Origin of the sequence: Pelomonas sp. BJYL3 (assembly GCF_027257975.1) — a bacterium.
Taxonomy (GTDB): domain Bacteria; phylum Pseudomonadota; class Gammaproteobacteria; order Burkholderiales; family Burkholderiaceae_C; genus Roseateles_B; species Roseateles_B flavus.
In genome coordinates, this window is the sequence record NZ_JANZKX010000001.1 from 960,102 (window position 1) to 1,015,057 (window position 54,956).

The following is a 54,956-nucleotide window of genomic DNA, read 5'->3' on the forward strand; positions in this document are numbered from 1 at the left end:
GGCACGCGCAGCCAGGAGCTGGGCCTGCGCCACCGCTTCGGCCCGGGCTGGCAGGCCAGCTGGAGCCTGTGGCAGGCCGACCTCGATTCGGAGCTGGTCTTCGTGGGCGATGAGGGCGTCACGGAGGCGCGCGGCGCCTCTCGCCGCATGGGTCTGGAATGGTCCAACGACATCCGCCTGGGCCGGGACTGGCTCATCGATGCCGACATCGCGTGGTCCCGCGCCCGCTTCGTGCAGGCCGAGAACGGCGGCCGCCAGGTGCCCAATGCCATCCCGCTGAGCACCTCGGTCAGCGCCAGCTACGACCCAGGCGGCGCCTGGAGCGCCGGCCTGCGCCTGCGCTACATCGGCCGCTATGCGCTGGAGGAAAGCGGCACGGAGCGCTCCAGCGGCGCCTTCACCGTCAATGCCAAGCTGGCCTGGCGCCCCGCGCCGGGCTGGGAGCTGGGGCTGGACCTGCTCAATGCCCTGAACACGAAGGCGCATGACATCGAGTACTGGGGCAATGCCTGCACGCGCCGCGAGGGCGCGGCCTGCGGCGGTGGCGAAGGTCTGGCCGGGCGACTGGTCCATCCCATGGAACCGCGCAGCCTGCGCTTCAGCGTGCGGGTGAGGCTCTGAGGTCCGCATGTCCCTGATCCCGCCCTTCACCCCCGAGCAGGCCGCCACCGTGCGCCAGGCCATTGCCCTGCGCCGCGACTGCCGGCACTTCCTGCCGGGCCCGACCCTGCCGGACGCGCAGCTCGAGCGCCTGCTGCAGGCCGCGCACCAGGCGCCCTCGGTGGGCCTGATGCAGCCCTGGCGCTTCATGCGCCTGTCCACGCCCGCCTGGCGCGAGCGCCTGGCCCCGCTGGTGGAGGCCGAGCGCCAGGCCACCGCCGCTGCGCTGGGCGCGCGGGCCGACGAGTTCCTGCGCCTCAAGGTCGAGGGCCTGCGCGACTGCGCCGAACTGCTGGCCCTCATCCTGCCGCCGGACGACGGCACCGTCTTCGGCCGCCGCACCCTGCCACAGGAAATGGCCCTGTGCTCGGCCGGCGCCGCGGTGCAGAACCTGTGGCTGGCCGCCCGCGTGGAGAATCTGGGCCTGGGCTGGGTGTCCATGTTCGAGCCGCAGGCCCTGGCGCGCGTGCTCGAGCTGCCGCACGGCGCCCTGCCCCTGGGCCTGCTGTGCCTGGGGCCGGTGCCGGCCTTCTATGAACACCCCCTCCTGGAGCAGACGGGCTGGCGCCAGCGCCGCCCCCTGCAGGACCTGCTGATGAAAGCCCCCGATCATGGAAATTGAGACCCCGCCCGTCGACCGCGAACGCGTCATCCCCACCGCCGAGCGCCGCGGCCTGATCCTCGTCCACACCGGCGACGGCAAGGGCAAGAGCACGGCCGCCTTCGGCCTGGCCCTGCGTGCCCATGGCCGCGGCAAGGCCGTGAAGATCTACCAGTTCATGAAGGTGCCCTCGGCCCGCTTCGGCGAGCACCGGCTGTTCGAGCAGCTGGGCGTGCCCATCGAAGGCCTGGGCGACGGCTTCTCGTGGAAGAGCAAGGACCTGGACCACTCCGCCGAGCTGGCCCGCGAGGGCTGGGCCCGGGCCGAGGCGACGATCCGCGCCGGCGAGCACTTCCTCGTGGTGCTGGACGAGATCATGTACCCCCTGCGCTACGGCTGGCTGCCGCTGGAGCCGGTGCTGCAGGTCCTGCGCGAGCGCCCCTCGCATGTGCACGTGGTGCTGACGGGCCGGCGCGCGCCGCAGGAGCTGATCGACCTGGCGGACACCGTCACCGAGATGACGCTGGTCAAGCATCACTTCAAGGCCGGCGTGCCGGCCCAGCGTGGCATCGAGGACTGATGCGGGCCTGAAGTGGACGTGATGTGGACGCGATGAACACGGTCTGGCTCTTCCCCGCCGCCATGGCCCTGGCCCTGCTGGTGGACCAGCTGCTCGGCGAGCCGCCCCTGTGGGCGCACCCCGTCGTGGCCATGGGCCGCTACCTGGGCGCCTTCAAGCGCTGGCTGCCGGGCCTGGCCGCCGCGCCGGCCTTCGTCTGGGGCGGGCTGCTGTGGCTGCTGGGCGCCAGTGTGAGCGTCCTGGTCGCGCTGCTGGCCGAGCAGCTGATCTGGCAGGGGATCCGGCCCTGGCAGAGCTCCCTCCGGTGGGGGATGGCCCTTGTTTTCATGGGCCTGCTCTTGAAGCCCTTGCTGGCCTGGCGCATGCTGCGCGAGGAGGTGATGGCCGTGGAACACGCACTGCAGACATCGCTGGAGGCCGGCCGGGAGCGGCTGTCCCGCCTGGTCAGCCGGGACACGCGGCCGCTGAGCGCCGCCCAGGTGCGCGAGGCCGGCATCGAGACCCTGGCCGAAAACCTCAACGATTCCGTGGTGGCGCCCCTGTTCTGGTTCGCCATCGCCGGTCTGCCGGGCGCGGCACTGTACCGATTTGCCAACACTGCCGACGCCATGTGGGGCTACCGCGGCCCCTGGGAATGGGCGGGCAAGTGCGCGGCACGGCTGGACGACCTGCTGTCCTGGATCCCCGCCCGCCTCACCGGCCTGCTGATGACGCCCCCGGCGCAATGGCCGGCCCTGTGGCGGCAGTCCGGCCTCACGCCCTCGCCCAACGGCGGCTGGCCCATGGGCGCGATGGCCCTGCGCCTGGACCGGCGCCTGGGCAAGCCGGGCGTCTACCTGCTGCATGCCGAAGGTGGCGAGCCGGCGGTTGGCGACATCGCCCGGGCGGTGACGGTGGCCCGGCAAGGCCTGGCCCTCGCCGCCCTGTTGCTGATGGGACTGGCCCTGGGTCTGCGCGGAGGCCTGGCATGGTGAACACGCCGCTGCTGGAACACGGCGGACCCGACGGCGGGCCGCCCGTGCTGCACGACTTCTCCAGCAATGCCAGCCCCCTGCCCACGCCCGAGCCGGTGCTGGCCGCCCTGCAGGCCGCGGACCGCCGGCACTATCCGGACCCGGCCTATGGACAGCTGCGCGAGCAGCTCTCGGCCCTGCTGCAGCACCCCGCCGAGCTGATCCTGCCCAGCTCCGGTGGCGCCGAGGCCATACGCCGGCTCACGCTGTGGGCCTCGCTGGAGGGTCTGCGCCATGTGTGGGTGCCGCAGCCCGGCTTTGGCGAATACGCCGCCGCCGCGCAGGCCCTGGGCCTGCGGGTCCATGCCTACGAGGACTTCACCCAGCTCACCCGCGAGCTGTGCGCCCAGGAAGACGGCCTGCCCATGAAGAGCCCGGCCCTGGTCTGGGCCTGCGATCCCCTGAACCCCAGCGGCAGCAGCCCCTCCGCCACCGCCTGGCAGAGCGTGGCCGACGCCCTGGTCAACAGCGGCTCCCAGCTGGCCATCGACCTGGCCTACGAGGCATTGCGTCTGGACGGCAGCAGCCAGCTGCCCCAGGCGCTCGCAGACCAGGCCTGGCGGCTGCGTTGCCCCAACAAGGCCCTGAGCCTCACGGGCGTGCGGGCGGGCCTGCTGCAGGCCCCGCTGGGCGCGCACGGGACCGCCCAGCGATTGCGGCAGCTGGCGCCCAGCTGGGTGTTGTCGGCCGAGGGCGTGGCCCTGCTGGGCGAGGCCTGGCGCCCCGACACCCTGCAGGCGCTGAAGCAGCAGCGCGATCGCCTGCGCCCCTGGCGCCTGGCCCAGCACAGCGCCCTGCACCTGCGCGGCTGGGCGGCCCGGCCCAGCGTCTGCAACTTCGCTCTGTGGCGCCCGGGATCGGGCACCCACATCCCCACCCTGCTGGCGGCCCTGCGCCAGCGCGGCATCAAGCTGCGCAATGCCGAATCCCTCGGCGCGCCGGGCTGGCTGCGGCTCTCGGTACAGAGCCCCGACAGCCAGGACGTGCTGCTCCAAGCCCTGATGGACCTCGAATGCCTCTGAACGACAAGAACAGGCGCGCGCGCGCCGTGATGGTGCTGGGCACGACCAGCGGTGCCGGCAAGAGCTTCCTGGCCACGGCCCTGTGCCGCTGGTATGCGCGGCAGGGCTTCAAGGTGGCGCCGTACAAGGCGCAGAACATGAGCAACAACGCCCGCGTGGTGCCTGGACTGAACGGGCACATGGGCGAGATCGGCTCCGCTCAATACTTCCAGGCCCTGGCCGCACGCTGCCGGCCCGAGGTCCGCATGAACCCGGTGCTGCTCAAGCCGGAGGCCGACACCGCCTCGCAGGTCATCGTGCTGGGCGAGGTCGACGAGGCCTTGAGCCGCGCGCCCTGGCGCGAGCGCAGCGAGCTGCTGTGGCCCCATGCCCGCGCGGCCCTGCATGAACTGATTGACGAGAACGAGGTGGTGGTGATCGAGGGCGCGGGCTCGCCGGCCGAGATCAATCTGCATGCCAGCGACTACGTCAACATGCGCACCGCCCGCGAGGTGCAGGCCGCCTGCCTGCTGGCCACCGACATCGACCGCGGCGGCGCCTTCGCCCATCTCTACGGCACGCACCAGCTGCTGCCGCCCGAGGAGCGGGCGCTGTTCCGCGGCTACGTGCTCAACCGCTTCCGGGGCGATGCCCGCCTGCTGGCGCCCGGCCCCGAGATGCTGCAGCAGCTGACCGGCGTGCCCACGATGGCCGTGCTGCCCATGTGGCGCCATCACGGCCTGCCGGAAGAGGACGGCGTCTTTGACGAGCAGGTGACGGGCCAGGGCCTGCGCATCGCGATCGTGGCCTATCCGCGACTCTCCAACCTCGATGAATTCCAGCCCCTGCGCCAGGTGCCCGGCGTGCAGCTGGTCTGGGCCCGCGATGCCCGCACGCTGCAGGGCGCGGACTGGATCATCCTGCCCGGCTCCAAGGCCGTGGCGGCGGACCTCGCCTGGCTGCGCGAGCAGCGCCTGGATGCGGCCATCGCCGCCCATGCCGCGGCGGGCAAGCCGCTGATGGGCATCTGCGGCGGCCTGCAGATGCTGGGCGAGACCCTGGTGGACCCGCATGGCATCGACGGCAATGCGCCGGGCCTGGGCCTGCTGCCCCTGGTGACGCGCTTCGAGCGGGAGAAGCTGCTGAGGCCGGCGGCATTGTCCTTTGCGAAGACGATGGCGTCACCCTGGTCGGCCTTACAGGGACTTGATCTGGAAGGTTATGAGATTCACCATGGCCGCACCGTCCAGCATCCATCGCTGGGCGCAGCAGAAGAGATCCTGCACGAGCGGGACGCAAGCGTCGTGGGTTGGCAGCAAGCGAACGTGCTGGGGCTCTATGCCCATGGCCTGTTCGAGCAGCCTGCCTTGCTGAAGGCCCTGTTCGGGTTCGACGGAGGAGGGTTGGAGCCGGTGTTCGAAGGTCTGGCGGACTATGTGGACCGCCATTTCGCACCGGGTGCCCTGATGCAATTGCTGGAACCCTCCGCATGACACTCCTCGCCCCTGCTACTCCCGCGCTGTCCCCGGCCCTGTCCACGGCCCCGGCTGTGCCTGCCGCCCCGCAGCGCATCGCCTGCCTCTCCACCGAAGCCGTGGAGGTGCTCTACCGCCTCGGTGCCCAGGACCGCGTGGCCGGCATCTCCGGCTACAGCGTGCATCCGCCCGAGGCCCGGGCCGAGAAGCCCAAGATCAGCGGCTTCTCCAGCATGAAGCTGGAACGCATCCTGGCCGTGAGGCCGGACCTCGTCATCGGCTTCTCCGACCTGCAAAGGCCCCTGCTGGCCGAATGCGAGACCGCCGGTCTGCCCACCCTGTGGTTCGACCAGCGCAACATCGCCGGCATCCATGCCATGGTGCGCCGGCTGGCCGCCCTGGTGCAGAAGGAGGTGGAGGGCGAAGCCCTGTGCGCCGGCCTCGTGACCCAGGAGCTGCGCCTGGCCGAGGCTGCGGCCGCCCTGCCCTGGCGGCCGCGCGTCTTCTTCGAGGAATGGGACGATCCCCTGATCTGCGGCATCGGCTGGGTCAGCGAGATCATCCAGCTCTGCGGCGGCCACGACATCTTCGCCGGCCGCGCCCGTGCCGGCTTCGCCAAGCAGCGCATCGTCAGCCATGAAGAGGTGCTGTCGCACGAGCCGCAGCTCATCCTCGGCTCCTGGTGCGGCAAGAAATTCGTGCCTGAGAAGGTGCTGGCCCGGCCCGGCTTTGCCAAGCTGGGCGCGCGCCTGGCGGAGATCAAGTCCGCCGACATCCTCGCGCCCGGCCTGGCGGCCCTGGAGCGGGGTGCGCCCCAGGTCCTGGCCGCCATCCAATCCACCGTCCTGCAGTAGACCCATGACCGACCTGATCCCCCACATCCCCAGCCTCCACGACGAAGCCCTGGCCCAGCGCCTGCAGGCCCGCATCGACAGCAAGACCAAGCCCCTGGGCTCCCTGGGCCAGCTCGAGGCGCTCATGCAGCGCCTGGGCCTGATCCTGGGCAGCGAGACGCCCCTGCTGAAGCAGCCTCAGCTGATGGTCTTCGCGGGCGACCACGGCCTGGCGGCGCGCGGCGTCTCGGCCTTCCCGCCGGACGTCACCTGGCAGATGGTGGAGAACTTCCTTGCCGGCGGCGCGGCGGTCAGTGTGCTGGCCCGCCAGCACGGCCTGGCCCTCACGGTGGTGGACGCGGGCGTGCGCCATGACTTCGCCCCGCGCCCGGGCCTGATCCAGGCCAAGGTCGCGCCCGGCACGGCCGACGCGCTGGAGCAGCCCGCCATGACGGCCGACCAGTGCGCGACCGCCCTGGGCGCCGGCCGCGAGCTGCTCGCCACCCAGCCCGGCAATGTGCTGATCCTGGGCGAGATGGGCATCGGCAACACCTCGGCCGCGGCCCTGCTGCTGGCCCGCCTGGCCGGCCTGCCCATCGCCGACTGCGTGGGCCGGGGGACAGGTCTTGACAACGCCCAGCTGGCCCGCAAGACCGAGATCCTCGGCCAGGTGCTGGCCCGTCATCCGCAGGCCCTCTCGCCGCTGGAGGCGCTGCAGGCCTTCGGCGGTTTCGAGATCGCGATGATGGTCGGCGCCGTGCTGCAGGCCGCCCTGGAGCGCCGCGTGATCCTGGTCGACGGCTTCATCACCAGCAGCGCCATCCTCGTGGCCGCGCGGCTGCAGCCGGCCGTGCTGGAACGCTGCGTCTTCGCTCACCGCTCCAACGAGCAGGCTCACCGCCTGATGCTGGACCAGCTGCAGGCCCAGCCCCTGCTGGACCTGGGCCTGCGCCTGGGCGAGGGCTCGGGCGCGGCGCTGGCCTGGCCGCTGCTGGAGTCGGCCTGCCGCATCCTGGTCGAGATGGCCAGCTTTGCCTCTGCGGGCGTGAGTGAGCGACAGTCCTGAAGCACTGAGGGACCGCACTGACGGACCGCACTGACGGACCCCACTGAGCAGCCGGACTTCCTACCAGAACTGAGGCAGGCGCGCGACGGCGCTCGCGCGTGCTGCCGGGCGAAGTTCCCGCAGGGCGGAACAGCTGCACGCTTTTCGCCAACGACCTGCCACTTCCCCGCCACAGCCGGCCCCGCGGCCCTCCCCACAAGGGCAAGACTTGCCACCATAATGAGCCCAGCCTCAGCACATGGGAGCCAGTGATGTCCGACTTGGTGTTTGCCGACGAACTGCCTGAGGAAGTGCCTCAGGGACGCACGAAGGCAATCGACCCCTGGGTAGTGATGATCGTCGACGACGACCCCGCCGTGCACCAGGTCACGCAGCTGGTGATGGCGGACTTCGAGTTCGCCGGCCGACGCCTGCAGTTCCTGGACGCCTACAGCGCCACCGAGGCGCGCGAGCTGCTGCAGACCCGCCAGGACATCGCCCTGGTGCTGCTGGACGTGGTGATGGAATCCGAGCATGCCGGCCTGGACCTGGCCCGCTACATCCGTGAGGAGCTCGAGAACCACCATGTGCGCATCGTGCTGCGCACCGGGCAGCCGGGGCAGGCGCCCGAAGAGCATGTCATCAAGACCTACGACATCAATGACTACAAGGAGAAGACCGAGCTCACCAAGCGCAAGCTGATCACGGTCTTCTATTCGGCGCTGCGGTCCTACCGCGACATCATGATCATCGATCAGTCGCGCCAGGCCCTGCGCCGCTCCATCGACGCCATCACCCGCATCTACGACAGCCAGAACCTGCGCCGCTTCGCCTCGGCGGTGCTGGAGCAGGTGGCGCATCTGCTGGGCTACGAGGCCCAGGGCCTGTGCGCCAGCCGCATCTCGGCCTATGCCGCCTCGCACATCGAGGGCCGGCTCAAGGTGCTGGCGGCCACCTCGGAATACTCCAAGCTGCTGGTCGACGAGGAGGTCGACAGCCTGCCCGACGACGTCAGGACCTCGCTGGACAAGGCCCTGCATGACCAGCAGAGCCATTTCGAGGATCTCTGCTTCGTCGGCTACTACCGCACCAGCAGCGGCAACGAGAGCCTGCTGTACATGGTCTTCTCCGAGCCGGTCGATGCCGAGGCGCGCGAGCTGCTGGAGATCTTCTGCGCCAACGTGGCCATCACCTACGAGAGCCTGCTGCTGCGCGAGGAGATCGCCGACACCCAGCGCTCCACCGTCTACATCATCGGCGAGGCCGTCGAGAAGCGCTCCAAGGAAACCGGCGCCCACGTACGCCGCGTGGGCGAGCTCGCCGCCCTGCTGGCCGAGCTGGTGGGCATGAAGGCGGGCGATGTGGAATTCATGCGGCAGGCGGCGCCGCTGCATGACGTCGGCAAGATCGGCATCCCCGACCGCGTGCTCAACAAGCCCGGCAAGCTGGACGAGGAAGAGTGGGAGGTCATGCAGACCCATGCGCGCATCGGCTACGAGCTGCTCAGCAAGTCCGACAAGCGCATCCTGCAGCTGGGCGCCATCATCGCCCACGAGCACCATGAGCGCTGGGACGGCCAGGGCTACCCCCGCGGCCTGGCCGGCGAGCAGATCCATGTGGCCGGGCGCATCGTGGCCCTGGTCGACGTCTTTGACGCCCTGGTCAGCGACCGCTGCTACAAGAAGGCCTGGAGTTTCGACGAGACCCTGGCCTATGTGAAGGCGCAGGCCGGCACGCAGTTCGACCCCACGCTGGTGGAGCTGATGCTGAGCCACCTGGATGCCGTCCAGGAGATCTACCAGCGCCTGCCCGACCGCAGCTGAGTGGCCGCCATGAGCAGCACGCCGGGGCCGAACATCGAGCAGGCGCTGCGCGCACTGAACCTGGCCATCGGGGCGCTGCATGGCGCGCCCTTCTTCGAGGCCGTCAGTGCCAGCCTGGCGCACGAGCTGGGTGTGCAGGCCTGCTTCATCGGCAAGATCGAGCACGCGCCGCCGGGCCTGCGCGCCCAGCTGCTGGCGTTCTGGCAGCGCGGCCGCCACCTGACGCCCTTCAGCTACTCCCTGCAGGGAACGCCCTGCCGCAACGTGGCCGACGGTGCCGTCTGCTACCACGCCAGCGGTGTCCAGCAGGCCTACCCCACCGACACCCTGCTGGCCGAGATCGGCGTGCACAGCTACCTGGGCCTGCCGCTGGTGGACGGGGACGGCCTCGTCATCGGCCTGCTGTCCATCATGGACTGCGCCCCCATTCCCTGGGAGCGCCGCCTCTTCGCGCTGGAGCTGATGCAGGCCCTGGCCGGCCGCTGCAGCGCGGAGCTGCTGAACCTGCTGGCCCGCGAGCACGAGCAGCACCTGCTGATGACGCACGGCCAGCGCGAGCTGCGTGCCACCGGCCGCCTGATCGAGCAGGAACGCATGGCGGCCCTGGGCAGCCTGGTGGCGGGCATGACGCATGACATCGCCTCGCCCATCGGCGTGGCGGTGACCGCCTGCTCGGGGCTGGACGAATTCGCGCAGCGCCTGCTGCAGGGCCTGCGCGGCGGCAAGCTCACCGCGGCCGAGGCCGCCGAGCTGGCCCAGCGCATCGCCGACGCCAGCCAGCTGGCCGGCGCCCACCTGCGCCGCGCCTCGGACCTGCTCTCGGGCTTCAAGACCTACGCCGCCGACCAGGCCCAGCAAAAGGTCAGCGCCTTCGACCTCTGCGAGTACCTGCGCAACATCCTGCGTGTGCATGGCGCTCTGCTCAAGGGCGCGCGGGCCCGGCTGGAACTGGACCTACCCGAGGCCGCGCCAGTGGTGATGTGCGGCGGGCAGTTCTCGCAGCTGCTGGCCAAGCTGCTGCGCAACAGCTGTGCCCACGCCTTCGAAGGCATCGGCGACCGCCGCATCACGCTCAGCCTGCAGCGCGACGGCGACTGGGCCCGGCTGCACTACCGCGACAACGGCCGCGGTCTGCCCGCGCCCCTGCGCGAGCAGCTGCTGCAAGGCTGGGACGCCGTGCAGGACCAGGGCCTGGGCCTGCATCTGATGGCCCAGCTGTGCCAGATGATGCAGGGCCGCATCCGTCTGGACCCGGACGCGCGGCCGGGCACGGGCTATATCATCGAGCTCCCCCTGAATCCGCCCGAGCAGGGCTGAGTGCGCGGCCCCGCGGCGGTGCGCCCAGCCGGCCTCCCGCATGTCACGCCTGCTGCACGAGCTCCGCCTCTTCTTCATCGCCCTGCAGTTCTTCACCCGTGTGCCGATCCCGGCCTGGGTGGGCTTCGAGCCGGCTTGGCTGCAGCAGTGCGCGCGCCATTTCCCGGCGGTGGGTGCGCTGGTGGGTCTGTTCAGCGCGGCGGTCTTCGGCGGCGCCCTGCTGGTCTTCCCGCCGCTGATCGCCGGCCTGCTGGCCATCGCGGCCAGCGTGTGGCTCACGGGCGGCTTCCATGAAGACGGCTGGGCTGACACCTGCGACGGCCTGGGCGGCGCCGTGAGCCGCGAGAAGGCCCTGCTGATCATGAAGGACTCCCGCCTGGGCAGCTACGGCGCCCTGGGCCTCATCCTGCTGCTGGGCCTCAAGGCCGCGGCCCTGGCCGCCCTGGCCGAACGTGCGCCGCTGCTGGCCGTGCTGCTGCTGGCCTGGGGCCACATGGCCTCGCGCCTGGCCCCGCTGCTGCTGATGCGCAGCCTGCCCTACGCCGGCGATGCCGAGCACGCCAAGGCCAAGCCCCTGGCCACGCAGATTGGCGCGGGTTCGCTGGCCGCCGCAGCGCTGATGGCGGTGGGCCTCACGCTGCCGCTGCTGGCCGGCCCCTGGCCGCTGGGCGATGTCCTGCTGATGCTGGCCGCACAGATCGGCGCCGCAGCCCTGACGCTGCTGTGGATGCACCGCTGGCTGCGCCGCCGCCTGGGCGGCTACACGGGCGACAACCTGGGTGCCAGCCAGCAGCTCAGCGAGCTGATGCTGCTGATGGCCGCGCTGGCCGTGCTGCCGCATCTCGGCCTGGGCACGACCTGACCCCATGGCGGGCCCAGAAGGCATCACGGTCTGGCGCCATCCCCGCCCCGAGGGCGTGAAGGGGCGCTGCATCGGCGCACGCAGCGACGTGCCCGTGCACTGGCGCCGGGCCAAACGCCTGGCGCGGCGCATCCAGGCTCATGCGCGGCGGCATCGGCTGCCGCATGAGATCTGGACCTCGCCCCTGCAGCGCTGTGCCGAGGTCGGCCGCTGGCTGCGGCGCTGGGGCTGGACGCACCACACGCGAGACGAGCTGCGGGAGATGGACTTCGGGGCCTGGGATGGCCGCTCCTGGCGCGACATCCCCAAGGCCGAGGTGGACGCCTGGGTGGCCGATTTCCTCGGCTTCGCGCCCGCGGGCGGCGAGTCCCTGCAGGCCCTGCTCGACCGCGTGGCGGCCTGCGCCCTGCCGGCGGGCGCCCTGGCGGTCAGCCATGGGGGCTGGATGCTGGCCCGGCGCTGGCGGCACGAACAGCCGCAGCGGCAGCCCTCGGCAGACCGTTGGCCCCGGCCGCCGGACTATGGCGAGGCCTGGCGCGTGGGCTGAGTCAGGCCGCCTGCGTCAGCCGCACGAACTTCTGCATCAGCGTCTCGCGGCTCTCCACGTGCTCGGGATTGACCGGGATGCAGGCCACCGGGCACAGCTGCACGCACTGGGGCTCGTCGAAATGGCCCACGCATTCGGTGCACTTGCCCGGGTCGATCTGGTAGAACTCCTCGCCCATGGAGATGGCCTCGTTGGGGCATTCGGGCTCGCAGACGTCGCAGTTGATGCATTCGTCGGTGATCATCAGTGCCATGGCGCTACTCCTGCCTTCTGCCTCAACCCTGCTTGGCCACGCGGTCCGCGAGGCGGGCGCTGACCGAGGGCGAGACGAACTGCGAGACGTCACCGCCCAGCTTGGCGATCTCGCGCACAAAAGTGCCGGAGACAAACTGGTACTGGTCCGAGGGCGTCAGGAAGACGGTCTCCACGTCGGGCATCAGCTTGCGGTTCATGCCGGCCATCTGGAATTCGTAGTCGAAGTCGCTCACCGCGCGCAGGCCGCGCACGACCACCTTGCCGCCGTGCTGGTGCACGAAGTCGCGCAGCAGGCCGCGGAAGGCGATCACCTCCACATTGGGGTAGCGCGCGGCCACCTCGCGGGCGATCTCCAGGCGCTCGTCCGGCGAGAACAGCGTGTTCTTGTGATGGCCGGCGGCCACCGCCAGGATCAGGCGTTCGAAGAGCTGGCTGGCGCGGCGCATCAGGTCCTCATGCCCGAGGGTCATGGGATCGAAGGTGCCGGGATAAACGGCGGTCAGCACGGTGGCAGAGGTCAACACGGGCTCCTGGCCGTCGCCAAGGTGGCGGAAACTGCAAGGGGCAGCGACGGCGGCCCGATTATCCCCTGCCCGGTGTGATCCGCCCGCGTCAGGGGTCTCGGCCCTCAGCCCTCGCGGCGGAACAGGGCGTAGTGCACGGCGCCAGCCTTGCCGCTGCGGTGCGGCAGCAGGCCCAGCTCGGGCGCCGGCGTCAGCGCCTCGGGCGCCTCGACGTAGAGATAGCCGCCCGGCACCACCAGGGGCGCCGCGGCGCGCAGGGCGGGCTCGAAGAGGCCGGCGTCGAAGGGTGGGTCCAGCATCACCAGCTCGAAGCGGGCCGGCGCGCTGCGGGCCATCCAGGCCAGGGCGTCGGCGGCCTCCACGCGCAGCGTCTCGGCCTTCAGCCGGGCCTTTGACGCATTGAGGCTGCGTGCCAGCTCGGCATCGCGCTCCAGCAGCAGCACTTCGTCCGCGCCGCGCGAGGCGGCCTCGAAGCCCAGGGCGCCACTGCCCGCGAAGGCGTCCAGCACGCGCCAGCCAGTGAGGTCCTGGCCCAGCCAGTTGAACAGGGTCTCGCGCACGCGGTCCGGCGTGGGGCGCAGGCCCGGCTTGTGGGCCACGGGCAGCTTGGAGCGCTTCCACTGGCCGCCGATGATGCGGACCTCGGCCGGCGCCAGGCGCGGCGCGCCCTGAGGCTTGGCACGCGCGGCCGGAGCGGCCTCGGGTTTCGATCGTGACTTCACTGCCGCACCTCGATGCCGCGCGAGGCCATCAGCGCCTTGGCCTCGCCCACCGTGTGCTGGCCATAGTGGAAGATGCTGGCGGCCAGCACCGCATCGGCACCGCCGATCTGGATGCCCTCGACCAGGTGCTCCAGCGTGCCCACGCCGCCCGAGGCGATCACGGGCACGGGCACGGCGTCGCTGACGGCGCGCGTGAGCGCCAGGTCGAAGCCGATCTTGGTGCCGTCGCGGTCCATGCTGGTCAGCAGGATCTCGCCGGCGCCGAACTCGGCCATCTGCCGCGCCCACTGCAGGGCGTCGAGCCCGGTGTTCTTGCGCCCGCCATGGGTGTAGACGTCCCAGCCCTCACCGCGCGCGGCGAGATCGTCGCCCTGGCGGCGCTTGGCGTCGATGGCCACGACGATGCACTGCGAGCCGTACTTCTCGGAGGCATCGCGGATCAGCTGCGGGTTGGCCACCGCGGCGGAGTTGAAGCTGACCTTGTCCGCCCCTGCATTCAGCAGGCGGCGCACATCGGCCACCGCGCGCACGCCGCCGCCCACGGTCAGGGGGATGAAGACCTGGGAGGCCACGGCCTCGATGATGTGCAGGATCAGGTCCCGGCCATCGCTGGTCGCGGTGATGTCCAGGAAGGTGAGCTCGTCCGCGCCCTGCTCGTTGTAGCGGGCGGCGATCTCCACCGGGTCGCCGGCGTCGCGCAGGGACTCGAAGTTGACGCCCTTCACCACGCGACCTCCGGTCACGTCCAGGCAGGGAATGATGCGTTTGGCCAGCATGGGGCGGGTCTTTCAAGAACAAGGGCCGCTGCGCGAGCGGCCCCATGATGGAGTCGGGCGGGATCAGGCCTGGGCTTCGGAGAGCTCGTCGGCCCGCTTCTGGGCGGCGGCGAGGTCCAGGTCGCCCGTGTAGATGGCGCGGCCGCAGATCACGCCCTCGACGCCTTCGCTCTCGACGGCGCACAGGGCCTCGATGTCCTGCATATTGGAGAGGCCGCCCGAGGCGATCACCGGAATGGACAGGGCCTGCGCGAGCTTGACCGTGGCCTCGATGTTCACGCCGCTGAGCATGCCGTCGCGGCCGATGTCGGTGTAGATCACGCCCTCGATGCCGTAGTCCTCGAACTTGCGGGCCAGGTCGATCACCTCATGGCCGGTGAGCTTGCTCCAGCCGTCGGTGGCGACCTTGCCGTCCTTGGCGTCCAGGCCAACGATGATGTGGCCGCCGAAGGCCGAGCAGGCGTCCTTCAGAAAGCCCGGGTTTTTCACCGCGGCGGTGCCGATGATGACGTAGGACAGGCCGTCGTCCAGGTAGCGCTCGATGGTGTCGAGGTCCCGGATGCCGCCGCCCAGCTGGATGGGGATGTCATCGCCCACCTCGCGGATGATGGCCTTGATGGCCGCCTCGTTGACGGGCTTGCCCGCGAAGGCGCCGTTGAGGTCCACCAGGTGCAGGCGCCGGGCGCCGGCATCGACCCAGCGTCGCGCCATGGCCGCGGGGTCCTCACCGAAGGTGGTGGAGGCGTTCATGTCGCCTTGTTGCAGGCGGACGCATTTGCCGTCTTTCAGGTCAATGGCAGGGATCAGCAGCATGGCCGAGATGCAGGTGGTGGGAGAAGGTTGAAGGGGAAGACGGGGCGGGGAAAAGCGGTGCTCATGCCGGGGCGGGAGACGGGGGGCGTCCTCATGGCTTCCAGTGCAGGAAATTGCGGTACAGGGTCAGGCCCATCGCGGCGCTTTTCTCAGGGTGGAACTGGGTGGCGAAAATATTATCCCGGGCCACGGCGCAGGTAAAGCGGTCCCCGTACTCGGTCTCGGCGGCACGGTGGGCGGCGTCGGTGGGGGCCGTGTAGTAGCTGTGCACGAAGTAGTACCAGCTGCCGTCCGGCACGCCGGCAAAGACAGGGTGCGGCCGGGTCTGGAACACCCGGTTCCAGCCCATCTGCGGCACCTTGTAGCGGCTGCCGTCGGGCTGCAGGCGGCCCTGCAGCTGGAAGCGCTTCACCTGGCCGGGGATCAGGCCCAGGCCGGGGGTGTCCTGCTCCTCGCTGTGCTCCAGCAGCATCTGCATGCCCACGCAGACGCCCATCAGCGGCTTGCGCGCGGCGGCATCCAGCACCGCCTCCTGCAGGCCGGAGTCGCGCAGCTCGCGCATGCAGTCCCGCATGGCGCCCTGGCCCGGCAGGACCACGCGCTCGGCGGCGTAGACCTCCTCCGGCTTCGAGGTGATCAGCACCTCCACGCCCTGGCCGTCGGCGGCGTGGATCACCGCCTGGGACACGGAACGCAGATTGCCCATGCCGTAGTCAACGACGGCCACGGTCCGGCTGGCCATCACAGGGTCCCCTTGGTGGAAGGGATCACGCCCGCAGAGCGCGGATCCAGCGTCATCGCCATGCGCAGCGCGCGGCCGAAGGCCTTGAACATCGTTTCGCACTGGTGGTGGGCGTTGTGGCCCTTGAGGTTGTCCACGTGCAGGCTTACCAGGGCGTGGTTGACGAAGCCCTGGAAGAACTCGTAGGTCAGCTGGGTGTCGAAGGCGCCGATGCTGCCGGCGGTGAACTTGACGTCCATCTCCAGGCCCGGGCGGCCGGAGAAATCGATCACCACGCGCGACAGCGCCTCGTCCAGCGGCACATAGCTGTGGCCGTAGCGAGTGATACCCCGCTTGTCACCGATGGCCTGGGCCACGGCCTGCCCCAACGTGATCCCGACGTCTTCCACCGTGTGGTGGCCGTCGATGTGCAGGTCGCCCTGGGCTTCGATCTCCAGGTCGATCAGGCCGTGGCGCGCGATCTGGTCCAGCATGTGGTCGAAGAAGCCGATGCCGGTGGCGAGCTTGGCCTCCCCCGTGCCATCGAGATTGACGCGGACGCGGATCTGCGTCTCCTTGGTGTCGCGGCGGACTTCGGCGATGCGTGCGGCGGTGCTCATGGTCTGGACTTCGGCAGGTTCAAGGCAGGTTCAAGTCGATGAGGGTGGCTTGCAGGGCGCTCAGCAGGGCCTGGTTCTCCACCGGCGTGCCGATGGTGATGCGCAGGCATTGCTGCAGCAGCGGGTGCAGGCCGGAGACGTTCTTGATCAGCACGCCGCGAGCCTTGAGGCCCGCGAACACGGCGGCGGCATCCGGCACGCGCACGAGCAGCATATTGCCCTGGCTGGGGAAGACCTGCACCCCCCTCAGTTGCTGCAGGGCGGCATGCAGGCGCTCGCGCTCGGCGCGCAGGGCGGCCGCCTGCTCGGCGTAGACGGCCTCGTGCTCCAGCGCAAAGAGCGCCGCCTCGGCATTGAGCACGCTGACATTGAAGGGCGGGCGCAGCTTCTCGATCTGGTCCACCAGCTCGCGCCGGCCCATCAGGTAGCCGATGCGCACGCCGGCCAGGCCGAACTTGCTCATGGTGCGCATGACCAGCACTCTGGGATGGCGCTGCATCAGGGCCAGGCCGTCGCGCTCGGCAAAGGGCTGGTAGGCCTCGTCCAGCACCACCAGACCCGGTGCGGCCTCGATGAGGCGCTCGATGACCGCCTCGTCCCAGAGATTGCCGGTGGGATTGTTCGGATACGAGAGGTACAGCAGCGCCGGCCGCTCGGTGGCGATGGCGTCCAGCATGGCGGCCTCGTCCAGCTCGAAATCGGGCCGCAGGGGCACGCCCACGAAGCGCAGGTGCTGGTACTGGGCCGAGATGCCGTACATCACGAAGCTGGGCAGGGGCGACATGATCACCGCGCCCGGCCGGGCCACGGCCAGGCTCAGCAGGGAGATCAGCTCGTCCGAGCCATTGCCCAGCGTCAGGCCGTAGCCCTCGGACGGCAGGCTGGCGTGGCGGGCCAGGGCGGCGGCCAGCTGCTGCGTGCCCTCGGCCGGGTAGCGGTTCAGGGCCACGCGGCCCAGGCGCTCGCCCAGTTGCTGCTGCAAGGCCTCGGGCAGGCGGTAGGGGTTCTCCATCACGTCCAGCTTGACCAGGCCGGCGCCGGACTGCACCGGGTAGGCCTGGGTCTGGCGCACGTCCTCGCGGATGCAGGAGAGGGCTTGGCTCAGTTCGTCCGTGGTGTTCATGCGCGTTCCGGGGTCAGGCCTTGCCTGCGGCGAACAGGGCGTCCGGCGCGGCCTGCAGGGGATTGAGGATCTGCACGCTGTCCAGCTGCAGGCCGTGGGCCAGCTCCAGGCTCAAGAGCCATTCGCAGCCCTGGGCCTTGGCGGCGGCCACGACCAGGGCGTCCATATAGGCCAGGCCGAAGCGGCTTTCGATGGACCAGGCGCTCTCCACGGTCGCGTGGTCGATGGCCCAGGGTTGCCAGCGCTGGTAGCGGCGCACCTCGGCGCGGGCGTCGCCATTGGGCATGGCGGGCTGCAGCCGGGTGGTGACGAGGCGATAGAAGTCGTTGAGCACCTGGGTGGAGACGCGGCCGGCGCGGCGCTGCCAGAGCTCGCGCAGCCAGGCCAGGGCCTGGGCCTGATCGGCGGGGCGGGCGCCGTCCTCGCTGAGGATCAGCACCGAGGTGTCGACGAAGACCACAGGCGCGGCGCTCACAGGGCGCCCCGCGCGGGATAGGCCTGGCCGTCGCTGGACCAGCTGCGCTCGCGATGCAGCCAGTCCTGCATGGCGCGCTCGTAGGCGTCGTCATGGCGCATCTTCTCGGCCAGCAGCTCACCGACCAGGCGCGAGACACTGGTATTGCGGCGCGCCGCCTCCAGCCGGGCCCATTCGGCCACGCTGTCTTCCATGGTCACGGTGACGTTCTTCATGAGGCGAAGACTAACACGAAGTTCGTGTTGCACGAACTTCGTGTGATCAATGCAAGCTTCGCCGAGGCCGAACGACGGAAGGCAGACGCCTGACTCAGGCGGTCTTGAAGCCGGACACCGCCGCGCTCAGCTGCGCCGCCTGGTCCCTCAGCGACTCGGCCGCGGCGCTGGATTCCTCCACCAGGGCGGCGTTCTGCTGGGTGACCTCGTCGAGCCGGTTCACCGCCTGGCCCACCTCGGTGAGGCTGACGCTCTGCTCCTGGGTCGCCCGGCTGATGTCCTCGATGATGTGGCTGACCCGCTGCACCGCCTGCACCAGCTCCTGCATGGTCTGGCCGGCCTCGGCGACCAGGCGGGTGCCGGCATCGACCTTGTCGACCGAGGTCCCGATCAGCGCCTTGATCTCGCGCGCCGCCTCCGCGCTGCGCTGCGCCAGTGAGCGCACCTCGCCGGCCACCACCGCGAAGCCGCGGCCCTGCTCGCCGGCCCGCGCGGCTTCCACCGCGGCGTTCAGCGCCAGGATGTTGGTCTGGAAGGCGATGCCGTCGATCACGCCGATGATGTCGCTGATCTTGCGCGAGCTGGTGTTGATCTCCTCCATCGTGCCGACCACCCGGCCCACCACGGCCCCGCCCTGTTCGGCCACCGTGCTGGCATCGCGAGCCAGGCTGGTGGCCTGGCGCGTGGCATCGGCGTTCTGGCGCACGGTCTCGCTGAGGGTCTGCATGGTGGCCGAGGTCTCCTCCAGGCTGGAGGCCATCTGCTCGGTCCGTGCGGACAGGTCGCTGGAGCCCGCCGCCACCTCGCTGCTGGACAGGGCGATGCTCTCCGCACTGCTGCGCACCGTGCCGATGGAACGGTTCAGGGACTGGCGCATGTCCTCCAGCGCGGTGGCCAGGCGGCCGAACTCGTCGCGCCGCGAGGTGTCCACGTCCACGCCCAGGTCACCGCCGGCCACCCGCTCCGCCACGCTGACCATGCGCTGCAGGGGGTCGACGGTATTGCGTGTCAGGAACATCGCCACCAGGCCGCCCGCCACCAGCTGCAGCGCCAGCAGCACCATCAGGGTGAGGCGCACGCTGCTGTAGGTGTCCTTGGCTTCGGTGTAGCTGGCCCCGGCGCCGTCCTCATTGATCTTGACGACCTTGGCCAGGGCCGTCGACGCTTCCGCCACGGACTTCAGCGAGTCCCCCACCACCAGGGCCTGGTACTCCGCCCGGTTGCCGGCCTTGCGCTGCTCGACCAGCCGGTCCTGCACCGCCAGGTAGGCATCGATGCGGGCCTTGGCCTCCTTCCAGGCCGCCTCTTCCTCGGGGCTGGAGATCATGGAGATGTAGGCCGCCTGCAGCTGCTGCAGATCCTTCTCGCGCTGGGATTTGAGCGTCTCCATGACGCTCTGCACCTCAGCCACTGTCTCGATGATGCACATGCGCAGCTCGAGGCGGCGGATCTCCTGCAGTTTGTCCTCGATGGATGCGATGGATTTGATGCTGGGCATCCAGTTGGTCGCCAGGTCGCTGACATTGGCCTGGATCAGCCCCAGCCGCGAGATCGAGAGCAGGCCCAGCAGCCCCGACATCAGCAGCACGGCCGCGAAACCCAGGCCGATGCGCATCCCCACTTTCATGTCCGACAGTCTCATCACGAGCCTCCGCAGGATTGGCGATGGGCCATCCTAGGGCAAGTGGTCCGCGGCTGGCGAGTCCCTGATCCATGAAGAAAGCCCGGGCAGGCCGGGCTTTGCAGAGCGGAAACAACACTGTCGCGCGGACAGCGCGACCTCAGCCTTTGAGCCGATACTCCGCCGCCAGCGCATGGCCCTGCAAGCCCTCGCCGTAGGCCAGGGTCGCGGCGATGGGGCCCAGCTTCTGCGCGCCGGCCTCGCTGACCTCGATGAGGCTGCTGCGCTTCTGGAAATCGTAGACGCCCAGCGGCGAGGAGAAGCGCGCCGTGCCCGAGGTGGGCAGCACATGGTTGGGGCCCGCGCAGTAATCGCCCAGGGACTCGCTGGTGTAGGCCCCCAGGAAGATGGCGCCGGCATGGCGCAGCAGGGGCTCCCAGCGATGGGGCTCGTGGCTGGAGACCTCCAGGTGCTCGGGCGCGATGCGGTTGCTGATCTCGCAGGCCTCTTCCATCGAGCGCGTGAGGATCAGCGCACCACGGCCCTCCAGCGAGGCGCGGATCACCTCCTGGCGCGGCATGGTGGGCAGCAGGCGCTCGATGGCCGCGGCCACCTGCGCGATGTAGCCGGCATCCGGGCACAGCAGGATGCTCTGCGCCAGCTCGTCATGCTCGGCCTGGCTGAAGAGGTCCATGGCGACCCAGTCCGGCGGCGTGCTGCCGTCGGCCAGGACCAGGATTTCGCTGGGGCCGGCAATCATGTCGATGCCCACCTGGCCGAAGACATGCTTCTTGGCGCTGGCCACATAGGCATTGCCGGGGCCGGTGATCTTGTCCACGCGAGGCACGGTGGCCGTGCCGTAGGCCAGCGCGGCCACGGCCTGCGCACCGCCGATGGTGAAGGCGCGGTGCACACCGGCCACATACGCGGCGGCCAGCACCAGGGCGTTCTTCTCACCGCCGGGGGTGGGCACGACCATGATGATCTCGGGCACGCCGGCCACCTGGGCCGGGATGGCGTTCATCAGCACGCTGCTGGGGTAGGCCGCCTTGCCGCCGGGCACGTAGATGCCCACGCGGTCCAGCGGGGTCACCTTTTGCCCCAGCAGGGTGCCGTCCTCGTCGCGGTAGCTCCAGCTCTCGCCGCAGGCGGCCTTCTGGCGCTCGTGGTAGCTGCGCACGCGGCACGCGGCGGCCTCCAGGGCCTCGCGCTGGGCGGCCGGCAGGCCGTCGAAGGCGGCCTTGAGCTCCTCGCGGGTCAGCTCCAGCGCACCGAGCGATTCGGCCGTCAGCCGATCAAAGCGGGCGGTGTACTCCAGCACCGCGGCATCGCCACGGGCGCGCACATCGGCCAGGATCTCGGCCACGCGGGACTCGATGGCGGCGTCGGTGTCGGCGGACCAGTGCAGCACGCGCTGGAACTCGGCCTCGAAGTCGGCGCCCTGGGTGTTGAGTTGTCGCAGCTTCAGCATCTCATTCCCCTCAGGCGGCAGGCGTGGCGGAGGCGAAGGCGTCGATCAGCTGGCGCAGCGGCTCGCGCTTGAGCTTCAGCGCCGCCTGGTTGACGACCAGGCGCGAGGAGATCTCCATGATGTGCTCCACCTCCACCAGGCGGTTGGCCTTGAGCGTGCTGCCAGTGGAGACCAGGTCCACGATGGCGTCGGCCAGGCCGGTCAGCGGGGCCAGCTCCATGGAGCCGTAGAGCTTGATCAGGTCCACGTGCACGCCCTTGTCGGCGAAATGCTGGCGGGCGATCTCGGTGTACTTGGTGGCCACGCGGATGCGCGAGCCCTGCTTGACCGCGGCGGCGTAGTCGAAGTCGTCGCGCGTGGCCACGCTCATGCGGCAGCGGGCGATGCGCAGGTCCAGGGGCTGGTAGAGGCCCGCGCCGCCATGCTCGATCAGCACGTCGCGCCCGGCCACGCCGAGATCCGCACCGCCGTACTGCACATAGGTGGGCACGTCGGTCGCGCGCACCAGCACCACGCGCACCTCGGGCTTGTTGGTGGGCAGGATCAGCTTGCGGGAGGTCTCGGGGTCCTCGAGCACCTCGATGCCGGCGGCCTTCAGCAGCGGCAGGGTCTCTTCGAAGATGCGTCCCTTGGAGAGGGCCAGGGTGATCATGGGCGTCCTTTGCGGTCTGGATTTCTAGACTCGGCGGACGGCAGCGGGATCACCGGGAGCGGCACCACACCGCCACCCGCCCGGTATCAGGCGGATGGGGTGTCAGGGATGGTGATGGCCGGCAGCGGCCGGCTCGGCCCCGTGCTCGGCCGGCGTCAGCGTCTTCATGGACAGGGCGTGGATCTGCTCGCGCATGCGCTCGCCCAGGGCCTGGTAGACGCGCTGGTGGCGGCGGATGCGGGACAGGCCCTCGAACTCCGCGGAGACGATGGTGGCGAAGAAATGGCGGCCGTCACCCTCGACCTGCAGCAGCTGGCAGGGGAGTCCGTCGGCAATGTATTGCTGAACTTCAGCGGGAGTGGGATCGGCCATGATGGGCGGGATTCTACCGAGACGCAGACCGCCCCGGCCAGGCCGGGGCTTCTGAGTTGATGCAAGCGGGCTTCGCGGGCGCTGTTGCGGCGGGCCTCAGCCGCGGATCTTGTAGCCCCGCTTGAGCAGCCCCAGCGCGATGGCGGAGACCGCCACGAAGCTCGCGCCCACGATGGACAGGCTCAGCCAGGGCGAGACGTCGCTGACGCCGAAGAAGCCGTGGCGGAAGCCGTCGATCATGTAGAAGAAGGGGTTCAGGTGGCTCACGCCCTGCCAGAAGGCCGGCAGCGAATGCACCGAATAGAACACGCCCGAGAGGAAGGTCATGGGCATGATGATGAAGTTCTGGAAGGCCGCCATCTGGTCGAACTTCTCGGCCCACAGGCCGGCGATCAGTCCCAGCGCGCCCAGCATGCCCGCGCCCAGCAGCGCGAAGACCAGCACCCACAGCGGCTGCGCCAGCCCCGGTGGCGCGAACCAGGCCGTCACCAGGAAGACGCCCAGGCCCACGGCCAGGCCGCGCACCACCGAGGCGCCCACATAGGCCAGGAACCAGGCCCAGTGCGACAGCGGCGTCAGCAGCACGAAGACCAGGTTGCCGGTGATCTTGCTCTGGATCAGCGAGGACGAGCTGTTGGCGAACGAGTTCTGCAGCACGCTCATCATCACCAGCCCCGGGATCAGGAAGGCGGTGTAGGCCACGTGGCCGTAGACCTTCACATGGTCCTCCAGCACGTGGCCGAAGATCAGCAGGTACAGCACGGCGGTCAGCACCGGCGCGGCCACGGTCTGGAAGCTCACCTTCCAGAAGCGCAGCACTTCCTTGTAGAACAGCGTGCGCGCGCCTTCGAGTCGGATCCCGCTCATGCCTGAGCTCCTTGCATGATCTCCAGGAACACGTCCTCCAGGTCGGCACGGCCGATCTCGAGGTCCTCCACCGGCACGCCGGCCGCGCGCAGGCGGGCCAGCACGCTTTCGACCTCGGCCGCGTCATGCGCCTTGATCTGCACGATGCGGCCGGTCACGCGGGAGAGGGGGGTCAGGTCTTGCGGCAGCGCAGCGTCGGTCTTGAAGCGCAGCATGGTGGAGGCCTTGCCGGCCAGCAGGTTGCTGGTGCGGTCCAGGGCCACGATGCGGCCGGTCTTGAGCATGGCGATGCGGTGGCACAGGGCCTCCGCCTCTTCCAGGTAGTGGGTGGTCAGCAGGACGGTGTGGCCTTCCTTGTTGAGCCGGGCGATGAAGGCCCATAGCGTCTGGCGCAGCTCCACGTCGACGCCGGCGGTGGGCTCGTCCAGCACGATCACCGGCGGGCGGTGCACCAGGGCCTGGGCCACCAGCACGCGGCGCTTCATGCCGCCCGAGAGCTGGCGCATGTTGGCCTGGGCCTTGTCGGCCAGGCCGAGGTTCTCCAGCAGCTCGTCGATCCAGGAGCCGTTGTTGCGCACGCCGAAGTAGCCGCTCTGGATTTCCAGGGCCTCGCGCACCGAGAAGAAGGGGTCGAAGACCAGCTCCTGCGGCACGATGCCCAGGCACTTGCGGGCGGCGGCGTAGTCGTCCACCACGTCATGGCCCAGCACGCGCACGCGGCCGCTGCTGGCCTTGGAGAGGCCGGCGAGGATGGAGATGAGGCTGGTCTTGCCGGCGCCGTTGGGGCCCAGGAGACCGAAGAATTCGCCGGGCTGGATGTCGAAGGAGACCTGGTCCAGGGCCTTCACCTGGCCGCCGCGGTAGGTCTTGGAGACCGCCTCGAAGCGAAGGGCCGGGTGCTCGCGGCCTGTGGGGGCGGCCGCTGCAGGGGTGGGGCTTTGCATGGCGGCGGATTGTAGGGAGCGTGCCAAATTCCTGCTGGCGCTGGAGCCAAACCCCTAGAGTAGGGACTCGTCTTGGTGCCAGAATCAGCCGAGACAGCCACTAAAAGCATTCCATGGCCACCAAGAAGCCGCGGCGCACCGCAGAACGCATCCTCGAAGTCACGCTGGACCTGTTCAACCGCTTCGGTGAACCCAACGTCTCGACCACGCTCATCTCGGCCGAGCTCAACATCAGCCCCGGCAACCTCTACTACCACTACCCCGCCAAGGACGAGCTGATCAACGCCTTGTTCGCGGCCTACGAGCGCGAGCTCACCGAGCTGCTGGGCGCCTCGGACAACGTCCGCAACGTGGAAGACGCCTGGCTCTTCTTCCACATGCTCTTCGAGCTGATCTGGAAGCACCGCTTCCTCTACCGCGACCTCAACGACCTGCTCTCCAAGAACCGCAAGCTGGAGACGCACTTCCAGACCGTGCTGGCGCACAAGGGCCAGGCCATGCGCGCGGTGCTGTCCGGCCTGCAGCATGGCGGCGCCCTGCGCATGGAACCCCGCGACGCCGGCCCCACGGCCGAGGCCATGGTGGTGCTGCAGAGCTACTGGCTGAGCTACGAATACGTGCGCGACCCGCGCCACGCCCTGGAGCCCGAGCGCGCCGGCAGCGCGCTGATGCGCGGCGCCTTCCATGTGCTGAGCACCCTGCTGCCCTATCTAGAACCCGGCTCGCGCGAGCACCTCTTCACGCTGGCCGGCCGCTACAACGGCTAGCCGGCCGCCAGGCGCAAGACCTGCCCCCGGCGGCATACCCCACACACAACACGGAGACATCGATGGCCAAGTGGACTGCCTTCCCCTACGACAACGCGGCCTTCCAGTACGACGCCGCCAGCCTGAAGAAGCACTGGGCCCGCCTGCATGCCGGCGACGCCGAGCCCTTCCCCAAGGACGCCGCCGTGCAGCAGGCCTGGATCCATTTCCACGCCGGCGAGTTCCAGAAGGCCTACGAGGCCGGCCTGGCCGCGGGCGGCGCCGGCATCACCGTGGCCAACAAGGCCCAGGCCATCTACGCCAACTACCTGGAGAAGAAGGAAAAGGCCAAGCTGGAGATGTTCCTGGAGGTCGCCGAGCGGGCCGAGAGCCTGCAGGAGACCGAGCCGAAGAACGCCAACGCCTGGTACTGGCAGGCCTATGCCCTGGGCCGCTACAGCCAGGGCATCAGCGTGGCCAAGGCCCTGGCCCAGGGCCTGGGCGGCAAGGTCAAGGCGGCGCTGGAGAAGGCCATCGAGCTGGCCCCCAAGCATGCCGACGCCCACATCGCCCTGGGCGCCTTCCATGCCGAGGTGATCGACAAGGTCGGCAAGCTGCTGGGCAAGACCCAGGGCGCCGACACCGCCACCGGCCTGAAGATGTTCGAGCAGGCGCTGAAGCTCAACCCGACCAGCGCCATCGCCATGATCGAGCGTGCCAACGGCCTGGTCATGCTGGAGGGCGACAAGCGCCTGGCCGTGGCCGAGCAGCTCTACGCCGACGCCGCCGCCTGCGAGCCCATGGACGCCATGGAATGCCTGGACGTGGAGCTCGCCAAGGAAGAGCTGGAGGAGTGAGGCCTCGCGCGGGAAGGCCCGGGATCCGGGGCTTCCCGGGCCCCCGCAGCCGCGGGGGCACCCCCGGCGATTCGTGGGAAAGCGCACGGATTTCGCCCCTGCTCGGTGGATGCCCTCAATGGTCATCAGGCCTGCGGGCCGCTAAGCTGTGTGCACTTTTACCGCCGGGCGGGTCCACGAGGCCCGCTCCGCACCGTCTCACCGCACTCGTCGCAAAGGTTGCATCATGAAGAAGTTCCACCTGATCGCCCTGGCCGCCCTGCTGGGCACCTCCCTGGCCCAGGCCGCCAAGCCGGCTGAAAACCGCGAAGTGCAGGCCCTGCGTGCCGAATGCGCCGCCCAGCACACCGTGAGCTTCGACACCGCCCGTGACGACAACGAATACCGCTTCGTCTATGCCAAGGGCCAGCTGCGCGGCGAGTACACCGAAGGCAAGGCCCTGAAGTGCACCGAAGCCCAGTACGCCGCCTACCTGGACAACGGCGCCGATCCCGCCCGCGTGATGTCGGCCTACCCGACCGCCGCCGGCCGCCCCAAGGCCCAGAAGTCCAAGTGAGGAGCCGGGCCGGCGCCCTGCCGGCCCCGCCCATAAGAAAAGAGCCAGGCCCGCAGCCTGGCTTTTTTCATGGGCGCGCGCGGCGCGCCGCTCAGGCGCCGTCGACGTCCGACAGCTGCTCGTCGCCCCAGGGCAGCATCAGGGCCAGCATCAGCAGCTGGTTGAACTCGGGCGCGAACTGGTCGATCACGGCCTGTGGATGCGGGCACAGCTTCTCGTCGGTGATGAGGCCGAACTGCACCTTGCCGGCGTAGGTCAGGATGGACACGCCCACGCCCATGTCGCCGGACTGCGGCACCCAGAACATCACGCGGTCCACGGTGGCACCGCAGAACTTCAGGGCCTCCGCCGGGCCGGGCACATTGGTCATCACGGCCGTCGCCTTCTTGGCGAAGATGTTGAGCATGGCGTGCTGCACCGGCTTGATCAGCAGACCCGCCACCGAGAGCAGGCCGAAGGCCATGATGGGCTGGAAGCTGCCCTTGAGCTCCTGCATGCGGGCGCGCACCGCGTAGAGCCGCTCCACCGGGTTGGCAATGCCGATGGGCAGCACCAGAGGCACCAGGCCGAAGCGGTTGCCCAGCTGGTAGGCCTTCTCCAGCGGGCGCAGGTTGACCGGCACCATGGCGCGGATCTCCTTGCCATCCACCGCCTCCCCCCGCGAGCGCAGGTAGCGGCCGATGGCGCCGGCCACGCAGGACAGCAGCACGTCATTGACCGAGCAGTTGAAGCCCTTGCCCACGGCCTTCACCGCATCCAGGGGCAGGCCTTCGTCCCAGGCCACGCGCTTGACGGTGCCGGGCTTGCCCTTGAGGCTGGTGGGCGAGTCATCGGACATCAGCGCGAAGGCCGCGACATCGCTGACCGCCTGGTAGCCCAGCTTGGCCGCATGCAGGGAATGGTCGATGGGATGGTCGGCCGCCATCATCAGGTCCACGCCCTTGGACATGGCCGCGCCCGAGACGCCGATGGCCTTGATGGTGAGGTCGGTGATGGGCTTGAGCAGGGCATCGGTCAGCCAGTCGTGGTCTTCCTCGACCGCGGGCTCGTGGCGGCGGCGCTTGGGCGGGGGCTTGCCGCCGTCGGTGATGGACAGCATCACCGCGATCAGCGCCACGCCGTCGGCGATGCAGTGGTGGATGCGGGCGATCAGCGCGCTCTCACCGTCCATGTCCTCGACCAGCTCGAACTGCCACAGCGGATGCGCCGGATCCAGCGGCTGGGCGCACAGCGCGCCGACGCGCTCCTGCAGGGCCTGCTGCAGGGACTGGCCGCGCGCGGGCTTGAGCGTGCCGGGCACGACGTGGCGGGCGATGTCGAAGTCTTCATCGTCGACCCACTGCGCGCCCAGCGCGTCTTCCACCACCTTCTGGCGGAAGCGCCGGTACTGCAGCAGGCGCTCCTCGACCCGCTGGCGCAGGTCCTGCAGCGAGAGCCGCGGCCGCAGGGTCCAGATCCCGACGATCATCATCAGGTTCTGCTCGGTATCCATCCGCAACCAGGCGGTATCGACCCGGGACATGCGTTCTGCTGCGGCCAAGGCGTGCTCCTCGTTCTAGAGTGTCTGACCCAGACATTGCTGGGTAATATGCTCGGTGTCCATCCCGATTGTCACCAAACTTTGGTGCCGCAAAACCCAAGGAGACGAGATGAGCCTCAAAGAGCAATTCGACGCCGCAGTGGCCGATTCCAAGAACCTGCCCGAGCGTCCCGACAACATGACCCTGCTCAAGATCTATGCCCTGTTCAAGCAGGCCAGCAGCGGTGACGTGGAAGGCTCGCGCCCCGGCTTCACCGACATGGTCGGCCGCGCCAAGTACGACGCCTGGGCCGCGCTGAAGGGCACCAGCACGGACGAGGCGATGCAGCAGTACATCGATCTCATCGAAGGCTTGAAGTAAGCCCCCCCCCTACTCGCTTCGCGAGCCCCCCCAGGGGGGCGATCGTGGCGGACCGGCGGAGCCGGATCCGCACGATCCGTGCGGGGTGCGGGCTTGCGCCGCGCGGGTCACACCTTGTGGCGGTGGGGCGGTTTGCCACCACGGATGAGCCGGGCGTTCAGCCTGGCTTTTTCTTTTGGGCAGCGCCTCGTTCCTTGCGGACCGGCAAAGCCGGATCCGCACGATCCGTGCGGGGCGCGGGCTTGCGCCGCGCAGGTCAAACCATGTGGCGGTGGGGCGGTTTGCCACCACGGATGAGCCGGGCGTTCAGCCTGGCTTTTTCTTTTGGGCAGCGCCTCGTTCCTTGCGGACCGGCGGAGCCGGAGCCGCACGATCCGTGCGGGGCGCGGGCTTGCGCCGCGCAGGTCAAACCATGCGGCGGTGGGGCGGTTTGCCGCCACGGATGAGCCAGGCGTTCAGCCTGGCTTTTTCTTTTGGGCGGCGCCTCGTTCCTTGCGGACCGGCGGAGCCGGATCCGCACGATCCGTGCGGGGCGCGGGCTTGCGCCGCGCAGGTCAAACCATGTGGCGGTGGGGCGGTTTGCCGCCACGGATGAGCCAGGCTTCAGCCTGGCTTTTTCTTTGCCGCCTTCTTGCCGCTTGCGGACTTGGCCAGCAGGGCGTCGAGTTCCTTCTGGACTTCGGCCTCGATGGTGGACTTGAAGGCGCCCAGCAGGAAGCCGAGCTTGGCCTCGAGCTCGAAGTGGTCGCCGGTGACGATCAGCTGGCCCTTGACGCCGGAGCGCTCGAACTCCACGGTGTCGCTGGTGTCGCCCTCGATCACGGTGCACTCCATGTCGAACTTCTGCTCGACCTGCTCGGCCCAGGCCCAGGCCACTTCGCGGGCCTTCTCGAGGCCCAGTTGATGGTCGCGGTGGATGTGGATGTCAGCCATGGTGAGGGGGTCGCAGCAGCGTCATTCGGGAGAGCCCAACTCTAGCCGACGCCGAGCCTTGGGCAAGGCCGCCAGGCGCTTCACCTCGGCATGGAAGCGCGGCCAGTCCGAGCCCTGGGCCACGAACAGGCGCTCGAAGGCCGGCACCAGGCCGTGATAGGCGGCCAGCACGCCGAAGGCGGCGTTGTTGGCGCGGGCGAACCAGCCGTCATAGCCCGCCCAGCCCTGCCAGGGGCCGTCGCGCCAGCGGCGGTAATCGGCCTGGATGGCGGCCATGGCCTCGCGCTTGGCCGTCTCGCGGCCCTCAGGGGTCAGGTCTTGCCCGTAGACGCCGGCCAGGCGCTCCCGCCCGCGCAGGGCAAGGGCCAGGAACTCGTCCCGCCGCTGACGCTGGCGCTCATAGGCCAGCGCGGCCTCCGCACTGCCATGCTCAGCCAGCCAGCGCCGGGCGCCCATGCGCTCCACGGCGGTGGCGTAGCTCTCGTTGAACTCCGTGTCGTCGGCCGCATAGGCCTGCTGGTGGGCCAGCTCGTGGAAGATCAGGCCGGCGAGCTCGCCCTCGCCGTCGCGGATGAAGGTGTTGAGCAAGGGGTCGCCGCCGAGCCAGTTGCCCCAGCCCAGCGTCGAGTAGGCGGGCACGGGATAGACCTGCAGCTCCCAGCCCTCGGCCTTGAGCTGATCGGCCAGGGCCTGCGCCGCGGCGCGGTCGAAGAAGCCGCGATAGCCGGCGCAGCCCATCAGCGGATAGCACCAGGTCTTGAGCTGCAGGCTGTAGGGCGGGGCCGCGACCACGTTCCAGACGGCGGCAGGCCGCCCCAGGTCGGCATAGCGGCGGTAGCTGGCGTTGTCCGGCAGGGCCAGGGTGGCGGTGGCGTAGTCGCGCAGCCGCTGGCTGAGCAGCAGGCGCTCGCGCAGGGCCGGGTCGAGATCCGGCTGGCTCAGCCATTGATCCACGGGCCGGGCCGCCTGCACCAGCTGCAGATGGCCGCTGACGGCCTGCCCCAGGTAGCCCAGCTGGGCACAGCCCGTCAGCCAGGGCAGCAGCAGGGCCGCCCACAGACCGGCACGACCCGGGGCCCGGATCAGCCCCCTCATCAGACGGCCGCGATCTCGACCAGGCAGTCGTAGAAGGTGGCGCCGCCGCCGATGTCCGTGAGGCCTTGCTGCGTCACGGCATTGACGTTCTCGCCGCCCGGCGAGAGCTTGCGCCACCACACGCCCAGGCCATTGACCACGCCGGGCCGTGCACGCTCGCTGATGTGCAGGCGGCATTGCAGGCTGCCGCGGTCATTGAAGATGCGCACCATGCGGCCATGCTCGAGCCGGCGCGCCGCGGCGTCGTCGGCATGCATCTCGACCAGGGGTTCGCCCTCGATGTCGCGCAGGCTCTTCACGTTGACGAAGCTGCTGTTGAGGAAGTTGCGCGCGGGCGGCGAGATCATGGCCAGCGGGTAGCGCGCCGCAAGCTCCGGGCTGCTCAGCCGGCTCTCGCGATTGGGCACGTGGTCCGGCAGGCCGTAGCGCGGCGAGATGCACTGCACCCGCCCCGTGGGCGTGGGCCAGCCGCCCTCCGCAAAGGGCGCCTCGGGCACATCCAGGCTCACGAAGCCCTGGGCCTTGAGCTGGTCCTGGTCGATGGCGTCGGTGAAGGCCTGGGCGGCGAGCTGCTCGTCGGTCTCGCGGAAGCAGGGGTCGTCCAGGCCCATGCGGGCGGCCAGCTCGCGGAAGATCTGCGTGTTGGGCCGGGCCTCGCCCAGTGGCGCAATGGCCGGCTCGTTGCGCAGCACATCGGTGTGGCCGTAGCTGGTGTGCACGTCCAGGTGCTCCAGCTGCGTGGTGGCAGGCAGCACGTAGTCGGCCTGGTCGGCCGTGTCGGTCATGAAGTGCTCCAGCACCACGGTGAAGAGGTCCGGGCGCTGGAAGCCGCGCAGGACCTGGGCGGTGTCAGGCGCCACGGCCACGGGATTGCTGTTGTAGACGATCAGGGCCTCGATGCGCGGCCCGAACTCGGGCGAGGCCTCGCGCAGCAGGGCCTCGCCGATGGCGCTCATGTTGACCATGCGCGGCTGGCGGCCCGCCAGCAGGTCCGGGCGCTCCAGGGCCTGGGTGTTCTTGACCCGTGCCGCCCAGCCCGAGGCCGACAGCAGCAGGCCGCCGGCACGGTGCTTCCAGGCGCCGGTCAGGCAGGGCAGCAGCGCGATCAGCCGCACCGCATTGCCGCCGCCGTGCACGCGCTGCATGCCGTAGTTGAGGCGGATGGCCGCAGGGGCCGTGGTGCCGTACTCGCGGGCCAGCTGGCGCACTTCGTCCGCCGTGATGCCGCAGACCTCGGCCGCGCGCTGCGGCGGCCACTGCAACGCCCGCTCGCGCATCGCGGGCCAGTCGTCGACATGACGGTCCAGGTAGTCCTGGTCCAGCCAGCCGTGCACGATCAGCTCGTGCATGAGGCCCAGGGCCAGGGCGCCGTCGGTGCCGGGCAGCAGGGCGATGTGCTGGTGGCACTTGTCGGCCGTCTCGGTCTTGCGGGGATCGATGCAGACCAGCCGCGCGCCATTGCGCTTGGCCTGGTTGGCGTAGGTCCAGAAATGCAGGTTGGAGGCGATGGAGTTGCTGCCCCAGATCAGGATCAGCCGGCTCTCGGCAAAGAAGCGCAGGTGCATGCCCACGCGGCTGCCGTAGGTCGCATTGAGCGCCTCGGCCCCGGCGGAGGCGCAGATGGTGCGGTCCAGCCGCGCGGCGCCGAGCGCGTTGAAAAAGCGCGCGGCCATGCTCTCGCCCTGGATCAGGCCCATGGTGCCGGCATAGCTGTAGGGCTGGATGGCCTGGGGGTCGCGCGCGGCGATGGCGCGCAGGCGGCGGGCGATGTCGTCCAGGGCCTCGTCCCAGCTGACCGGCTCGAAGCGCGGCGCCTCATGCTTGGCGCTGACCCGCTTCATGGGCTGCAGCAGGCGTTCGGGATGGTAGGTGCGCTCCGGGTAGCGGGACACCTTGGTGCACAGGGCGCCATGGGTGGAGGGGTGTTCCGCCCGTCCCTGGACCTTGACCACCCGCTCGTTCTCGACGGTGATCTTGAGGGCGCAGGTGTCGGGGCAGTCGTGCGGGCAGGCGCCGTGGACGACGCGGCTGGCGATGGCGGGCTCGGGGGCGTTCATCCGAGCACTATTGCACAAGCGCCCTGCCCAAGCCTTTCGCAAGGGCGAAGTTCGGCAATTAGTTACAGGGTAAACCCTAGATTTGCGATACGCTCCGCGGCTTTTTGCAGTCCCGTCCCCGCCCATGAACCGCCGCCTCGCCCTTGCCCAACTCGCCAGCCTGTCCGCCCTGCCCCTGTGGAGCCAGGCCCAGGACCAGAAGAAGATCGTGCTGGGCCAGTCGGCACCGCTGAGCGGCCCCGCGGCCCAGCTGGGCCTGCAGATGCAGGCCGGGGCGAAGCTCTACTTCGATGGCGTCAACGCCAGTGGCGGCATCGGCGGCCTGCCCGTGGAGCTGCGCACCCTGGACGACGGCTACGAGCCCGAGCGCTGCAAGGCCAATACCGAGCAGCTGATTGCCGGCCATGCCTTCGCCCTCTTCGGCTATGTGGGCACGCCCACCTGCCTGGCCGCCCTGCCCCTGGTGCAGCAGGCCAAGATCCCCTTCTTCGCCCCCCTGACTGGCGCGGAGGCCCTGCGCGATCCGGCCAACCCCTGGGTGTTCCACCTGCGCGCGTCCTACAACGACGAGACGGCCCTGATCGTCCGGCAGCTGACCCAGCTGGGGCTCAGCAAGATCGCCGTCTTCCACCAGGACGACGCCTACGGCAAGGCCGGCCTGGACGGCGTGGTGCGCGCCCTGATGCAGCGCAAGCTGACTGTGCATGCCACCGCCACCGTGCAGCGCAACAGCGTGGACGTGGCCGAGGCGGCCCGCAAGCTGGCGGCCTCCCAGCCCGAGGCGGTGGTGCTGGTCAGCGCCTACAAGAGCTGCGCGGCCTTCATCCGCGAATCGCGCCGGGCCGGCTACTCGGGCCAGTTCTTCAACGTGAGCTTCGTGGGCACCCAGGCCCTGCTGGACGAGCTGGGCCGGGAGGCCAACGGCATCGTGGTCAGCCAGGTCATGCCCTATCCCTTCGGCGTGGCGTCCGGGGTCGTGGCCGAATACCAGGCCGCCGCGCAGAAGGCGGGTGGCAGCCACGTGCTGAACTACACCGCCATGGAGGGCTTCCTGGCCGCCAAGGTCATCAGCGAAGGCCTGCGCCGCATCAACGGCAAGGGCAGCCGCGAGGCCCTGGTCAGCGCCCTGGAGAGCCTGCAGAACTACAACGCCGGCGGCTTCCCGGTGAAGTTCGGCCCCGGCCGGCGCGTGGCCTCCAACTTCGTCGAGCTCTCCATGCTGACTGGTGACGGCAAGGTCAAGCGCTGAGCGGTCGGTCGGGGCTCGACGGGTACACTGCCCCGGGACCGGTCCCGCACCGGCGCCTGGAGCCTGTCCATGAAACTCATCCCCGACATCCTCGCGGACGCCGCGGCCCTCACCGCCCTGCGCCGCGACATCCACGCCCACCCCGAACTCTGCTTCCAGGAAGAACGCACCTCGGAACTCATCGCCCGGCAGCTGACGGCCTGGGGCATCCCCGTACACCGCGGCCTGGGCAAGACCGGCGTCGTGGGCATCCTGAAGAACGGCAGCAGCACGCGCACGCTGGGCCTGCGGGCGGACATCGACGCCCTGCCCATGACCGAGCACAACACCTTCGCCCATGCCAGCCAGCATGCGGGGAAGATGCATGCCTGCGGCCATGACGGCCACACGGCCATGCTGCTGGCCGCGGCCCAGCACCTGGCCCGCCACCGCAATTTCGACGGCACCGTCTACCTGGTCTTCCAGCCCGCCGAGGAAGGCGGCGGCGGCGCGCGCGAGATGATCAAGGACGGCCTCTTCGAGCAGTTCCCGATGGAGGCCATCTTCGGCATTCACAACTGGCCGGGGATGAAGGCCGGCGAGTTTGCGCTCAAGAGCGGGCCGGTCTTCGCGTCCAGCAACGAGTTCAGGATCACCATCCGCGGCAAGGGCTGCCACGCCGCCATGCCGCATCTCGGGATCGACCCGGTGCCCGTGGCCTGCCAGATGGTCAATGCCTTCCAGGCCATCATCAGCCGCAACAAGAAGCCGCTGGACGCCGGCGTGATCTCGGTGACCATGTTGCGCGCCGGCGAGGCCACCAATGTCGTGCCCGACCACGCCGAGCTGCAAGGCACGGTGCGCACCTTCACGCTGGAGCTGCTGGACCTGATCGAGCAGCGCATGGAGAAGGTGGCCCGCGCCACGGCCGAGGCCTTCGACTGCGAGGTCGAGTTCCATTTCCGCCGCAACTACCCGCCCACCATCAACCACCCGGCCGAGACCGCCTTCGTGCGCGGCGTGCTGGAAGACCTGGTGGGCCCCGCGAACGTGCAGGAGTTCGAGCCCACCATGGGCGCCGAGGACTTCAGCTACTACCTGCAGAAGATCCCCGGCTGCTACTTCCTGATCGGCAACGGCGACGGCACCCACCGCGTGGGCGGCCACGGCCTGGGTCCCTGCACGCTGCACAACCCCAGCTACGACTTCAACGACGAACTGATCCCGCTGGGCGGCTCCATGTGGGTGCGTCTGGTGGAAAGCTGGTTCAAGCCTTGAGCCCTGATATGGACAAAGACCAAGTGATCAACGAGACCCGTGACTGGGTCCAGAAGGCCGTCATCGGCCTGAACCTCTGCCCCTTCGCCAAGGCGGTCGAGGTGAAGAAGCAGCTGCGCTACGTGGTCAGCGAAGCCACCACGCCCGAGGAGCTGCTGAAGGAGCTGGCGCATGAGCTGCTGCTGCTGCGCCGCACGGATCCGGAAGAGACCGAGACCACGGTGCTCATCCACCCCCTGGTGCTGACCGACTTCCTGGACTTCAACGACTTCCAGGGCGCCGCCGACGCGCTGGTCGAGGACCTGGAGCTGGACGGCCTCCTGCAGGTCGCGAGCTTCCACCCGGACTTCCAGTTCGAAGGTACCGAGCTGGACGACATCAGCAACTTCACCAACCGCTCGCCCTACCCCACCCTGCACCTGCTGCGCGAGGAAAGCATCGAGCGCGCCGTGGAATCCATGCCGGACACCGACGCCATCTACGAGGCCAATATCGCCACCCTGGAGAAGCTGGGCCTCGAAGGCTGGAAGGCCCTGGGCCTGAAGACGCACGGCTGAGGCCAGGGGCAGATCCGGACACCGTCGATGGATGTCCTGATCTGACCGAAAGCGGTCCGCATGCGGCGCGACGCCCGGGTGCCCACCCGGCACCATGAGCACATTCCCAACCACCGCAAGGAATGCACTCATGAACACCGCCCTGATCTTCATCGACGTCCAGGAATCCTTCCGCCACCGCCCCTACTGGAACGAGGCCGAGCTGCCCGCCTACCTGGAGCGCAGCAACGCCCTGCTCCAGGGCGCGCAGGCCGCGGGCATCCCCATCGTGCGCATCCTGCACAACGACGGGCCCGAGACCGCGGACAACGCCTTCGCGCTGAAGTCCGGCCATGTACGCCCGCTGGACGGCCTGGTGCCCTATGAGGCGGCCGTCGAGTTCATCAAGCACCGCCACAGCGCCCTGGTGGGCACGGGCCTGGCCATCTGGCTGCATCAGCAGGGCATCCAGCGCCTGATCGTTGCCGGCATCCGCACCGAGCAGTGCTGCGAGACCACCACCCGCCATGCCAGCGACGAAGGCTGGCTGGTGGACTACGTCACCGAGGCCACGCTGACCTTCGCCATGCAGCACGACAGCGGCGCGGTGCTGAGCCCGGCGGACATCAAGCTGCGCACCGAGACCGTGCTGAAGGACCGCTTCGCCCACATCTGCACGGTGGAGCAGGCCCTGCAGCGCGCCAAGGCCATGTCCTGATCTGACAGGCATACTCAGCGCCATGCGCTCGCCCGACACCCCCATCGACGCCGTCTTCCTGATCCAGCCCCGTGCCCTGCTGCTGGACCTGGCAGGCCCGGCCGAGGCCCTGCGCCTGGCCAACCAGGCCCTGCAGCGCCAGGGCCTGGCGCCGGCCTTCCGCCTGCGCTACGTGGCCGCGCAGCCGCAGGCCGTGAGCTCGGTGGGCCTGATGGTGAGCGGCCTCGAGCCCCTGCCCTCGACCCTGACGCCGGACAGCTGGCTCTTCCTGCTCGGCTGCCGCCACATGCAGCCCGACGAGCCAGCGGCGGGCAGCGCCGAGCGTGCCGACCAGTTGCGCACCCTGCGCTGGCTGCACGAGGTGGGCGGCACACTGCTGGAGGCGGGCTCCGGCCGCGTGATCAGCATCTGCTCCGGCGCCCTGCTGGCGGCCGAAGCCGGCCTGCTGCAGCAGCGGCGCTGCACCACCCACCACGAGCTGCTGGACGAGCTGCGCCAGCGCGCCCCGGCCGCCGAGGTGGTGGACAACCGCGTCTTCGTGCTGGATGGCTCCCTGGCCACCAGCGCCGGCATCACCGCCGGCATCGACCTCACCCTGCACCTGATCCAGGCCCGCTGCGGGGATGCCATCGCTGCCAGCGTGGCCCAGACCATGGTGGTCTACCTGCGGCGCAATCCCCAGGACCCCGAGCTTTCGCCCTTGCTGGCCCACCGGCATCACCTGCATCCGGCCCTGCATCGGGTGCAGGACGCCATCAGCGCCCGCCCCGCCGAGGACTGGAACCTGGATCGCATGGCCGCCGTGGCCCATGTGACCCCGCGCCACCTCGGGCGGCTGTTCGGCGAGCATGCGGGCACCACACCCCTGCGCTACCTGCAGTCCATCCGCCTGGAACTGGCCGAGCGGGCCCGCCAGAAGGGCGCCAGCCTCTCGGAGGCCGCCCGCCTGGCCGGATTCAGCTCGGAGCAGCAATGGCGCCGCACCCGTCATGCGCTGGCGCATTGACGCCCCTCGGGTCAACTAGCACAAAGTGCCATGCCCGTAGTCAAGCAGGCGCCATTGCCATCTGTTAACTTGGCGAACCACAACAATCAGAGGAGCCCCCCTTGAACAACTGGCCGCAGCGACTGGAAGCACTGGACCGCGAGCGACTGCAAGGCATGCGTCGCGGCGTGGAAAAGGAAAGCCTGCGCACCGCGCCGGAGGGTTCCCTGGCCGCAACGCCGCATCCGCTGGGCCTGGGCTCGGCGCTGACGCATCCGCATGTCACCACCGACTTCAGCGAAAGCCAGCTGGAGCTCATCACCGGCGTGCACGCCACGGCCGAGGCCTGCGAGGCCGAGCTGACGGAAATCCACCAGGCGGTCGACGCCCTGCTGGGCGAGGAAACCATGTGGGCCTCCAGCATGCCCTGCTTCCTGCCCGCCGACGAGACCATCCCCATCGGCCGCTACGGCTACTCCAACATCGGGCGGGCCAAGAGCGTCTATCGCATGGGCCTGGGCCACCGCTATGGCCGGCGCATGCAGACCATCTCGGGCATCCACTACAACTGGTCCCTGCCCGGCATCACGAGCGAGCAGTACTTCGACCTGATCCGCAATTTCCGCCGTCACAGCTTCCTGTTGCTGCTGCTGTTCGGGGCCTCGCCGGCCCTGTGTTCGAGCTTCGTCGAAGGCCGGGACCACGGTCTGCAGCCCTTCCCCGCGCCGGTCCAGGGCAAGGCGCCCTGCGGCACCCTGCACCTGCCCTACGCCACCTCGCTGCGCATGGGCCGTCTGGGCTACCAGAGCGATGCGCAGTCCACGCTGGCCGTCAGCTACAACAGCCTGGAGGGCTATGCCGCCTCGCTGCAGGACGCCCTGCTGCGGCCCTATCCGGCCTACGAGGCCATCGGCATCATGAACCCGGGCGGCGAGTACAACCAGCTCTCGACCAGCCTGCTGCAGATCGAGAACGAGTTCTACGGCACCATCCGCCCCAAGCGGGTGATCCGCAGCGGCGAGCGCCCCCTGCATGCGCTGCGCGAGCGGGGCGTGGAGTACGTGGAGGTCCGCTGCATGGACCTGGACCCCTTCGAGCCCGTCGGCATCAGCGCATCGACCATGCGCTTCATCGACCTCTTCCTGCTGCACTGCCTGCTGTCGGACAGCCCGCCGGACACGCCCGCCGAGATCGCCGCCCTGGCCCGCAACCAGCAACTGACGGCCTCCCGCGGCCGCGAGCCCGGCCTGCAGCTGGAGCGCGCCGGCCAGCCCGTGCTGCTGCGCGACTGGGCCGCCGAGCTCCTGGAGGAACTGGGGCCGCTGAGCGCCCACCTGGACCGCCAGCTGGGCGGCGAGGCCTATGGCCAGGCCCTGGCCGTGGCCCGGGAGCGCTTCCAGCATCCCGAGCAGCTGCCTTCCGCCCGCGTGCTGGAGACCATGGCCCGCGAATTCGGCCATTCCCACCTCCGCTTCATCGGCCACTGCTCGCAGCAGGCGCGCGCCCATCTGCGGGCCCAGCCCCTGAGCGCCGAACGGCAGGCCGCCTTCGCGGAAATGGCCCGCCAGTCCCTGGCCGAACAGGCCGCGGTCGAGGCCGCGGACACCCTGTCCTTCGAAGAGTTCCGGCAGCAGTACCTGGCCCCGGCCCAGCTCCAGGCCTGAAGACGTCCGCGCCGGGCCCGCTCAGAAGCGCAGGCCCAGCGAGACGCGCGTGGCGTCGCTGCCTGAGAAGTTCTGCTTGGGGTCGCGCGCCAGGCGCAGGAACAGGGTCTGGCCGTCCAGGCCCAGGGTCCAGCCCCAGGCGCGCACGGGGCCGGCGTCGCCCTGCCCAGTCTTGCGCAGCAGGTCCACGAGCACGCGCTGGCCGGCCATGGTCCAGCGCCCGCTCAGGTGCAGATGGCGCTGCCCGGTGTGCAGGCGGTCGTCGGCGATCCAGGTGGCGGACCAGAGCCCGCCGTGCTCGTCATGCAGGCCGGCGCCCAGGGTGATGGCGTCATTGGGATCGAAATTGAGGTTGTAGTAGGGCCGCAGATTGGTGCGCCCCCAGCCCACCAAGCCGAACCAGCGGCTGCCCCACTGCAGGTTCACACTGCCGCCGACGAAACCGCCGGTGGCCGCCTGCAGCGAGGGCTGCAGGGACCAGTCCCCGCCCAGGTCCAGTGCGGCATCGCCGCCGATGCGGGCCTGCGCACCGAAGACCGGGTCGCGGTAGTGGCCGATCCACAGGCTGTTGTCGTCCTTGCGCCAGCGCAGGTTGAGGTCGGTGCCGGCGCCCTGGTCGCTGTAGTGGTAGTGGCCCAGTGTCAGTTTGAAGGCCGGGGCTGGCTCGGCATCCGCGCGGGCGCCGGTCGCGGCCATCAGCGCCAGGCAGGCCAGCAGGACCGCGGCCAGCCCTTGCGGGCAGCGGCGTGCATCGTTGGTCATCGACATGTCGGGGGCCCCTCCAAAGGTCCCGCCGCTGCTCCTCGGCGGCGGCGGGCCTGCGCATGCTACGCCCGGACAGGACGAGCCGGGCCGGCGCCGCGTTCTGCCCTGTCTTCAGAGCGAAGCCGGCGGCCACGGGTGGTCTGTGATCCGGCAGGCCGGCGACTGCGAGGCCGGCACCGCCTGGGCGCGCAGCACGGCGCCCGCGGGGGTCAGGTTCTGGATGAAGAAGCAGGTGTAGTCGTCGTAGAAGTGGTTGGAGACCTTGTCGAGCTGGGCCTGGCCCACACGGCGCGGACCGTACTGGACGCCCACCGCCGCCCGCTGCTGCGCCGAGGGATTCAGGGACAGGAAACGCGCCGCCAGCGCTGCGCCGAAGTTGGGGTGGTGCTCGTCGAAGCAGCCGCTGTCAGTCAGGCCCGGATAGTCGACTGCCCGCGGCTCGTAGCAGACGCCCTCCTTCATTGGATCCTTCCCCTCGGGCGCCACGCGCGTGCCCAGCGGCACCACGGCGAGGTTGCCATGGTCCGTCGGGGCACGCTCGTAGCGCATCCAGAAGGGCGGGTCCGTCAGGTCCAGGGCCGCGAGGGCGCTGCCGGGGGCGATGAAGGGCGGGTCGTTGCGATCCAGATAGGCCCGGTAGTCGAAGCCCGGCTGCGTGTAGGGCGGCACGGGCACGGTGGCCTGAGGCATGACGAAGGTGTCGCGCAACTCGACATGCTCATAGCTCGTCTGCGCCTGCACCACGAAGACCGCACGCGGCTTCGAGGACTGCGCGTGCCAGTCGGGCCGGCTGCGGTCGATCTGGTCGGGCATGAAGGCGTTCAGCAGGGCCAGGGAGCCCCGGGACTGGCCCAGCAGGAAGATGTTGTCCGGATCCACGCCCAGGTCCGCGGCACGGGAGCGCACCCATTGCACGGCCTGGGCGATGTCGGTGTGCGGCACCTGTGGGTCGAACTTCCGCGGATCGACCGACTGGCTCGCCCGCGGGTGGCGGAACTGGATGGACATGAAGGCGAAGCCGGCATGGACGGCCGGCACCACCAGCTTCTCCATCAGCGGCGAGGTCTCGTCCGGCCGGGCATTGCCCTCGATCATCACCTGCGAGGGACCGCTGGGATGCGCCCAGATGATGAGCGGCAGGGCCTGCTTCTTGGGCAGGGCATTGCTGCGGTACATCTCATAGCGCTGGTCATAGGGCGCGTCCTGGTCGGTGCCGTACTTGCGTTCGATCCAGGGCGTGCCGTCGGCATAGCACAGGCCGCGCGACTGCCACATCGTGCTGCCGTAAGCGCCCGGCGCCGGCTTCAGATGGGACGCGAAGTCATAGTGGCCGTTGGCCTGCAGCGGCACCTGAGTGCAGGCGGTGCCTGCAAAGGCGCCGCCCGCCGTCATGCACAGAAGGCCGGCCATCAGGCGATGGGGCCAGGTCTTGCCTCTTGTCATCCTCAGTCTCCTCGTTGAATGGGAGACCGCATGCTCCAGGGGCCCATTTGCGGGCACTTTGCTCGGACGTTGAGCGCGCGGACACAGTCGCAAGCAGTCGTATCAGCGGTCCGCCCTTGTGCCAGTTCATCCACGCCGGCTGTGGACAAGTGTGTGGGTGGCCCGGTGAGGGCCGCGCCAAGCCCTTGATTCAGAAGGCGCCGGCAGACTTTGCCTCTTTTTTGCGCAGCGGCAGAGCCGGTGGCGCACCGGCCAGGTTGTCGATCAGCTGGGCCAGGGTGGCTTGCAGGGTGGGGCGCACCTGCGCCGCCGCCACCTCCCATTGCGGCAACTGCCCATCGATCTGCATGCGCACCAGGCCATAGGCCATGGCCCGCAGCCCAAGTGCCACCTGCCCGGGAGCGAGCCCCGCGAAGTAGCCGGCCGCCTGGGCCTGCTGCACGCGCTGCAAGGTGTGGCTGCGCAGGGCGGCGAACTGCGCACGCAGGCGCTCCGAACGGTCAAAGCGGTAGAGGCGCCTGGCCGAGGTCAGGCGAAAGGCCGTCGGGTGGCTCAGGGTCCAGTCCAGAAAGGCGGCGCCCAGCGCCTTCAGCGGTGCGAGCGCCCCGGGACCCAGCCCGTGCTGCTCGCGCTCCAGCTGCAGGCGCAGGCTCACCTGGAGACTGGGCACGGCCGCGCTGCTCCTGCTGTGCGCCTGGACGCTGGGACTGTCACCCGATGTCGACAGCGTGCGGCTGCAGATCCGCGCCACCGCCCGCAGCTCGCTGTGCTTCTTCCTGCTGGCCTATGTCGCCTCGTCGTGGCGGGTCCTGCATCCGGGGCGCTTCAGCGACTGGCTGCGGCAGCGCCGGCGCCAGTGGGGCCTGCTCTTCGCCACCTCGCACGCCCTGCACGCGGCCGGCCTCGTGGCGCTGCACCACATGGCCAGCCCGGCGCTGTGGGCGCAGCTGACCTCGCTGCCCAGCTGGATCCTCGGCGGCTCGGGCTATCTGGTGCTGACGCTGATGGCTCTCAGCGCTCATGACGCCGCCGTCCGGACACTGGGCGCCGAACGCTGGTCCCGCCTGCACCGCCTGGGCCTGCACTGGTTGTGGACGCTGTTTCTGCTGTCCTGTGCCAAGCGGGTGGGCGGCAACCCTCTGTACCTCCTGCCGGTGGGACTGCTGCTGGGGGCGCTGGCAGCACGCTTGTGGGCTCACCTCTTGAAACGCCGCGGGTCATCCCTATAATCCTTTCCTGCTAGCACTCTCATATGTCGAGTGCTAACAACCCGGATTCCTCCGGTTTGTCCCGATGTGATGGCTGGGGCGCCCTCCCGGCGTCCGGCCCGCAACGACCCAAGACTCTCAGCAAGGAGATGTGATGAAACTGCGTCCTCTGCACGATCGCGTGATCGTTAAGCGCCTGGAAAACGAAACCAAGACGGCCTCCGGCATCGTCCTCCCCGACAACGCCGCCGAGAAGCCCGACCAGGGTGAAGTGCTGGCCGTGGGTCCTGGCAAGCGCAACGACAAGGGCGACTTCGTGGCCCTGAACGTGGCCGTGGGCGACCGCGTGCTGTTCGGCAAGTACTCCGGCCAGTCCGTCAAGGTGGACGGCGAGGAACTGCTGGTGATGCGCGAAGAAGACCTCTTCGCCGTCGTCGCCAAGTAATCGCTACTGCGCGGCTGCCTGGCGTCGTTGGGCGGTGCTCGGGATCCTCACGTAGCGCTGCTACGTTCCGGTCCCTGCGCTCCGTCCGCCTAGCCAGCCAGCCGCTCGCTACGCGCTTCCTTGGCGCCGCCTGAGCGCAAGGAAGCCGCCAACGCAAACCCCAAGAATTTCGGAGAAATCAACATGGCAGCAAAAGACGTGGTCTTTGGTTCCGACGCCCGTGCACGCATGGTCGAAGGTGTGAATGTCCTGGCGAACGCCGTCAAGGTCACCCTGGGCCCCAAGGGCCGCAATGTGGTGCTGGAGCGTTCCTTCGGCGCCCCGACCGTGACCAAGGACGGTGTGTCCGTGGCCAAGGAAATCGAACTGAAGGACAAGCTGCAGAACATGGGCGCCCAGATGGTCAAGGAAGTTGCTTCCAAGACCTCGGACAACGCCGGTGACGGCACCACCACCGCCACCGTGCTGGCCCAGGCCATCGTGCGCGAAGGCATGAAGTACGTGGCCGCCGGCATGAACCCGATGGACCTGAAGCGCGGCATCGACCGTGCCGTGGCCGCCCTGGTCGTGCAGCTGAAGGCCGCCTCCAAGGCCACCACCACCTCCAAGGAAATCGCGCAGGTCGGCACCATCTCGGCCAACAGCGACTCCGACGTGGGCGAGATCATCGCCTCCGCCATGGACAAGGTCGGCAAGGAAGGCGTGATCACCGTTGAAGACGGCAAGAGCCTGAACAACGAGCTGGACGTCGTCGAAGGCATGCAGTTCGACCGCGGCTACCTGTCGCCCTACTTCATCAACAACCCGGAAAAGCAAGCCGCGATCCTGGACAACCCGTTCGTGCTGCTGTTCGACAAGAAGATCAGCAACATCCGCGACCTGCTGCCCACGCTGGAAGCCGTGGCCAAGGCCGGCCGTCCGCTGCTGATCATCGCTGAAGACGTCGAGGGCGAAGCCCTGGCCACCCTGGTGGTGAACACCATCCGCGGCATCCTGAAGGTCGTGGCCGTCAAGGCTCCGGGCTTCGGCGACCGTCGCAAGGCCATGCTGGAAGACATCGCCATCCTGACCGGTGGCAAGGTCATCGCCGAAGAAGTCGGCCTGAGCCTCGAGAAGGTGACCCTGGCTGACCTGGGTCAGGCCAAGCGCGTCGAAGTGGGCAAGGAAAACACCACCATCATCGACGGCAACGGCGCAGCCGCTGACATCGAAGCCCGCGTCAAGCAGATCCGCATCCAGATCGAGGAAGCCACCAGCGACTACGACCGCGAAAAGCTGCAAGAGCGCGTGGCCAAGCTGGCCGGCGGCGTGGCCGTCATCAAGGTCGGTGCAGCCACCGAAGTCGAGATGAAGGAAAAGAAGGCCCGCGTGGAAGACGCCCTGCACGCCACCCGCGCTGCCGTGGAAGAAGGCATCGTGGCCGGTGGTGGCGTGGCCCTGCTGCGCGCCCGCCAGACCGCTGGCGAGATCAAGGGTGACAACGCTGACCAGGACGCCGGCATCAAGCTGATCCTGAAGGCCATCGAAGCCCCGCTGCGCGAGATCGTGTCCAACGCCGGTGGCGAGCCCAGCGTCGTGATCAACAAGGTCCTGGAAGGCAAGGGCAACTTCGGTTTCAATGCCGCCAACGACACCTACGGCGACATGATCGAGATGGGCATCCTGGACCCGACCAAGGTCACCCGCACCGCCCTGCAGAACGCCGCTTCCGTCGCTTCGCTGATGCTGACCACCGAGTGCATGGTCGCTGAAGCCCCGAAGGACGAGTCCGCTGCCCCGGCCATGCCCGGCGGCATGGGCGGCATGGGCATGGACATGTAAGTCCAGGCCCCCGGCAGTCCCTGCCGGTGCCTCTCTGAAACCCGCGACGGCCGCCCGGCCTCGCGGGTTTTTTCATGGGCGGCCGCGGCGTCTCTGTTGCCAATCCCCCTCACATGAAGGGGCCTTGCCGCCCGGGTGCGCACTCTGTCGCTCAAATGGCAGGAGGCGGACCGCCCGTCCCAGGTTCCTGTGTCATGCCGGCTTCATAATGCGGAACATCATGTCCAACGCCCCGAGCCTGCAATCCCTGGTTGACGAGGTCATCGTGCAGATGCCCTCGATGAGCCACACCGTGGCCCACCAGATCCAGGACGACCTCAAGGCCGATCCCCTGCTTCACGCCCTGCAGTACGCCTGGGCCGTCAACAAGGGTCGCTTCGCCACCGATTTCCAGGCCGCGCTCCAGCCCCTGCTGGAATCCGCCCGGCGTGGCGAGGACCCCCTGCAGCGGCGCAGTGGCTCGCTGGGCCTGCAGTCGCTGAGCCTCGTGGACGAGAAGCAGGCCCTGCAGGACGTGTCCATCGCACACGTGGTCTCGGCCGTCGAGGAACATTCGCGGCCCGAGCTGCACCAGTTGGTCAACTTCTTCGCCGCGCTGCGGGGCATCGCCCGCCCCATGAAGCAGGACAACCCCCTGCGCCCGGCCGTCTTTGCCAATGCCCTGGTCACCGCCATCCAGAACATGCAGCTGGATGGCGAGGGCTGCTACGCCATGACCAAGGTGGCCACCCCTCATGTGACACAGGCCCTGGGCCTGATCTATCAGCGCCTGTGCGACCAGATGCGCAGCGCCCAGCTCGCGCCGCTGGTGGAAGGCTATGGCATCGGCAGCACGCGCGACATCGAGACCCGGCTGCGCCAGGCCGCCGTCCCGGGCGTCAACCCCACGCTGGACACCCTGGCGCGACGTGTCGATGCCATCAACTCCCGGCCCCAGGCCCTGCGCAGCGGCTCGAGCACTTCCCAGGCCCTCGGCCCCAACACCCTGCTGCGCGGCGGTGGCGACCTGCTGACGCGCCTCTACGACCAGATCCTGGCCGACCCCAAGCTGCTGCCGCCGGTCAAGGCGCTCATGTCGCGTCTGCAGGTGGCCGTGGCCCGGCTGTCCCGCACCGACCCCAGCCTGCTGCGACGCCAGGACCACCCGGTGTGGAGCCTGCTCAACCGTGTGGCCGCCCATGGCGCCGGTTTCCAGCGGGCCGACGACGAGCGCCTGCGTCAGTTCCTGGACTTCATGAACGGCATCGTCCAGCAGCTGGTGGAAGCCCAGTTGCTGACCGGCCTGCAGTTCCAGCAGGCCCTGGGCCTGGTCGACCAGCACATCCGCGAGCAGGCAAGCCGCCACGGAGAGCGCAGCGCCTCTGCCCTGGCCGCGCTGGAGCGTGAAGGCCAGCGCGTGGCATGGCTGGAGCTGCTGCAGGGCCAGCTGCGGGAACAGCTCTCCGACACCGCCCTGAGCCCCACGCTGCGCAAGTTCCTGCTCAAGCCCTGGGTGGAGGTCATCGTGCAGAACATGGTGCTGCACGGCCGCGAGGCGCCCGAGGCCCAGGCCAGCATCGAGCTGGTGGACGAGCTGCTGGACAGCCTCCAGCAGCGCCAGAGCGAGATCGCCCGCACCCAGCTGCGCAGCCGCCTGCCCGGCCTGATCAAGCGCATCGAGGCCGGCATGGACCTGATCGCCTTCCCGGCGGACAAGCGCCAGGTCGTGCTCCAGGACCTGATGAACCAGCATGGCCGCGTGCTGAGCGGCCTGCCGGCCCATCACCACACCGCGCCGCAGGACCGCGCACCGGTGCCGCGCCGCGACCTCAGCCCCGAGGAGCTGCTGCAGCAGCTGCTCAACGAGCGTGAGTCGCAGATGCCCTCGCGCTGGGCCCATGACCAGGTCAACCGGGGCGAGCTGCCCACGGTGCCGGTGGGCCTCTATTCGGAGTCCAGCTCGCCGGATTCACGCATCGCCCTGCAGGCCTGGATGGGCAATCTGCAGGTGGGCAACTGGTACCACATGTTCGTGCAGAGCCAGTGGATCACCGCCCAGATCGCCTGGATCAGCGAGAGCCGCCAGTTCTTCCTCTTCGTGGGCCAGGACGCCGACGAACGCCACTCGCTGACGCGGGGCGCCATCGAGCAGCTGCTGGCCAATGGCCTGATCACGGCCCTGGAAGAGGACACCCTGGTGCAGCGGGCCGTTTCGTCCCTCATGCAGGACCTGGACGACGCCCCCTGAGCCGGTGAAGCCCCGCATGCAGCCCCGCCGCCCCGGCACCGCCGCCCGCCACGTGTCCGGGCGCTCCGCCCTGCTGCGCCCCCTGGTGCTGCTGGCGCTGGCCCTGCCCCTGCAGGCAGCCCGGGCCGAGTCCCTGCCCCCGCCCCGCGCGACCGAGCTGCCGGCGCCCGGCATGCTGCAGCCGCAGGGCGCCCGCCCACGTCTGGGCCTGGTGCTGTCCGGCGGCGGCGCCCGCGGCCTGGCGCATGTGGGCGTGCTCAAGGTGCTGGAGCGGGAGCACATCCCGGTGGACGTGATCGCCGGCACCTCCATGGGCGCCATCATCGGCGGCCTCTACGCCAGCGGCATGAACGCCCGCGAGCTGGAACGCGAGATGCAGCAGATCGCCTGGGACCGCATGTTCGCCAGCCGCGTCGAGCGCCAGCAGCTCTCGCAGCGGCGCAAGGAGGAGGACTTCGAGTTCTCCGCCGTGCTGGAGCTGGGCCTGCGAGGCGGCGAGGTGCGCGTGCCGCAGAGCACCCTGTCAAGCCGGGGCCTCGACGCCCTGCTGCGCCGACTGACCCTGCCCGTGCGCGGGGTGGACCATTTCGACCAGCTGCCCACGCCCTTCCGCGCCGTCGCAACGGACATGGAAAGCGGCGCCCAGGTCGTGTCCGAGTCCGGCGACCTCGCCCAGGCCCTGCGCTCCAGCATGAGCGTGCCCGGCGTCTTCGCCCCGGTGGAGAGCGACGATGGCCGCATCCTCGGCGACGGCGGCCTGGTCAACAACCTGCCGGTGGACGTGGCCCGGCGCATGGGCGCCGAGCGCGTCATCGCCATCAATGTGGGCACGCCGCTGTCCGGCCGCGACTCGCTGAATTCGCTGGTGGGCGTCACGGCCCAGATGATCAACATCCTCACCGAGCAGAACGTGCAGCGCTCCATCGCCAGCCTCTGGCAGGAGGACCTGCTGATCACGCCGCAGCTCAACGGCATGGGCTCGGGCAGTTTCGAGCGCAGCAAGGACTTCATCGCCCTGGGCGAGGCGGCCGCCGAGCAGGCCCTGCCCCAGCTGCGCGCCTTCGCCATCAGTCCCGAGGCCTATGCCGACTGGCTGCTCGCCCGCACCCACGCCCAGCCTCCCGCCCCCGTGCTGGCGGGCATCAGCTTCGTGGGCAGCGACGTGGCCAATCCGGAGCGCTTCAAGGACCAGCTGGAGGCTCGCCCCGGCCAGGTCTTCGATGCCGAGCGTGCCGAGCGCGACGCCCGTTTCCTGGCCTCCTCCGGTGACTTCGTGCGCGTCGACTACCACGTCGAGGAGCACAGCGAGGGCAACCAGCTGGTCTTCATGATGGAAGACAAGCCCTGGGGCCCCAACTACTTCCGCGCCGGCATCGACCTCAGCACCGACTTCAACGGCGAGAGCGCCTTCAACCTGCGCATCAGCCACAACAGGCACTGGCTGACCCCGAACGGCACCGAATGGCGCAACCAGCTGACCATCGGCCAGAGCCCGCGCCTCTACACCGAGCTGTATCACCCGCTGATCCAGAAGCTGGGGACCAGCAATGACTGGTTCGTCTCCAGCTGGGGCGAGATCGAGCGGCACAACCTGACCCTCTACAACGCCGAGACCGGCCAGGGCCTGGCGCGTCTGGGCCGAAAGAGCCTGCGCTATGGTCTCGATGTGGGCCAGCCCTGGGGCCGCCTGGGCGAGGTCAGGCTGGGCCTGGTGCGCGAGCACTGGCGCGTGCACCCGGACCTCATCACCGTGGATCCCAGCCAGCTGGGCGAGGCCGACCAGCAGCGTCTCAACAAGACCTGGACCGAGACCGGCCTGCGCCTCAAGGTGGTGGTGGACCAGCTGGACTTCGCCAACTTCCCGCAGCGCGGCTACCGCACGACCTTCGAGCACACGGCGGGCAAGCAGAACCAGCCGGGCGGCCGCAGTGACGCCTTCAGCCGCACCGAACTGCAGGGCACCCTGGTGGGCAGCTGGGGCCGCCATACGCTGAACCTGCACCTGCGCGGTCTCAATGCCCATCAGCCCGAGGACTCGGCCCAGGGGCCCTACAGCCTGGGCGGCTTCCAGCAGCTCTCCGGCTACCAGCCCGGGCAGCTGACCGGCAACACCCTGCTCTTCGGCCGCCTGAGCTACTACCAGCGCCTGGCCCAGACGCCGGTGCTGACACGCGGCTTCTTCGTTGGCGGCTCGCTGGAGGCCGGCAATGCCTGGGACACGCGCCAGAACGTGAGCCTGCGCGGCCTCAAGCTGGCGGGCAGCCTCTTCATCGGTGCGGACACCGGCCTGGGCCCCCTCTACCTGGCCCTGGGCAAGGGGCGCACGACGGACACGGCGGTCTACCTCTTCATCGGCCGCCCCTGACGCCGCGGGCGATGCAGAATTCGGGCATGCGGCCCCGCACCCCTCTTCTGCGTCGAATGCTGCTGCCGGTCCTGCTGGCGCTGGCCCTGGCATCGAGCGTCAGCATGGCCGGTGCCGCCTCTGCCTCCGCGCCCGCCGCAAGCGCGGCCGCCAGCGAGCCCACGCTGAGCCTGGCCACCGGCACCGACGCCCAGAGCAGCGACGGCCGCTGGCTGCGCCGCATCTTCACCGAGGCCCTGCACCGCCTGGGCTGGCGCCTGGTGGTGCAGGAAATGCCGGCCCGGCGCGCCGAGCTGGCCATGCAGCGCGGTGAGGTCGACGGCGAGATGGTGCGCACCGCCGCCTATGGCGAGCTGCACCCTGAGCTGCAGCGGGTGGACGCGCCCCTGATGCAGGCCTCATTCGGCATCTACGGCACCGGCACGTCGGGGCGCCCGCAGACGCTGGACGAGCTGCGGCGGACCGAGGGCGTGGTGATCTACCGGCGAGGCGTGGTGGTCTGCGAGCAGCGCCTGCGCGAGCTGCTGCCGCCGGAACGGCTGGTCGAGATCTCGGCAGCCGACAACGCCGTGCGCATGCTGGCCCGCGGCCGGGCACGCTTCGTCTGTGACATGGACAGCACCTTCGTCCTGAGCCTGGCGCATCTGGGCGAGACCCGCTCGCCGCCCCTGCACCGCCTCTTCGAGCTGGGCTCGCCCATGGCGCTGTATCCCTATCTTCATGCCCGCCATGCGGCGCTGGCACCGCGGCTGGCCGCGACGCTGCAGGCCATGCGCGCCGAAGGCTGGCTGACGCCGGCCCCGAACGCGTCCGCCGTCGGTCATTGACGGCAGGCCCCCGGCGGTGCGAACGCCCGGACGGCGCTCAGCGTGCGGCGGCCTGGCTCAGCGCAGGTCGGCGTCGCCCGCCGAGCCCGGGCCCGCGGACGGGTCTTCGGGCAGGTCGTCCAGGTCCGGCATGGCCGGCACCACCGGGGCCTGGCGCACCCAGTCGTAGAGGATGTGGGCCACATCGGCCACGCCCTGCTTCTTGAGCGCCGAGAAGAGGGTGATGGAGACATCCGACTCCTCGGTGGCCATGCCCCCCAGCACCTCCTGGGTGGCGGCCAGCGCGGCCTGCGCCTCCTTGCGGTTGAGCTTGTCGGATTTGGTCAGCAGCACCAGCAGCTTGACTTCACCGTTGGCCACGCGCGTGGCGACGAAGTCCAGCAGCTGGCGGTCGAGATCGGTGAGGCCCAGGCGGGAGTCCACCATCAGGACCACGCCCGACAGCGAACGGCGCACCTCGAGGTAGTCGGCCATGACCTTCTGCCAGCGCAGCTTGGCATCGCGGGCCACGGCGGCATAGCCGTAGCCTGGGAGGTCGGCGAAGAGCGCATCGGGGGCGTCCTTGGGGCCCAGATGGAAGAGGTTGATGTGCTGCGTGCGGCCCGGCGTCTTGGAGGCGAAGGCCAGGCGCTTCTGCTGCGCCAGGGTGTTGATGGCCGTGCTCTTGCCGGCATTGGAGCGGCCGACAAAGGCGATCTCCGGCAGCTCGCTGGCTGGCAGGTGATGCAGCTGGCTCGCCGTGGTGAGGAAGCGGGCAGTGTGGGTCCAAGCCAACACAGTCTTGTCCGAAGGGGCGGTCTCGGCCGCTTGCGGCGCTTGGCTGGGGTTATTGCTGCTCATGTTGATCCAGTGGGCTGAGTTTGCCATTGTAAAATCCGCCGGTTGCGCTTACAGACCCCCTTACTCATGAAGAATGCTGCTTTCCTGTTGATGGGCCTCGTCTTCACCGTTGCCGCCAGTGCATCGGAAGCTCCGGCGCCGGCCAAGCCCGATCTCAACAAGGGCCAGGCCATCTCGGCCCAGGTCTGCTCGGCCTGCCACACGGCCGATGGTTCGCGCGGCAGCCCGGCCAATCCCATCCTACAGGGTCAGCACGCGGACTACCTGGTCAAGCAGCTGACCGAGTTCAAGTCCGGCAAGCGCGACAACGCAGTGATGAAGGGCATGGCCTCCACGCTGTCTGAAGAAGACATGAAGAACGTGGCCGCCTTCTACGCCTCCAAGCAGGCCAAGCCCGGCTTCGCCAAGGACAAGACCCTGGTGACCCTGGGCGAGAAGATCTACCGCGGCGGCATCGCCGAGCGCCAGATCCCCGCCTGCGCCGGCTGCCACAGCCCCAACGGTGCCGGCATCCCCGCCCAGTACCCCCGCCTGGCTGGCCAGCACAGCGACTACACCGAGCTGCAGCTGAACAGCTTCCGCGCCGGCAAGCGCGGCAACAGCGTTCAAATGACCGCCATCGCCGCCAAGATGAACGACCGCGAGATCAAGGCCGTGGCCGATTACATCGCCGGTCTGCGCTGATCCGCAGCCGGCCCGGGCCGTAGCGCCCGAATTGATCCATGGCAAGAGGCCGGCGCTTTGGCGCCGGCCTTTTTTCTTGGCCCCGGTCTTTGCCGGCCGCTGCGACGACAATTCGGTTCATGAGCGACTCCATCAGCGACTCCTTCAGTCCCACCACGCCCGAGGCGCCGCCGCCCGCGCGGCCGCAGGGCCCCGGCGCCGGCCGCGAATTCATCGAGCTGCTGTCCTCGATGCGCTTCGCCATCGCCCTGCTGACGGTGATCTGCATCGCCTCGGTGATCGGCACCGTGGTGCGCCAGCGTGAACCGCTCAACAACTACGTCAACCAGTTCGGGCCCTTCTGGTCCGAGGTCTTCGGCAAGGTGGACCTCTACACGGTCTACAGCGCCTGGTGGTTCCTGCTGATCCTGGGCTTCCTGGTGGTCTCGACCACCCTGTGCATCGCCCGCAACACGCCCAAGATCCTGGCGGACCTGAAGAGCTACAAGGAGCAGGTCCGCGAGCAGTCGCTGCAGGCGCACAAGCACAAGGCGCTGGGGCAGCTGCCGCTGTCGCTGGAGGCCTCGCTGCAGCAGGTCTCGCAATGGCTGGACGGCGGCGGCTGGAAGGCCCGCGCCCAGGTGCGCACCAACGGCATCATGATCGCCGCGCGCAAGGGCGCGGCCAACAAGATCGGCTACCTGGCGGCGCACTCGGCCATCGTGCTGATCTGCCTGGGCGGGCTTTTCGATGGCGACCTGCTGGTCAAGGCCCTCATGTGGGCCCAGGGCAAGAGCGTCTACCAGGGCGGCGGCTTCATCAGCGAGGTACCGGCCCAGCACCGGCTGTCGGACCGCAACCCGAGCTTCCGCGGCACGCTCACCGTCACCGAGGGCTCGCGCAACGGCACGGCCGTGCTGAGCATGACCGACGGCGTGCTGCTGCAGCCCCTGCCCTTCGACGTCGAGCTCAAGAAGTTCAAGGTCGAGTACTACAACACCGGCATGCCCAAGCTCTTCGCGAGCGACGTGCTGATCCATGACCGCGACGGCAAGACCAGCGCCGCCACCATCAAGGTCAACGAGCCCCTGATCCACGAGGGCATCGCCATCTACCAGAGCGACTTCAGCGACGGTGGCTCCCTGCTGAAGCTGCGCGCCATCCCGCTCGACGGCGCCGAGCCCTTCGTCCTTCAGGGTCGCGTGGGCACCAGCACCGAGCTGCAGCAGGGGGCACAGCGCCTGGGGCTGGAGTTCAGCGGCCTTCGGGTGATCAACGTCGAGAACATGGGCGGCAACGCCGGCGCGCCGAACGCCGAGGGCGGCACGGACGTGCGCAAGGTGGACCTGGTCGATTCGCTGCAGGGCCATCTGGGCAGCGGCGCCAAGACACGGACCGAGAAGTCCTTGCAGAACATCGGCCCGTCCTTCAACTACAAGCTGGTGGACGCCAGCGGCCAGCGCCGCGAGTTCAACAACTACATGGCCCCGGTGCTGCTGGACGGCCAGCGCGTCTTCCTGCTGGGCATGCGCGAGTCACTCAACGAGGGCTTCCGCTACCTGCGCGCTCCGGCCGACGAGAACGGCTCGCTGGACGGCTGGCTGCGCCTGCGCCAGGCCCTGCAGAAGCCGGAGCTGCGCGAGCGCGCCGCCAGGCTCTACGCCGAGGCAGCCACGCCTACCGACAAGCCCCAGATGCTGCCCCAGCTGACCGCCACCGCGCAGCGGGCCCTGGGCCTGTTCTCCGGGGCTGACACGGTGCGGCCCGATGACAAGAAGCCCGCCAACGGCTGGGGCGGCCTGATGGCGCTCTCGCAGTTCGTGGACCGCGAGGTGCCCGAGGCCGAGCGCTCGCGGGTCTCCGAGGTGCTGCTGCGCATCCTCAACGGCAGCCTCTATGAGCTGCTCAAGATCAGCCGCGCGCAGGCCCAGCTGCCGCCCCCCGCCAATGACGCCGCGACCCAGGCCTTCATGACGCAGGCGGTGCTGTCCTTGTCCGACGCCGTCTTCTACCCCGCCCCGCTGCTGCTGCAGCTGGAGGACTTCCAGCTGGTCCAGGCCAGCGGCTTCCAGGTCGCCCGTGCGCCGGGCAAGACCCTGGTGTACCTGGGGGCGATCCTGCTGATCATCGGCGTCTTTGCCATGCTCTACATCAAGGAGCGCCGGCTGTGGATCTGGCTCGAGGCCGCCCCCGGCCAGGGCGAGGAGACGCGGGTGCGCATGGCGCTCTCGTCCACCCGCGAGTCGCCCGACACCGCCACCGAATTCGACCGCCTCAAGTCCGAGCTGCTGAAGGACACCGCATGAACACCACCACCGCCCCCCTCATCGTCGGCCGCCGCGGCTGGCTGGCGCAGCGCTCCCCCCTGGACTGGGCCTTCGCAGCCCTCATCATGCTGGGTGGCGGCTTTGCCTTCAGCCGCTATGGCGCCTCGATGGACGGCTACGAAAAGGGCATCCTCACCTTCGCCATGCCGTCCCTGGTGCTGCTGGGCTGGTTCTGGCGTCCCCTGCGCCTGCTGAGCGTGCTGGTGGGCGGCTTCAGCCTGCTGGCCATCAGCCTGTACCAGCGCAAGCTGGATGACTTCGGCGCGGACCTCAGCGCCGTGGACCAGGTCTTCCTGCTCAAGTACATGCTGGCCAGCCAGAGCGCCATCCTGTGGATGAGCCTGCTCTTCTTCCTCAGCACCCTGTTCTACTGGCTGGGCTTCTTCCGGCGGGGCAGCGGCACGGCCGAGCTGATCGGCTCCAAGCTGGCCTGGGGCGGCGTCTTCATGGCCCTGCTGGGCACCATGGTGCGATGGTTCGAGAGCCACCAGATCGGGCCCGACATCGGTCACATCCCGGTCAGCAATCTCTACGAGGTCTTCGTCCTCTTCTCCTGGATGACGGCCGCCTTCTACCTCTACTACGAGGACCGCTACCGCACCCGCGCCCTGGGCGCCTACGTGATGCTGGTGGTGAGCCTGGCGGTGAGCTTCCTGCTCTGGTACACGGTGGCCCGCGAGGCCCACGAGATCCAGCCCCTGGTGCCGGCCCTGCAGAGCTGGTGGATGAAGATCCACGTGCCGGCCAATTTCGTCGGCTACGGCACCTTCGCGCTGGCGGCCATGGTGGCCCTGGCCTACCTGCTCAAGACGGCCTCGCCGCGGGCCCTGCAGATCGGCCTGATCGCCCTGCCCGCCGCGCTGGTGGGCGTGCTGGTGCTGGCACGCGTGGGCATGACGCTGCAGCCCGAGACCCTGGCCGGCCTGGACGGCTGGATCCGCAAGATGGGCGGCGTGCTGGCCTTCTTCGTGGTCTGCGTGCTGCTGCGCGAGCCGCTCACCGCCCGCCTGCCGCCCCTGCAGACCCTCGATGACCTGATGTACAAGGCCATCGCGCTGGGCTTCGCCTTCTTCACCATCGCCACCATCCTGGGCGCCTTCTGGGCAGCCGAGGCCTGGGGCGGCTACTGGAGCTGGGACCCCAAGGAGACCTGGGCGCTGATCGTGTGGCTCAACTACGCCGCCTGGCTGCACATGCGCCTGATGAAGGGCCTGCGTGGGGCGGTGTCGGCCTGGTGGGCCCTGGGCGGCCTGCTGGTCACGACCTTCGCCTTCCTGGGGGTCAATATGTTCCTGAGCGGCCTCCACTCCTACGGCACCTTGTGAGCCCCTGCCCCCGGCCCCGGCAGCTGCTTTCGGGCCTGGGGCTCGCCCTGCTCGCATCGGCCGTGCCGGCGGCCACCGTGCGCATCGCCACCGGCGAGCTGCCGCCTTACGCGACGGCAGAAGCAAACGACTCGGGCACGGCCCTGCAGATCGTGCGCCGCGCCTTCGCGCTGGCCGGCCATGAGGTGCGCTACCAGTTCATGCCCTGGCAACGGGCC

56 protein-coding genes (2 of these 56 cut by a window edge) are annotated in these 54,956 nt (G+C 69.4%); 32 read left to right on the forward strand and 24 right to left on the reverse strand.

What is annotated here, in order from left to right; all coding sequences use genetic code 11:
• From O9Y01_RS04235 to O9Y01_RS04290, 12 genes are all read left to right on the forward strand, one after another.
• Positions 1-621, forward strand: the final stretch of a protein-coding gene (locus O9Y01_RS04235) for a TonB-dependent receptor (protein ID WP_269630231.1). 1,476 nt of this gene lie to the left of the window's left edge; 621 of the gene's 2,097 nt are visible here — the last part of the coding sequence; its start codon lies off the left edge, out of view; it ends in the stop codon at positions 619-621.
• Between the two features lie 7 nt (positions 622-628).
• Entirely contained in the window at positions 629-1,282 is a 654-nt protein-coding gene (gene bluB / locus O9Y01_RS04240; RefSeq protein ID WP_269630232.1) for a 5,6-dimethylbenzimidazole synthase, read from the forward strand.
• On the forward strand, positions 1,272-1,841 hold the full coding sequence (gene cobO / locus O9Y01_RS04245) for a cob(I)yrinic acid a,c-diamide adenosyltransferase (protein WP_269630233.1): 570 nt from the start codon (positions 1,272-1,274) through the stop codon (positions 1,839-1,841). Before bluB ends, cobO begins: the two co-directional genes overlap by 11 nt.
• A 32-nt stretch (positions 1,842-1,873) precedes the next feature.
• Entirely contained in the window at positions 1,874-2,815 is a 942-nt protein-coding gene (gene cbiB / locus O9Y01_RS04250; protein WP_269630234.1) for an adenosylcobinamide-phosphate synthase CbiB, read from the forward strand.
• Positions 2,809-3,876 (forward strand): aminotransferase class I/II-fold pyridoxal phosphate-dependent enzyme, encoded by a 1,068-nt coding sequence (locus O9Y01_RS04255; protein WP_269630235.1) that lies wholly within the window; start codon positions 2,809-2,811, stop codon positions 3,874-3,876. Before cbiB ends, O9Y01_RS04255 begins: the two co-directional genes overlap by 7 nt.
• On the forward strand, positions 3,867-5,348 hold the full coding sequence (locus tag O9Y01_RS04260) for a cobyric acid synthase (protein WP_269630236.1): 1,482 nt from the start codon (positions 3,867-3,869) through the stop codon (positions 5,346-5,348). The genes O9Y01_RS04255 and O9Y01_RS04260 overlap by 10 nt, the downstream gene beginning before the upstream one ends.
• Positions 5,345-6,184, forward strand: a complete 840-nt coding sequence (locus tag O9Y01_RS04265) for an ABC transporter substrate-binding protein (protein WP_269630237.1) — start codon at positions 5,345-5,347, stop codon at positions 6,182-6,184. Before O9Y01_RS04260 ends, O9Y01_RS04265 begins: the two co-directional genes overlap by 4 nt.
• 4 nt (positions 6,185-6,188) lie before the next feature.
• Entirely contained in the window at positions 6,189-7,229 is a 1,041-nt protein-coding gene (cobT, locus tag O9Y01_RS04270; protein ID WP_269630238.1) for a nicotinate-nucleotide--dimethylbenzimidazole phosphoribosyltransferase, read from the forward strand.
• Between the two features lie 251 nt (positions 7,230-7,480).
• The gene (locus O9Y01_RS04275; protein ID WP_269630239.1) at positions 7,481-9,031 is read left to right on the forward strand and encodes a DUF3369 domain-containing protein; all 1,551 of its coding nucleotides are present in this window, start codon (positions 7,481-7,483) and stop codon (positions 9,029-9,031) included.
• 9 nt (positions 9,032-9,040) lie between these two features.
• On the forward strand, positions 9,041-10,348 hold the full coding sequence (locus O9Y01_RS04280) for a GAF domain-containing sensor histidine kinase (RefSeq protein WP_269630240.1): 1,308 nt from the start codon (positions 9,041-9,043) through the stop codon (positions 10,346-10,348).
• Positions 10,349-10,388: 40 nt separating this feature from the next.
• Entirely contained in the window at positions 10,389-11,210 is an 822-nt protein-coding gene (cobS, locus tag O9Y01_RS04285; protein ID WP_269630241.1) for an adenosylcobinamide-GDP ribazoletransferase, read from the forward strand.
• A gap of 4 nt (positions 11,211-11,214) precedes the next feature.
• A complete protein-coding gene (locus O9Y01_RS04290) occupies positions 11,215-11,757 on the forward strand; it encodes a histidine phosphatase family protein (protein ID WP_269630242.1) in 543 nt (180 codons plus the stop codon).
• A gap of 1 nt (position 11,758) precedes the next feature.
• Here O9Y01_RS04290 and O9Y01_RS04295 read toward each other — a convergent pair whose 3' ends face one another.
• The 16 genes from O9Y01_RS04295 to O9Y01_RS04370 form a co-directional block, all read right to left on the reverse strand.
• Positions 11,759-12,010 (reverse strand): YfhL family 4Fe-4S dicluster ferredoxin, encoded by a 252-nt coding sequence (locus O9Y01_RS04295; RefSeq protein ID WP_269630243.1) that lies wholly within the window; start codon positions 12,008-12,010, stop codon positions 11,759-11,761.
• A gap of 22 nt (positions 12,011-12,032) precedes the next feature.
• A complete protein-coding gene (coaD, locus tag O9Y01_RS04300; RefSeq protein ID WP_269630244.1) occupies positions 12,033-12,533 on the reverse strand; it encodes a pantetheine-phosphate adenylyltransferase in 501 nt (166 codons plus the stop codon).
• Positions 12,534-12,640: 107 nt separating this feature from the next.
• Positions 12,641-13,258, reverse strand: a complete 618-nt coding sequence (rsmD, locus tag O9Y01_RS04305; RefSeq protein WP_442952706.1) for a 16S rRNA (guanine(966)-N(2))-methyltransferase RsmD — start codon at positions 13,256-13,258, stop codon at positions 12,641-12,643.
• Positions 13,255-14,034, reverse strand: coding sequence for an imidazole glycerol phosphate synthase subunit HisF (hisF, locus tag O9Y01_RS04310; protein WP_269630245.1), 780 nt, complete (start codon positions 14,032-14,034; stop codon positions 13,255-13,257). Before hisF ends, rsmD begins: the two co-directional genes overlap by 4 nt.
• A 63-nt stretch (positions 14,035-14,097) precedes the next feature.
• Entirely contained in the window at positions 14,098-14,847 is a 750-nt protein-coding gene (gene hisA / locus O9Y01_RS04315; protein WP_183103832.1) for a 1-(5-phosphoribosyl)-5-[(5-phosphoribosylamino)methylideneamino]imidazole-4-carboxamide isomerase, read from the reverse strand.
• Between the two features lie 91 nt (positions 14,848-14,938).
• Complete coding sequence (hisH, locus tag O9Y01_RS04320; protein ID WP_269630246.1) at positions 14,939-15,589, reverse strand: imidazole glycerol phosphate synthase subunit HisH; 651 nt, start codon at positions 15,587-15,589, stop codon at positions 14,939-14,941.
• A complete protein-coding gene (gene hisB, locus O9Y01_RS04325) occupies positions 15,589-16,188 on the reverse strand; it encodes an imidazoleglycerol-phosphate dehydratase HisB (protein ID WP_269630247.1) in 600 nt (199 codons plus the stop codon). The genes hisH and hisB overlap by 1 nt, the downstream gene beginning before the upstream one ends.
• A 19-nt stretch (positions 16,189-16,207) precedes the next feature.
• Entirely contained in the window at positions 16,208-17,311 is a 1,104-nt protein-coding gene (gene hisC / locus O9Y01_RS04330; protein ID WP_269630248.1) for a histidinol-phosphate transaminase, read from the reverse strand.
• A gap of 13 nt (positions 17,312-17,324) precedes the next feature.
• Entirely contained in the window at positions 17,325-17,786 is a 462-nt protein-coding gene (locus O9Y01_RS04335) for a PIN domain-containing protein (protein ID WP_269630249.1), read from the reverse strand.
• A complete protein-coding gene (locus O9Y01_RS04340) occupies positions 17,783-18,001 on the reverse strand; it encodes a CopG family transcriptional regulator (RefSeq protein WP_269630250.1) in 219 nt (72 codons plus the stop codon). The genes O9Y01_RS04335 and O9Y01_RS04340 overlap by 4 nt, the downstream gene beginning before the upstream one ends.
• 94 nt (positions 18,002-18,095) lie before the next feature.
• Positions 18,096-19,628: a methyl-accepting chemotaxis protein gene (locus tag O9Y01_RS04345; RefSeq protein ID WP_269630251.1), complete on the reverse strand. Its 1,533-nt coding sequence runs from the start codon at positions 19,626-19,628 to the stop codon at positions 18,096-18,098.
• Positions 19,629-19,782: 154 nt separating this feature from the next.
• Entirely contained in the window at positions 19,783-21,093 is a 1,311-nt protein-coding gene (gene hisD, locus O9Y01_RS04350; RefSeq protein ID WP_269630252.1) for a histidinol dehydrogenase, read from the reverse strand.
• 10 nt (positions 21,094-21,103) lie between these two features.
• Complete coding sequence (gene hisG / locus O9Y01_RS04355; RefSeq protein ID WP_269630253.1) at positions 21,104-21,745, reverse strand: ATP phosphoribosyltransferase; 642 nt, start codon at positions 21,743-21,745, stop codon at positions 21,104-21,106.
• Between the two features lie 102 nt (positions 21,746-21,847).
• Positions 21,848-22,117, reverse strand: coding sequence for a BolA family protein (locus tag O9Y01_RS04360; RefSeq protein ID WP_269630254.1), 270 nt, complete (start codon positions 22,115-22,117; stop codon positions 21,848-21,850).
• A 96-nt stretch (positions 22,118-22,213) separates the two neighbouring features.
• The gene (locus O9Y01_RS04365) at positions 22,214-22,984 is read right to left on the reverse strand and encodes an ABC transporter permease (protein ID WP_269630255.1); all 771 of its coding nucleotides are present in this window, start codon (positions 22,982-22,984) and stop codon (positions 22,214-22,216) included.
• On the reverse strand, positions 22,981-23,928 hold the full coding sequence (locus O9Y01_RS04370) for an ABC transporter ATP-binding protein (RefSeq protein WP_269630256.1): 948 nt from the start codon (positions 23,926-23,928) through the stop codon (positions 22,981-22,983). Before O9Y01_RS04370 ends, O9Y01_RS04365 begins: the two co-directional genes overlap by 4 nt.
• 113 nt (positions 23,929-24,041) lie before the next feature.
• On the opposite strand from O9Y01_RS04370, the gene O9Y01_RS04375 reads away from it, so the two are divergent.
• From O9Y01_RS04375 to O9Y01_RS04385, 3 genes are all read left to right on the forward strand, one after another.
• Positions 24,042-24,695, forward strand: a complete 654-nt coding sequence (locus O9Y01_RS04375; protein WP_269630257.1) for a TetR/AcrR family transcriptional regulator — start codon at positions 24,042-24,044, stop codon at positions 24,693-24,695.
• A 62-nt stretch (positions 24,696-24,757) separates the two neighbouring features.
• Positions 24,758-25,531: a hypothetical protein gene (locus O9Y01_RS04380; protein WP_269630258.1), complete on the forward strand. Its 774-nt coding sequence runs from the start codon at positions 24,758-24,760 to the stop codon at positions 25,529-25,531.
• 226 nt (positions 25,532-25,757) lie between these two features.
• Positions 25,758-26,087, forward strand: coding sequence for a hypothetical protein (locus tag O9Y01_RS04385; RefSeq protein WP_269630259.1), 330 nt, complete (start codon positions 25,758-25,760; stop codon positions 26,085-26,087).
• A gap of 91 nt (positions 26,088-26,178) precedes the next feature.
• On the opposite strand, the gene O9Y01_RS04390 is transcribed toward O9Y01_RS04385, so the two are convergent.
• A complete protein-coding gene (locus tag O9Y01_RS04390; protein WP_269630261.1) occupies positions 26,179-27,609 on the reverse strand; it encodes a wax ester/triacylglycerol synthase family O-acyltransferase in 1,431 nt (476 codons plus the stop codon).
• Between the two features lie 127 nt (positions 27,610-27,736).
• On the opposite strand from O9Y01_RS04390, the gene O9Y01_RS04395 reads away from it, so the two are divergent.
• The gene (locus O9Y01_RS04395; RefSeq protein ID WP_269630262.1) at positions 27,737-27,988 is read left to right on the forward strand and encodes an acyl-CoA-binding protein; all 252 of its coding nucleotides are present in this window, start codon (positions 27,737-27,739) and stop codon (positions 27,986-27,988) included.
• A 603-nt stretch (positions 27,989-28,591) separates the two neighbouring features.
• Here O9Y01_RS04395 and O9Y01_RS04400 read toward each other — a convergent pair.
• The 3 genes from O9Y01_RS04400 to O9Y01_RS04410 are packed head-to-tail and all read right to left on the reverse strand — an operon-like array spanning position 28,592 to position 32,073.
• Positions 28,592-28,921 (reverse strand): polyhydroxyalkanoic acid system family protein, encoded by a 330-nt coding sequence (locus O9Y01_RS04400; RefSeq protein ID WP_269630263.1) that lies wholly within the window; start codon positions 28,919-28,921, stop codon positions 28,592-28,594.
• Positions 28,922-28,942: 21 nt separating this feature from the next.
• Positions 28,943-30,016 (reverse strand): aminopeptidase, encoded by a 1,074-nt coding sequence (locus O9Y01_RS04405; RefSeq protein WP_269630264.1) that lies wholly within the window; start codon positions 30,014-30,016, stop codon positions 28,943-28,945.
• Positions 30,016-32,073 carry a molybdopterin-containing oxidoreductase family protein gene (locus tag O9Y01_RS04410; RefSeq protein ID WP_269630265.1) on the reverse strand — a complete coding sequence of 686 codons (2,058 nt, stop codon included), beginning with the start codon at positions 32,071-32,073 and terminating at the stop codon, positions 30,016-30,018. Before O9Y01_RS04410 ends, O9Y01_RS04405 begins: the two co-directional genes overlap by 1 nt.
• 124 nt (positions 32,074-32,197) lie before the next feature.
• Here O9Y01_RS04410 and O9Y01_RS04415 point away from each other — a divergent pair, with 124 nt between their 5' ends.
• The 6 genes from O9Y01_RS04415 (at position 32,198) to gshA (ending at position 38,482) form a co-directional block, all read left to right on the forward strand.
• On the forward strand, positions 32,198-33,322 hold the full coding sequence (locus tag O9Y01_RS04415; protein WP_269630266.1) for an ABC transporter substrate-binding protein: 1,125 nt from the start codon (positions 32,198-32,200) through the stop codon (positions 33,320-33,322).
• 69 nt (positions 33,323-33,391) lie between these two features.
• A complete protein-coding gene (locus tag O9Y01_RS04420) occupies positions 33,392-34,579 on the forward strand; it encodes a M20 aminoacylase family protein (protein WP_269630267.1) in 1,188 nt (395 codons plus the stop codon).
• An 8-nt stretch (positions 34,580-34,587) separates the two neighbouring features.
• Positions 34,588-35,136 carry a DUF1415 domain-containing protein gene (locus O9Y01_RS04425; protein WP_269630268.1) on the forward strand — a complete coding sequence of 183 codons (549 nt, stop codon included), beginning with the start codon at positions 34,588-34,590 and terminating at the stop codon, positions 35,134-35,136.
• Positions 35,137-35,266: 130 nt separating this feature from the next.
• Positions 35,267-35,833, forward strand: a complete 567-nt coding sequence (locus O9Y01_RS04430) for a cysteine hydrolase family protein (protein ID WP_269630269.1) — start codon at positions 35,267-35,269, stop codon at positions 35,831-35,833.
• A gap of 22 nt (positions 35,834-35,855) precedes the next feature.
• On the forward strand, positions 35,856-36,839 hold the full coding sequence (locus O9Y01_RS04435) for a GlxA family transcriptional regulator (RefSeq protein WP_269630270.1): 984 nt from the start codon (positions 35,856-35,858) through the stop codon (positions 36,837-36,839).
• 101 nt (positions 36,840-36,940) lie between these two features.
• The gene (gshA, locus tag O9Y01_RS04440; RefSeq protein ID WP_269630271.1) at positions 36,941-38,482 is read left to right on the forward strand and encodes a glutamate--cysteine ligase; all 1,542 of its coding nucleotides are present in this window, start codon (positions 36,941-36,943) and stop codon (positions 38,480-38,482) included.
• Positions 38,483-38,503: 21 nt separating this feature from the next.
• Here the strand turns inward: gshA and O9Y01_RS04445 are convergent, their stop codons facing one another.
• From O9Y01_RS04445 to O9Y01_RS04455, 3 genes are all read right to left on the reverse strand, one after another.
• Positions 38,504-39,250: a hypothetical protein gene (locus O9Y01_RS04445; RefSeq protein WP_269630272.1), complete on the reverse strand. Its 747-nt coding sequence runs from the start codon at positions 39,248-39,250 to the stop codon at positions 38,504-38,506.
• A 108-nt stretch (positions 39,251-39,358) separates the two neighbouring features.
• On the reverse strand, positions 39,359-40,690 hold the full coding sequence (locus tag O9Y01_RS04450; RefSeq protein ID WP_269630273.1) for an alpha/beta hydrolase: 1,332 nt from the start codon (positions 40,688-40,690) through the stop codon (positions 39,359-39,361).
• Positions 40,691-40,880: 190 nt separating this feature from the next.
• A complete protein-coding gene (locus tag O9Y01_RS04455; protein WP_269630274.1) occupies positions 40,881-41,360 on the reverse strand; it encodes a TetR-like C-terminal domain-containing protein in 480 nt (159 codons plus the stop codon).
• 58 nt (positions 41,361-41,418) lie between these two features.
• On the opposite strand from O9Y01_RS04455, the gene O9Y01_RS04460 reads away from it, so the two are divergent.
• From O9Y01_RS04460 to O9Y01_RS04485, 6 genes are all read left to right on the forward strand, one after another.
• Positions 41,419-41,919, forward strand: a complete 501-nt coding sequence (locus tag O9Y01_RS04460; RefSeq protein WP_269630275.1) for a hypothetical protein — start codon at positions 41,419-41,421, stop codon at positions 41,917-41,919.
• 133 nt (positions 41,920-42,052) lie between these two features.
• Positions 42,053-42,343, forward strand: a complete 291-nt coding sequence (groES, locus tag O9Y01_RS04465) for a co-chaperone GroES (protein WP_183103857.1) — start codon at positions 42,053-42,055, stop codon at positions 42,341-42,343.
• 183 nt (positions 42,344-42,526) lie between these two features.
• Positions 42,527-44,164, forward strand: a complete 1,638-nt coding sequence (groL, locus tag O9Y01_RS04470) for a chaperonin GroEL (protein ID WP_183103858.1) — start codon at positions 42,527-42,529, stop codon at positions 44,162-44,164.
• Positions 44,165-44,384: 220 nt separating this feature from the next.
• Entirely contained in the window at positions 44,385-46,391 is a 2,007-nt protein-coding gene (locus O9Y01_RS04475; RefSeq protein WP_269630276.1) for a DUF1631 family protein, read from the forward strand.
• Positions 46,392-46,407: 16 nt separating this feature from the next.
• Positions 46,408-48,756: a patatin-like phospholipase family protein gene (locus O9Y01_RS04480; RefSeq protein WP_269630277.1), complete on the forward strand. Its 2,349-nt coding sequence runs from the start codon at positions 46,408-46,410 to the stop codon at positions 48,754-48,756.
• Between the two features lie 26 nt (positions 48,757-48,782).
• The gene (locus tag O9Y01_RS04485) at positions 48,783-49,583 is read left to right on the forward strand and encodes a substrate-binding periplasmic protein (protein ID WP_269630278.1); all 801 of its coding nucleotides are present in this window, start codon (positions 48,783-48,785) and stop codon (positions 49,581-49,583) included.
• Positions 49,584-49,640: 57 nt separating this feature from the next.
• Here the strand turns inward: O9Y01_RS04485 and yihA are convergent, their stop codons facing one another.
• Positions 49,641-50,423 (reverse strand): ribosome biogenesis GTP-binding protein YihA/YsxC, encoded by a 783-nt coding sequence (gene yihA / locus O9Y01_RS04490; RefSeq protein ID WP_269630279.1) that lies wholly within the window; start codon positions 50,421-50,423, stop codon positions 49,641-49,643.
• Positions 50,424-50,489: 66 nt separating this feature from the next.
• Here yihA and O9Y01_RS04495 point away from each other — a divergent pair, with 66 nt between their 5' ends.
• The 4 genes from O9Y01_RS04495 to O9Y01_RS04510 form a co-directional block, all read left to right on the forward strand.
• Positions 50,490-51,107 (forward strand): c-type cytochrome, encoded by a 618-nt coding sequence (locus O9Y01_RS04495; RefSeq protein WP_442952707.1) that lies wholly within the window; start codon positions 50,490-50,492, stop codon positions 51,105-51,107.
• Between the two features lie 230 nt (positions 51,108-51,337).
• Positions 51,338-53,392: a cytochrome c biogenesis protein ResB gene (locus O9Y01_RS04500; RefSeq protein WP_269630546.1), complete on the forward strand. Its 2,055-nt coding sequence runs from the start codon at positions 51,338-51,340 to the stop codon at positions 53,390-53,392.
• Positions 53,389-54,738: a c-type cytochrome biogenesis protein CcsB gene (gene ccsB / locus O9Y01_RS04505; protein ID WP_269630280.1), complete on the forward strand. Its 1,350-nt coding sequence runs from the start codon at positions 53,389-53,391 to the stop codon at positions 54,736-54,738. Before O9Y01_RS04500 ends, ccsB begins: the two co-directional genes overlap by 4 nt.
• Before the next feature lie 62 nt (positions 54,739-54,800).
• Positions 54,801-54,956 carry the 5' portion of a substrate-binding periplasmic protein gene (locus O9Y01_RS04510; RefSeq protein WP_269630281.1) on the forward strand. Its footprint extends 573 nt past the window's final position, so the window shows 156 of its 729 coding nt (coding positions 1-156); the start codon lies at positions 54,801-54,803; its stop codon lies off the right edge, out of view.

Bases quoted from the DNA above. Each gene is read 5' to 3' on its own strand.
- bluB (WP_269630232.1), top strand. From the start codon at position 629: ATGTCCCTGATCCCGCCCTTCACCCCCGAGCAGGCCGCCACCGTGCGC.
- cobO (WP_269630233.1), top strand. From the start codon at position 1,272: ATGGAAATTGAGACCCCGCCCGTCGACCGCGAACGCGTCATCCCCACC.
- cbiB (WP_269630234.1), top strand. From the start codon at position 1,874: ATGAACACGGTCTGGCTCTTCCCCGCCGCCATGGCCCTGGCCCTGCTG.
- O9Y01_RS04255 (WP_269630235.1), top strand. From the start codon at position 2,809: ATGGTGAACACGCCGCTGCTGGAACACGGCGGACCCGACGGCGGGCCG.
- O9Y01_RS04260 (WP_269630236.1), top strand. From the start codon at position 3,867: ATGCCTCTGAACGACAAGAACAGGCGCGCGCGCGCCGTGATGGTGCTG.
- O9Y01_RS04265 (WP_269630237.1), top strand. From the start codon at position 5,345: ATGACACTCCTCGCCCCTGCTACTCCCGCGCTGTCCCCGGCCCTGTCC.
- cobT (WP_269630238.1), top strand. From the start codon at position 6,189: ATGACCGACCTGATCCCCCACATCCCCAGCCTCCACGACGAAGCCCTG.
- O9Y01_RS04275 (WP_269630239.1), top strand. From the start codon at position 7,481: ATGTCCGACTTGGTGTTTGCCGACGAACTGCCTGAGGAAGTGCCTCAG.
- O9Y01_RS04280 (WP_269630240.1), top strand. From the start codon at position 9,041: ATGAGCAGCACGCCGGGGCCGAACATCGAGCAGGCGCTGCGCGCACTG.
- cobS (WP_269630241.1), top strand. From the start codon at position 10,389: ATGTCACGCCTGCTGCACGAGCTCCGCCTCTTCTTCATCGCCCTGCAG.
- O9Y01_RS04290 (WP_269630242.1), top strand. From the start codon at position 11,215: ATGGCGGGCCCAGAAGGCATCACGGTCTGGCGCCATCCCCGCCCCGAG.
- O9Y01_RS04295 (WP_269630243.1), bottom strand. From the start codon at position 12,010: ATGGCACTGATGATCACCGACGAATGCATCAACTGCGACGTCTGCGAG.
- hisF (WP_269630245.1), bottom strand. From the start codon at position 14,034: ATGCTGGCCAAACGCATCATTCCCTGCCTGGACGTGACCGGAGGTCGC.
- hisA (WP_183103832.1), bottom strand. From the start codon at position 14,847: ATGCTGCTGATCCCTGCCATTGACCTGAAAGACGGCAAATGCGTCCGC.
- hisH (WP_269630246.1), bottom strand. From the start codon at position 15,589: ATGGCCAGCCGGACCGTGGCCGTCGTTGACTACGGCATGGGCAATCTG.
- hisB (WP_269630247.1), bottom strand. From the start codon at position 16,188: ATGAGCACCGCCGCACGCATCGCCGAAGTCCGCCGCGACACCAAGGAG.
- hisC (WP_269630248.1), bottom strand. From the start codon at position 17,311: ATGAACACCACGGACGAACTGAGCCAAGCCCTCTCCTGCATCCGCGAG.
- O9Y01_RS04340 (WP_269630250.1), bottom strand. From the start codon at position 18,001: ATGAAGAACGTCACCGTGACCATGGAAGACAGCGTGGCCGAATGGGCC.
- O9Y01_RS04345 (WP_269630251.1), bottom strand. From the start codon at position 19,628: ATGAAAGTGGGGATGCGCATCGGCCTGGGTTTCGCGGCCGTGCTGCTG.
- hisD (WP_269630252.1), bottom strand. From the start codon at position 21,093: ATGCTGAAGCTGCGACAACTCAACACCCAGGGCGCCGACTTCGAGGCC.
- hisG (WP_269630253.1), bottom strand. From the start codon at position 21,745: ATGATCACCCTGGCCCTCTCCAAGGGACGCATCTTCGAAGAGACCCTG.
- O9Y01_RS04360 (WP_269630254.1), bottom strand. From the start codon at position 22,117: ATGGCCGATCCCACTCCCGCTGAAGTTCAGCAATACATTGCCGACGGA.
- O9Y01_RS04365 (WP_269630255.1), bottom strand. From the start codon at position 22,984: ATGAGCGGGATCCGACTCGAAGGCGCGCGCACGCTGTTCTACAAGGAA.
- O9Y01_RS04370 (WP_269630256.1), bottom strand. From the start codon at position 23,928: ATGCAAAGCCCCACCCCTGCAGCGGCCGCCCCCACAGGCCGCGAGCAC.
- O9Y01_RS04375 (WP_269630257.1), top strand. From the start codon at position 24,042: ATGGCCACCAAGAAGCCGCGGCGCACCGCAGAACGCATCCTCGAAGTC.
- O9Y01_RS04380 (WP_269630258.1), top strand. From the start codon at position 24,758: ATGGCCAAGTGGACTGCCTTCCCCTACGACAACGCGGCCTTCCAGTAC.
- O9Y01_RS04385 (WP_269630259.1), top strand. From the start codon at position 25,758: ATGAAGAAGTTCCACCTGATCGCCCTGGCCGCCCTGCTGGGCACCTCC.
- O9Y01_RS04390 (WP_269630261.1), bottom strand. From the start codon at position 27,609: ATGTCCCGGGTCGATACCGCCTGGTTGCGGATGGATACCGAGCAGAAC.
- O9Y01_RS04395 (WP_269630262.1), top strand. From the start codon at position 27,737: ATGAGCCTCAAAGAGCAATTCGACGCCGCAGTGGCCGATTCCAAGAAC.
- O9Y01_RS04400 (WP_269630263.1), bottom strand. From the start codon at position 28,921: ATGGCTGACATCCACATCCACCGCGACCATCAACTGGGCCTCGAGAAG.
- O9Y01_RS04405 (WP_269630264.1), bottom strand. From the start codon at position 30,016: ATGAGGGGGCTGATCCGGGCCCCGGGTCGTGCCGGTCTGTGGGCGGCC.
- O9Y01_RS04410 (WP_269630265.1), bottom strand. From the start codon at position 32,073: ATGAACGCCCCCGAGCCCGCCATCGCCAGCCGCGTCGTCCACGGCGCC.
- O9Y01_RS04415 (WP_269630266.1), top strand. From the start codon at position 32,198: ATGAACCGCCGCCTCGCCCTTGCCCAACTCGCCAGCCTGTCCGCCCTG.
- O9Y01_RS04420 (WP_269630267.1), top strand. From the start codon at position 33,392: ATGAAACTCATCCCCGACATCCTCGCGGACGCCGCGGCCCTCACCGCC.
- O9Y01_RS04425 (WP_269630268.1), top strand. From the start codon at position 34,588: ATGGACAAAGACCAAGTGATCAACGAGACCCGTGACTGGGTCCAGAAG.
- O9Y01_RS04430 (WP_269630269.1), top strand. From the start codon at position 35,267: ATGAACACCGCCCTGATCTTCATCGACGTCCAGGAATCCTTCCGCCAC.
- O9Y01_RS04435 (WP_269630270.1), top strand. From the start codon at position 35,856: ATGCGCTCGCCCGACACCCCCATCGACGCCGTCTTCCTGATCCAGCCC.
- O9Y01_RS04445 (WP_269630272.1), bottom strand. From the start codon at position 39,250: ATGTCGATGACCAACGATGCACGCCGCTGCCCGCAAGGGCTGGCCGCG.
- O9Y01_RS04450 (WP_269630273.1), bottom strand. From the start codon at position 40,690: ATGACAAGAGGCAAGACCTGGCCCCATCGCCTGATGGCCGGCCTTCTG.
- groES (WP_183103857.1), top strand. From the start codon at position 42,053: ATGAAACTGCGTCCTCTGCACGATCGCGTGATCGTTAAGCGCCTGGAA.
- groL (WP_183103858.1), top strand. From the start codon at position 42,527: ATGGCAGCAAAAGACGTGGTCTTTGGTTCCGACGCCCGTGCACGCATG.
- O9Y01_RS04475 (WP_269630276.1), top strand. From the start codon at position 44,385: ATGTCCAACGCCCCGAGCCTGCAATCCCTGGTTGACGAGGTCATCGTG.
- O9Y01_RS04480 (WP_269630277.1), top strand. From the start codon at position 46,408: ATGCAGCCCCGCCGCCCCGGCACCGCCGCCCGCCACGTGTCCGGGCGC.
- O9Y01_RS04485 (WP_269630278.1), top strand. From the start codon at position 48,783: ATGCGGCCCCGCACCCCTCTTCTGCGTCGAATGCTGCTGCCGGTCCTG.
- yihA (WP_269630279.1), bottom strand. From the start codon at position 50,423: ATGAGCAGCAATAACCCCAGCCAAGCGCCGCAAGCGGCCGAGACCGCC.
- O9Y01_RS04495 (WP_442952707.1), top strand. From the start codon at position 50,490: ATGAAGAATGCTGCTTTCCTGTTGATGGGCCTCGTCTTCACCGTTGCC.
- O9Y01_RS04500 (WP_269630546.1), top strand. From the start codon at position 51,338: ATGCGCTTCGCCATCGCCCTGCTGACGGTGATCTGCATCGCCTCGGTG.
- ccsB (WP_269630280.1), top strand. From the start codon at position 53,389: ATGAACACCACCACCGCCCCCCTCATCGTCGGCCGCCGCGGCTGGCTG.